The sequence below is a fragment of the Shewanella sp. GutCb genome (assembly GCF_002836135.1).
In the GTDB taxonomy this organism is placed as follows: Bacteria; Pseudomonadota; Gammaproteobacteria; order Enterobacterales; family Shewanellaceae; genus Shewanella.
The window spans coordinates 230,686-288,356 of sequence record NZ_PJBL01000105.1 but is presented as its reverse complement, the minus strand read 5'-3'; the positions used below and the strand labels follow the sequence as shown (position 1 = coordinate 288,356).

At 43.6% G+C, this 57,671-nt stretch carries 52 protein-coding genes (2 of these 52 only partly in view); 28 read left to right on the top strand and 24 right to left on the bottom strand.

Going from position 1 to position 57,671, the window contains the following annotated elements; translation table 11 throughout:
• A protein-coding gene (locus tag CXF86_RS21405) for an alkyl/aryl-sulfatase (protein ID WP_102039974.1) crosses the window boundary here: on the top strand, positions 1–1,331 show its 3' portion. It extends 637 nt beyond the left edge of the window; only the last 1,331 of its 1,968 coding nucleotides appear in the window; the start codon falls outside the window, past its left edge; the stop codon is at positions 1,329–1,331.
• Positions 1,332–1,672: 341 nt separating this feature from the next.
• Here the strand turns inward: CXF86_RS21405 and hemN are convergent, their stop codons facing one another.
• The 5 genes from hemN to CXF86_RS21380 form a co-directional block, all read right to left on the bottom strand.
• A complete protein-coding gene (gene hemN / locus CXF86_RS21400) occupies positions 1,673–3,049 on the bottom strand; it encodes an oxygen-independent coproporphyrinogen III oxidase (protein ID WP_101090170.1) in 1,377 nt (458 codons plus the stop codon).
• A gap of 264 nt (positions 3,050–3,313) precedes the next feature.
• Positions 3,314–3,781 (bottom strand): DUF2489 domain-containing protein, encoded by a 468-nt coding sequence (locus CXF86_RS21395; protein ID WP_102039973.1) that lies wholly within the window; start codon positions 3,779–3,781, stop codon positions 3,314–3,316.
• A gap of 89 nt (positions 3,782–3,870) precedes the next feature.
• Positions 3,871–4,416: a Der GTPase-activating protein YihI gene (gene yihI, locus CXF86_RS21390; protein WP_101090156.1), complete on the bottom strand. Its 546-nt coding sequence runs from the start codon at positions 4,414–4,416 to the stop codon at positions 3,871–3,873.
• A gap of 45 nt (positions 4,417–4,461) precedes the next feature.
• Complete coding sequence (locus CXF86_RS21385) at positions 4,462–5,139, bottom strand: class I SAM-dependent methyltransferase (RefSeq protein WP_101090155.1); 678 nt, start codon at positions 5,137–5,139, stop codon at positions 4,462–4,464.
• Positions 5,140–6,627: 1,488 nt separating this feature from the next.
• Positions 6,628–7,248: a c-type cytochrome gene (locus CXF86_RS21380; protein WP_101090154.1), complete on the bottom strand. Its 621-nt coding sequence runs from the start codon at positions 7,246–7,248 to the stop codon at positions 6,628–6,630.
• Between the two features lie 169 nt (positions 7,249–7,417).
• Here CXF86_RS21380 and yihA point away from each other — a divergent pair, with 169 nt between their 5' ends.
• Complete coding sequence (gene yihA / locus CXF86_RS21375) at positions 7,418–8,086, top strand: ribosome biogenesis GTP-binding protein YihA/YsxC (RefSeq protein ID WP_101090153.1); 669 nt, start codon at positions 7,418–7,420, stop codon at positions 8,084–8,086.
• A gap of 670 nt (positions 8,087–8,756) precedes the next feature.
• Here yihA and polA read toward each other — a convergent pair.
• The gene (polA, locus tag CXF86_RS21370; RefSeq protein WP_102039972.1) at positions 8,757–11,510 is read right to left on the bottom strand and encodes a DNA polymerase I; all 2,754 of its coding nucleotides are present in this window, start codon (positions 11,508–11,510) and stop codon (positions 8,757–8,759) included.
• 386 nt (positions 11,511–11,896) lie between these two features.
• On the opposite strand from polA, the gene elbB reads away from it, so the two are divergent.
• Positions 11,897–12,550: an isoprenoid biosynthesis glyoxalase ElbB gene (elbB, locus tag CXF86_RS21365; protein ID WP_101090151.1), complete on the top strand. Its 654-nt coding sequence runs from the start codon at positions 11,897–11,899 to the stop codon at positions 12,548–12,550.
• Positions 12,551–12,614: 64 nt separating this feature from the next.
• Here elbB and glpG read toward each other — a convergent pair whose 3' ends face one another.
• The 5 genes from glpG to CXF86_RS21335 all read right to left on the bottom strand — a co-directional run bounded on the left by glpG (position 12,615) and on the right by CXF86_RS21335 (position 17,469).
• On the bottom strand, positions 12,615–13,454 hold the full coding sequence (gene glpG / locus CXF86_RS21360) for a rhomboid family intramembrane serine protease GlpG (protein WP_101090150.1): 840 nt from the start codon (positions 13,452–13,454) through the stop codon (positions 12,615–12,617).
• A 280-nt stretch (positions 13,455–13,734) separates the two neighbouring features.
• Positions 13,735–14,043: a thiosulfate sulfurtransferase GlpE gene (gene glpE, locus CXF86_RS21355; protein WP_102039971.1), complete on the bottom strand. Its 309-nt coding sequence runs from the start codon at positions 14,041–14,043 to the stop codon at positions 13,735–13,737.
• A 64-nt stretch (positions 14,044–14,107) separates the two neighbouring features.
• A complete protein-coding gene (gene tdh / locus CXF86_RS21350) occupies positions 14,108–15,133 on the bottom strand; it encodes an L-threonine 3-dehydrogenase (RefSeq protein ID WP_101090148.1) in 1,026 nt (341 codons plus the stop codon).
• An 89-nt stretch (positions 15,134–15,222) separates the two neighbouring features.
• On the bottom strand, positions 15,223–16,419 hold the full coding sequence (locus CXF86_RS21345) for a glycine C-acetyltransferase (RefSeq protein ID WP_102039970.1): 1,197 nt from the start codon (positions 16,417–16,419) through the stop codon (positions 15,223–15,225).
• Between the two features lie 390 nt (positions 16,420–16,809).
• The gene (locus CXF86_RS21335) at positions 16,810–17,469 is read right to left on the bottom strand and encodes a TetR/AcrR family transcriptional regulator (protein WP_101090145.1); all 660 of its coding nucleotides are present in this window, start codon (positions 17,467–17,469) and stop codon (positions 16,810–16,812) included.
• A 178-nt stretch (positions 17,470–17,647) separates the two neighbouring features.
• Between CXF86_RS21335 and waaA the strand changes: the two genes are divergently transcribed.
• Positions 17,648–18,919 (top strand): lipid IV(A) 3-deoxy-D-manno-octulosonic acid transferase, encoded by a 1,272-nt coding sequence (gene waaA, locus CXF86_RS21330; protein ID WP_101090144.1) that lies wholly within the window; start codon positions 17,648–17,650, stop codon positions 18,917–18,919.
• Positions 18,920–18,961: 42 nt separating this feature from the next.
• Here waaA and CXF86_RS21325 read toward each other — a convergent pair whose 3' ends face one another.
• Entirely contained in the window at positions 18,962–19,696 is a 735-nt protein-coding gene (locus CXF86_RS21325; RefSeq protein ID WP_102039968.1) for a 3-deoxy-D-manno-octulosonic acid kinase, read from the bottom strand.
• Between the two features lie 84 nt (positions 19,697–19,780).
• On the opposite strand from CXF86_RS21325, the gene CXF86_RS21320 reads away from it, so the two are divergent.
• From CXF86_RS21320 to CXF86_RS21300, 5 genes are read left to right on the top strand one after another with little or no spacing between them, the layout of a single operon-like run.
• Positions 19,781–20,842, top strand: coding sequence for a glycosyltransferase family 9 protein (locus CXF86_RS21320; RefSeq protein WP_102039967.1), 1,062 nt, complete (start codon positions 19,781–19,783; stop codon positions 20,840–20,842).
• Positions 20,843–20,901: 59 nt separating this feature from the next.
• The gene (locus CXF86_RS21315; RefSeq protein ID WP_102039966.1) at positions 20,902–21,987 is read left to right on the top strand and encodes a glycosyltransferase family 9 protein; all 1,086 of its coding nucleotides are present in this window, start codon (positions 20,902–20,904) and stop codon (positions 21,985–21,987) included.
• Entirely contained in the window at positions 21,984–23,069 is a 1,086-nt protein-coding gene (locus CXF86_RS21310) for a glycosyltransferase (protein WP_101090140.1), read from the top strand. Before CXF86_RS21315 ends, CXF86_RS21310 begins: the two co-directional genes overlap by 4 nt.
• A gap of 29 nt (positions 23,070–23,098) precedes the next feature.
• Positions 23,099–24,163: a CDP-glycerol glycerophosphotransferase family protein gene (locus CXF86_RS21305; protein WP_102039965.1), complete on the top strand. Its 1,065-nt coding sequence runs from the start codon at positions 23,099–23,101 to the stop codon at positions 24,161–24,163.
• A 4-nt stretch (positions 24,164–24,167) separates the two neighbouring features.
• Positions 24,168–25,175, top strand: a complete 1,008-nt coding sequence (locus tag CXF86_RS21300) for a glycosyltransferase family 52 (RefSeq protein ID WP_180961129.1) — start codon at positions 24,168–24,170, stop codon at positions 25,173–25,175.
• A 51-nt stretch (positions 25,176–25,226) separates the two neighbouring features.
• On the opposite strand, the gene kdsB is transcribed toward CXF86_RS21300, so the two are convergent.
• The 5 genes from kdsB to CXF86_RS23240 all read right to left on the bottom strand — a co-directional run bounded on the left by kdsB (position 25,227) and on the right by CXF86_RS23240 (position 30,043).
• Positions 25,227–25,946 (bottom strand): 3-deoxy-manno-octulosonate cytidylyltransferase, encoded by a 720-nt coding sequence (kdsB, locus tag CXF86_RS21295; protein WP_101090137.1) that lies wholly within the window; start codon positions 25,944–25,946, stop codon positions 25,227–25,229.
• 30 nt (positions 25,947–25,976) lie between these two features.
• Positions 25,977–26,633: an HAD family hydrolase gene (locus CXF86_RS21290; protein WP_101090136.1), complete on the bottom strand. Its 657-nt coding sequence runs from the start codon at positions 26,631–26,633 to the stop codon at positions 25,977–25,979.
• Positions 26,617–28,227, bottom strand: coding sequence for an aldolase catalytic domain-containing protein (locus CXF86_RS21285; protein ID WP_101090135.1), 1,611 nt, complete (start codon positions 28,225–28,227; stop codon positions 26,617–26,619). Before CXF86_RS21285 ends, CXF86_RS21290 begins: the two co-directional genes overlap by 17 nt.
• 262 nt (positions 28,228–28,489) lie before the next feature.
• Positions 28,490–29,569 carry a glycosyltransferase gene (locus tag CXF86_RS21280; RefSeq protein ID WP_101090134.1) on the bottom strand — a complete coding sequence of 360 codons (1,080 nt, stop codon included), beginning with the start codon at positions 29,567–29,569 and terminating at the stop codon, positions 28,490–28,492.
• Between the two features lie 102 nt (positions 29,570–29,671).
• A complete protein-coding gene (locus CXF86_RS23240; RefSeq protein ID WP_145992416.1) occupies positions 29,672–30,043 on the bottom strand; it encodes a WavE lipopolysaccharide synthesis family protein in 372 nt (123 codons plus the stop codon).
• Between the two features lie 314 nt (positions 30,044–30,357).
• Between CXF86_RS23240 and CXF86_RS21270 the strand changes: the two genes are divergently transcribed.
• Positions 30,358–30,507: a DUF2986 domain-containing protein gene (locus CXF86_RS21270; protein WP_101090132.1), complete on the top strand. Its 150-nt coding sequence runs from the start codon at positions 30,358–30,360 to the stop codon at positions 30,505–30,507.
• A 165-nt stretch (positions 30,508–30,672) separates the two neighbouring features.
• Entirely contained in the window at positions 30,673–31,896 is a 1,224-nt protein-coding gene (gene gltS, locus CXF86_RS21265) for a sodium/glutamate symporter (RefSeq protein WP_101090131.1), read from the top strand.
• A gap of 331 nt (positions 31,897–32,227) precedes the next feature.
• Here gltS and CXF86_RS21260 read toward each other — a convergent pair whose 3' ends face one another.
• The gene (locus CXF86_RS21260) at positions 32,228–32,848 is read right to left on the bottom strand and encodes a LysE family translocator (protein ID WP_101090130.1); all 621 of its coding nucleotides are present in this window, start codon (positions 32,846–32,848) and stop codon (positions 32,228–32,230) included.
• Between the two features lie 67 nt (positions 32,849–32,915).
• Positions 32,916–33,467, bottom strand: a complete 552-nt coding sequence (locus tag CXF86_RS21255) for a lysophospholipid acyltransferase family protein (protein WP_101090129.1) — start codon at positions 33,465–33,467, stop codon at positions 32,916–32,918.
• A 133-nt stretch (positions 33,468–33,600) separates the two neighbouring features.
• Between CXF86_RS21255 and CXF86_RS21250 the strand changes: the two genes are divergently transcribed.
• On the top strand, positions 33,601–34,023 hold the full coding sequence (locus CXF86_RS21250) for a YybH family protein (protein ID WP_101090128.1): 423 nt from the start codon (positions 33,601–33,603) through the stop codon (positions 34,021–34,023).
• A 51-nt stretch (positions 34,024–34,074) separates the two neighbouring features.
• On the opposite strand, the gene CXF86_RS21245 is transcribed toward CXF86_RS21250, so the two are convergent.
• The gene (locus CXF86_RS21245) at positions 34,075–34,824 is read right to left on the bottom strand and encodes an NRDE family protein (RefSeq protein ID WP_102039962.1); all 750 of its coding nucleotides are present in this window, start codon (positions 34,822–34,824) and stop codon (positions 34,075–34,077) included.
• A gap of 65 nt (positions 34,825–34,889) precedes the next feature.
• On the bottom strand, positions 34,890–36,428 hold the full coding sequence (locus CXF86_RS21240) for a metal transporter (protein ID WP_101090126.1): 1,539 nt from the start codon (positions 36,426–36,428) through the stop codon (positions 34,890–34,892).
• Positions 36,429–36,668: 240 nt separating this feature from the next.
• On the opposite strand from CXF86_RS21240, the gene CXF86_RS21235 reads away from it, so the two are divergent.
• From CXF86_RS21235 to CXF86_RS21225, 3 genes are all read left to right on the top strand, one after another.
• On the top strand, positions 36,669–37,259 hold the full coding sequence (locus tag CXF86_RS21235; RefSeq protein ID WP_101090169.1) for a YhgN family NAAT transporter: 591 nt from the start codon (positions 36,669–36,671) through the stop codon (positions 37,257–37,259).
• Between the two features lie 141 nt (positions 37,260–37,400).
• Complete coding sequence (locus tag CXF86_RS21230; protein ID WP_102039961.1) at positions 37,401–39,560, top strand: MGH1-like glycoside hydrolase domain-containing protein; 2,160 nt, start codon at positions 37,401–37,403, stop codon at positions 39,558–39,560.
• Between the two features lie 300 nt (positions 39,561–39,860).
• Positions 39,861–42,698, top strand: a complete 2,838-nt coding sequence (locus CXF86_RS21225; RefSeq protein WP_102039960.1) for an immune inhibitor A domain-containing protein — start codon at positions 39,861–39,863, stop codon at positions 42,696–42,698.
• Between the two features lie 87 nt (positions 42,699–42,785).
• Here CXF86_RS21225 and CXF86_RS21220 read toward each other — a convergent pair whose 3' ends face one another.
• Positions 42,786–43,355, bottom strand: a complete 570-nt coding sequence (locus CXF86_RS21220; protein WP_101090123.1) for a chorismate--pyruvate lyase family protein — start codon at positions 43,353–43,355, stop codon at positions 42,786–42,788.
• A gap of 154 nt (positions 43,356–43,509) precedes the next feature.
• Here CXF86_RS21220 and CXF86_RS21215 point away from each other — a divergent pair, with 154 nt between their 5' ends.
• From CXF86_RS21215 to CXF86_RS21205, 3 genes are all read left to right on the top strand, one after another.
• A complete protein-coding gene (locus CXF86_RS21215; RefSeq protein ID WP_101090122.1) occupies positions 43,510–43,908 on the top strand; it encodes a flagellar basal body-associated protein FliL in 399 nt (132 codons plus the stop codon).
• Between the two features lie 61 nt (positions 43,909–43,969).
• A complete protein-coding gene (gene rlmF / locus CXF86_RS21210; RefSeq protein WP_102039959.1) occupies positions 43,970–45,022 on the top strand; it encodes a 23S rRNA (adenine(1618)-N(6))-methyltransferase RlmF in 1,053 nt (350 codons plus the stop codon).
• A gap of 123 nt (positions 45,023–45,145) precedes the next feature.
• Positions 45,146–45,517 carry a nuclear transport factor 2 family protein gene (locus tag CXF86_RS21205; RefSeq protein WP_101090168.1) on the top strand — a complete coding sequence of 124 codons (372 nt, stop codon included), beginning with the start codon at positions 45,146–45,148 and terminating at the stop codon, positions 45,515–45,517.
• An 8-nt stretch (positions 45,518–45,525) separates the two neighbouring features.
• On the opposite strand, the gene CXF86_RS21200 is transcribed toward CXF86_RS21205, so the two are convergent.
• Positions 45,526–46,431, bottom strand: coding sequence for a helix-turn-helix transcriptional regulator (locus tag CXF86_RS21200; protein WP_101090120.1), 906 nt, complete (start codon positions 46,429–46,431; stop codon positions 45,526–45,528).
• Between the two features lie 45 nt (positions 46,432–46,476).
• A complete protein-coding gene (locus CXF86_RS21195) occupies positions 46,477–47,304 on the bottom strand; it encodes a formate dehydrogenase accessory sulfurtransferase FdhD (protein ID WP_232775011.1) in 828 nt (275 codons plus the stop codon).
• 293 nt (positions 47,305–47,597) lie between these two features.
• Between CXF86_RS21195 and CXF86_RS21190 the strand changes: the two genes are divergently transcribed.
• The 10 genes from CXF86_RS21190 to CXF86_RS21145 form a co-directional block, all read left to right on the top strand.
• Positions 47,598–48,068 (top strand): DUF3305 domain-containing protein, encoded by a 471-nt coding sequence (locus tag CXF86_RS21190; RefSeq protein WP_101090118.1) that lies wholly within the window; start codon positions 47,598–47,600, stop codon positions 48,066–48,068.
• Positions 48,065–48,688 carry a DUF3306 domain-containing protein gene (locus tag CXF86_RS21185; protein ID WP_102039958.1) on the top strand — a complete coding sequence of 208 codons (624 nt, stop codon included), beginning with the start codon at positions 48,065–48,067 and terminating at the stop codon, positions 48,686–48,688. Before CXF86_RS21190 ends, CXF86_RS21185 begins: the two co-directional genes overlap by 4 nt.
• 144 nt (positions 48,689–48,832) lie before the next feature.
• Positions 48,833–50,512 carry a 4Fe-4S binding protein gene (locus tag CXF86_RS21180; RefSeq protein ID WP_102039957.1) on the top strand — a complete coding sequence of 560 codons (1,680 nt, stop codon included), beginning with the start codon at positions 48,833–48,835 and terminating at the stop codon, positions 50,510–50,512.
• 10 nt (positions 50,513–50,522) lie between these two features.
• Positions 50,523–51,188 carry a TorD/DmsD family molecular chaperone gene (locus CXF86_RS21175; RefSeq protein ID WP_101090115.1) on the top strand — a complete coding sequence of 222 codons (666 nt, stop codon included), beginning with the start codon at positions 50,523–50,525 and terminating at the stop codon, positions 51,186–51,188.
• A gap of 154 nt (positions 51,189–51,342) precedes the next feature.
• Positions 51,343–51,540: a twin-arginine translocation signal domain-containing protein gene (locus CXF86_RS21170; protein ID WP_101090114.1), complete on the top strand. Its 198-nt coding sequence runs from the start codon at positions 51,343–51,345 to the stop codon at positions 51,538–51,540.
• 35 nt (positions 51,541–51,575) lie between these two features.
• Positions 51,576–54,425, top strand: coding sequence for a formate dehydrogenase subunit alpha (locus tag CXF86_RS21165; RefSeq protein WP_101090113.1), 2,850 nt, complete (start codon positions 51,576–51,578; stop codon positions 54,423–54,425).
• Between the two features lie 26 nt (positions 54,426–54,451).
• Positions 54,452–55,042 (top strand): formate dehydrogenase FDH3 subunit beta, encoded by a 591-nt coding sequence (gene fdh3B, locus CXF86_RS21160; RefSeq protein WP_101090112.1) that lies wholly within the window; start codon positions 54,452–54,454, stop codon positions 55,040–55,042.
• A 50-nt stretch (positions 55,043–55,092) separates the two neighbouring features.
• On the top strand, positions 55,093–56,103 hold the full coding sequence (locus tag CXF86_RS21155; protein ID WP_101090111.1) for a formate dehydrogenase subunit gamma: 1,011 nt from the start codon (positions 55,093–55,095) through the stop codon (positions 56,101–56,103).
• 540 nt (positions 56,104–56,643) lie between these two features.
• Positions 56,644–56,841, top strand: coding sequence for a twin-arginine translocation signal domain-containing protein (locus tag CXF86_RS21150; protein WP_101090110.1), 198 nt, complete (start codon positions 56,644–56,646; stop codon positions 56,839–56,841).
• 18 nt (positions 56,842–56,859) lie between these two features.
• Positions 56,860–57,671, top strand: the beginning of a protein-coding gene (locus tag CXF86_RS21145) for a molybdopterin-dependent oxidoreductase (RefSeq protein WP_101090109.1). It continues 2,044 nt past the right edge of the window; only the first 812 of its 2,856 coding nucleotides appear in the window; its start codon is at positions 56,860–56,862; its stop codon lies beyond the right edge, outside the window.

Genomic DNA, 57,671 nt, shown 5'->3' with positions numbered 1-57,671 from the left:
ATGTAATTGCTGGTAATGCTATGGGGCGTCGTGCCGTCTATATGTACGGTGCCATGCTACCTCGTAATGCTAAAGGCGGCGTCAATGGCGGCCTAGGTATGACGGTTTCAACCGGCCTCGCTGGCTTATTATTACCTAGTCATGAGATCACTAAAACAGGTGAGAAACTCAATATTGATGGGGTAAACATGGAGTTTCAACTCACACCAGGTAGTGAGGCGCCCGCGGAAATGAATACCTGGTTCCCTGACATGAAAGCACTATGGATGGCGGAAAATACCACCAATACCATGCACAATATTTTGACCTTGCGTGGGGCTCAAGTGCGGGATGCATTGATTTGGTCAAGCTTTCTTGATGAAACTATAGACACGTGGGGTGACCAAGCAAAAGTGAAATTCCAGAGTCATCACTGGCCGCTATGGGATAGCGAAAACATTATTCCCTACTTTAAAAAACAACGTGATATCTACAAATTTACCCATGACCAATCTGTTCGTATGATGAACCAAGGTTATACGGGGGAAGAGATCTCCGAGATGATTACCCTACCTGCAGAGCTTGAACAGAACTGGGCGACTCGGGGCTATTACGGCACCTTGCGTCATAACAGTCGGGCTGTATATCAAAGATATATGGGGTGGTATAACGGTAATCCATCTAACCTCAACAACCTACCGCCCGAGATGGTCGCTAAAAAGTATATGGCGTTTATGGGAGGCGAAGCGGCAGTGATTAAGAAAGCTCAAGCCTCATTTGATAAAGGAGAATATCGCTGGGTCGCCGAAGTGATGAAGCATGCCGTATTTGCCAACGCTAAGAGCCAACCCGCGAAAGAGTTGTTAGCTGATGCTTTTGAGCAACTTGGCTATCAGGCTGAATCTGGTCCTTGGCGCTCAGTGTATCTACAGGGGGCTTATGAGTTACGAAACGGTGTACCATCAGCAGGAGGTACTCAAACAGCAACACCAGATACCATACGTGCAATGACGCCAGCAATGCTGTTTGATTTCTTAGCGGTAAGACTTGATTCGAGTAAAGCTGAAGGTAAATTACTTAATATTAATATTGATTTTACGGACCTCCAAAGTCAGTACACACTCACTTTAGAGAACGCTGTGCTGCACCATAGTCAGAACCAAGTTGAAAAACCCGATGTAGCCTTGGTGATGAGCATGAAAACCATGAATAGTATCCAGCTCAAAGAGCTCAGCTTCGATGAAGCAATTAAGAATGGTTCGGTGAACATCAGCGGTGACCAAAAGCAGTTTAAAGAGTTTCTCGGCATGTTAGATGACTTCAATTTTTGGTTTAACGTCGTGACGCCATAGCTGAAGGTTCACTAGAAAGGGAGTGCCTAGAGCTGAGATTCTAGGTGCTCTTTTTACTGAGCTGCTTGGATCACCAATTTATTCGGTTGAGCTCATTGGGGAACTCGATGAAACCGATTTTAAAGTAAAAGAGAAATGTCATTACGAGGGAATGGGCGCAAACACGCTAAAACGAAGGCGGACTTGGTGATGTAGAGTTTACTCGTTTGCAATGTAAAGGGTGTTGAGGTGGCTTTATCTCAGAGGATGAACACTTTACATTATACGCAGCTAATACATAATCGGTTTGTTCGAGACATAAAAAAACCGGCTAATGCCGGTTTTTTATGTGTGCATCTTAATTAGATAACACGCGAGAATTGTTGCTGTCTTGCTTTTTCACGGTAGTAAACATCAAAGCAGATACAGATATTACGGATCAACAAACGGCCTGTTGGGCTGATGGTGATCTTTCTGTCAGTAATGTCGACTAACTCATCATCAATGAATGTCTGTAGCAGTTTTAAGTCTTCTACAAAGTACTCTTCAAAGTTGATATTCAGCTTTTCTTCTATCAAGGCCATATCAAGCTCGAAGTGACAGATAAGCTGCTTAATAACGACGCGACGAATCTCGTCATCGCGGTTTAAGCCACAACCTTTCCAAAGTGCGTGACCATTAGCATCGATAGATTCGAAGTAAGGGCGAACATCTTTTTGGTTCTGAGCATAACAATCACCAATTTGGCTGATAGATGAGACACCTAAACCAAGTAGGTCACACTCTTCTTGAGTGGTATAACCTTGGAAGTTACGGTGCAAGCGGCCTTCATTTTGTAAAATTGAAAGCTCATCATCAGGTTTAGCAAAGTGATCCATACCGATATATTGGTAACCTGCACCGGTTAAGGTTTCGATTGTTTGATGCAGCATATCTAGCTTTTGCTGTGGAGACGCTAAGTCTTCATCTTTAATCTTACGTTGCGCTGCAAAACGTGATGGCAGGTGAGCATAGTTAAAGACAGACAAACGGTCCGGATCAAGATCGAGAACACGTTGCATTGTTTCAGCAAATGTCTCTGGAGTTTGATGTGGCAAGCCGTAGATAAGATCAATGTTTGTAGAAACAAAGCCAAGTTCTTTAGCGCGTGCCATCAGGTCAAAAATAAACTGCTCGTCTTGTTCGCGATTGACAGCAATTTGAACCTTTTTATTGAAATCCTGAACACCGATAGAGATGCGGTTAAAGCCCGCTTCTTTTAGCGTGTCGAGCATCGATAGCTCTATTTCACGTGGGTCAACTTCAATCGAGTATTCACCGACTTCAGCAACATTAAAGTTTGCTTTAACAAGTGCTGACAGCGTTAGAATTTGCTCAGGAGTAAGGAATGTCGGCGTACCGCCACCCCAATGAATTTGTGTGACTAAATAGTTTTTAAATAACGGCGCGCGTTTAATTATCTCTTTCGCAAGATACTCAAGATACTGATCGGCTTTATGCTGATGACGAGTGATGACTTTATTGCAGCCACAGTAGTAACAAAGCTTGGCGCAAAAAGGGATATGGATATAAAGAGAAAGCTTATCACTCTTGCTGTTTTTAATGGAGGTCAGCAATTTATCTTCGGTAAACGAATCATCGAACTCAAGCGCCGTTGGATAAGAGGTATAACGTGGGCCGCTATAGTTGTACTTCTCGATCATTGACTGATCCCAGCTAATTTGGGTGGGCTGCTTCAAGGCGTATCCTCCGATGTATAGTAATTTAGCAACATGTGAAGTATGCATCGTTATTTGTGCAATAACTTTGATCCATGTTGTAAATTTGAAATGTGGGTAACAAAGAGCGATAGAATATCGCTGAATTTGGAGTTTATGTCTGCGCTGTTAAGTAGATTTTGTGCACAGACTCACCCTATATTAATAAAATCTTCTATAACTGAGATCTGGGTAGAGATCCAATATAGCCATAGTACAAGCTATAACCATAGTTGTAGCGGGTGATTAATGCAGTGCGGAGGCGTTAAATTGACTAAGTAGTTTAGCTTCTTTTAAGATTTCACTCTCTAGCTCACCCTCTGATTGTATTCGAGCAAAATCCAGTTTCATCCGCTGTTTTTTGGACAGTGCAGTGCGACTTTCTTTAATTGGGTGCTCTTTGATGACTTCAAAATGCTTGAATGTTGCAGGATACTGTTCGCTGACTAACTCTGACATACCAACTAAGTTAAATAACTTAGCGATACGCATTACCCCTTCTGATAGCTCACAACGCTCCTCGATCATCGCTGCTGCTATGTAACGTACACTATCGAGTAACTCTTCTGACTTTGCTTTTGCCGTTGCAGCCTGTTCTTGTTGCTGCTTGATTTTAGCTTGATTCTGCTTACGTATACGCATCAGCAGGTAAGTTGCATAAGTCGTTAGTGCAACGATAATAAAAAAGCCAATAACGATAAGAACTGTTGTCATGCTAAATCCTGTTACAGTCGGGAAGTGAGAGTGTCAGATAAAAATATGGCATCAATTAAGATGCCATATAGGAGCTGTGTCTCTAAGGACTAGTCTTTCTGTTGGAAATCTTTAAGCAGATCTGCACCAGATTCAAACTTGTCGAAGAGGTCGTCATCGCTGACGGCTTTCTTCGGTTTAGTCTTAGGCTGAGGTAGCTCTTCTTCTTCGGTAATACCGAGTTTATCTAACAGAGTTTCAATTTGGGTTAATTGCTTATTTAACCACTTTTGATCATCTGGAGTTAGGTTTTTACCCTCCTCAAGCATATCCAATAGACCATTGAGTCTCGGATTCTCTTCTAGCTTTAATAGTTTTTCATCATCAGATAGTTTAGGCCCTTTTGGCTTGCTTTCTACCTTCTGCTCTTTAACGATATTAAGCTGAATAGGCTTTTTACTGCCGTGACGTGGATCGCTGTTTTTAGCGCTGCCACCGTTCGCTTGGCTTTCAATCATTGAAGCGTTATGACGACTTCCCGCTTTATTGCCGGCAATTTGTTTCTTACCTCCAAGAACACGATCATTTTTCTTAGTTCTTGGGGCTAATTTTGGAGCATTCTCGTTGCTCTTACGCGATTTCTTACTACGGGACATGATTTGCTTATCTCGTTAACTTAAATGACTCTGCTGCCGACAAAACTAATAATCTCTATCAACAATTGAAGTTTGGCCGCGTGTTATACCAGATCCTGATGGTTTTTGCACCAGAATGAGATCGTTTGCCGCAAATAATAGCTTAAAACCGGCATTATTAGCCAGATATTTGAAACTTTGTTGTTGATAGAAGCTAACGTGGGTGATGTTATTTTTGTGGTGCCATTTATCAAATCCGTCGAGATCGGTCAGTAATGGCGTATTAATCGCAATCCAGCCGCCAGGTTTGACTAACTCACACAGTAGTCTCCACTCTTTGTAGGGAAACCTGAAATGCTCAAAAACACGATAACAGCAGATGAAATCGTATTGCTGTTTTAGCTGTCTATTCCAAGGTGCTAGGCTAGGGTCATATTGATTAATTATATGGCCACGCTCTGTCACCCTTTGCAAGCTCTTGGGATCTAAGGTTCTGCCGAAATTAAGACCGAGTAATGATTGTCCGCTTGTTTCGCATTGAGACACTAAATCAAACAGGAATTGTGAGAGTAATTTGTGTTTGTTGTTAGCGAGGCGATACTTTTGTCGTTCGGCATTGGGTGGCAAATGCGAGTTGGCGTCAGCAAATACGAGTTCACATTGGTGACAACGATATAAACTGCGCTTTTTATTTTCATAGAATAGTTGGCTATTGCTACTCAAGCACAACGGGCATCGACGCATAAAACGACTCCCTCTCAAATTAATGCATTAAAGATATTGAAACCGAAAGAGACTGATAAAAACGTGGTGCTACGCTAAATGGCGAACTAAGAGTATGAATTGATAGCAAGATATAAACCAATTTTTAAAGGGTCTTTAGCCAGTATATACCCGTTCTCCCTGAAGATGCAGGAATCAGTGGGAGTTTAATGAGGTTTAATCAAAGCATTGATTACAAGTAATGGTCGCTCCCTTGATAAAATCAATAATGTTGAGTAACCCCCACTCTTTATATAAAAGCATCCCGATCGTAGAAGGCGTTGTGCAAGCCCACTTTGTTGTTGCATTAACTTAAAAGGGAATAACCATTTCTATATTAATGCGTCTAGAATTGAACTCGCACACTGCCTCTGAAACGAGCACCTTCAAGTAGAATGGCTATATACCCAAGTGACTTTAAAATGCTTGTTTCAGAGCGCTAGTAAGATAGCCGGATAAGGCAGTGCAGTGTTCCTAAGGGGCTCTCGAAGAGCAAGGCGAGAAGTCATCTGCTCTTGTATTCTTTATCGATAAGCAAAGATTTTAAATTTGAATATCCAGAACGGCTATTTCATGAAGACAGTCACGGACGGAAAGTCGTTAATCCTGGGGCCATTATCGAGCTTGAATCCAGGCCTGCTCAACATAGTGAACCCTGTATTTCGAAGTTGTTTGACTGTAACGCGAGGAAATTTGAATGGAATACAGTGAATCGGCTTTTTTGAGCAATAAAAAAGGCGACAGATAAACTGTCGCCTATAAAAGTGCAATTAGCACCAATTCTTATTTCAAGTATCCATACTTGCTAGTGACGATCCCGGTCAATATCCATCTTATTTTTTGATTGCTTTCCATGCAATTATTTTAGTTTTTGGTCTTCATGACACTTTATTGTTAATCCTGTTGTCTTCCTGACCACAGTTTCCGTAGATGGTCTTTATGACACATCTCAATTCATCGTCTATCAATGACGCCTAAGTAACCATCCATGTTAGTTGTATCTAAGTATCTTCCAGTGATAACAAGCTTCCAGCGAGTGCATCCTAAGCAATTAGCTTCCTATGCCAATGTTTGTATCCTACAAACATTCTCCTATTTATGCGTGTTTCTCTGAACGTAAGGGTAAATGCTAAATAGCGCTTTGGCCTTCCTAACCAAAATCCTTACTAAAATTCTTACGACCTGGATTTCAAACAGAAATCTCTACTCTTATTATTATTAGTGAGTGGTCTCAATCATATTATTATTATGTCGTTAATTTATTCTTATATCTTAAATGTATAGATACCGAAATCTGAAAGTTATTATTAAAAGTTTTGTACTAACAGTTGGGTTCATCTCGGTACGGGGCTCATTAAACCGAAATCTGTGATCGCTGTCAAGTAAGTTTTTTAAGGGAAGTTTACGTAAACGTTAATCTTGTTAAATGAAAAAGGGCAGCTTTGCTGCCCTTTTAGGATTAACTAATATTTACTTAAGGCTTGATATATACTTAGATAATGCGTCCATATCGTCAGCATTTAGCTTTTTAGCGATGTCTTGCATCATGCCATTTAAGTCGTTGTTACGATTTGTATCGTGGAACTTATTTAGTTGGATCTTGATATAATTAGCGTGTTGTCCGCTAAGATCAGGGAAGCCAGCAGCTTCAGAGCCTTTGCCTTCAGGTCCATGACAAGCAATACATGCCGTGACGCCACGAGCGGAGTCACCACCCTTGTATAGCTGTTCACCTAAAGCAGGAACGTCTTTAACGTCGATCACTTGCTTTATTTGGCTTGAATAGAATGCAGCGACATCAGCGATGTCTTCATCGCTAAGCATCATTGCCATACCACCCATTATTGGATCGGCACGGCCTTCTTTACCACCTGATTTAGCCGCACTGCGGAAATCATGTAGTTGCTTTTCGATATAGGTCGATTGTTGACCTGCAAGTTTAGGGTACATGTCTATCATGCTGTTGCCGTCAACGCCGTGACAAGCAGAACAAACAATGGTTTTAGTTTTTCCTGCTTCAGCATTACCTTCAGCCATTACTGGCGAAGATATTGTGACTAAAACAGACAGCGCAAGAGCTAACTTTTTCATAGCGTTCCAACTTCTTATTAAAATATTTGTCATGGGCTTACTAGGGAGACCCGCAAGCGTGATAAAATGTATTTTATGTGATCGAGGTAATATTTTACACGAAATTGTGAAAATGTAAGCAACTCTTCGATATTTAACAAAGTTAGTTGATAAAATTTTGGAGTTAATTGTGAGTGAATCTCGTATCGATTTCCGTAAAGCTGAGTTTTTAATTAGTGCGCCAGACATCGCACACTTAAATGAATACCTGCCTGGTGATGTTGGGGTAGAGATAGCCTTTGCGGGTCGTTCGAACGCGGGTAAGTCTAGTGCGTTGAATCTATTAACGGAGCAGAAGATAGCCCGTACCAGTAAAACGCCTGGTCGTACTCAGCTCATCAACGTATTTAAACTCGATAAGCATCGTCGTTTAGTGGATTTACCCGGTTATGGTTTTGCCCAAGTCCCTTTGGCGCTCAAGAAAAAATGGCAACTGGCGCTTGGTGAGTATTTACTCAAGCGTAATTGTTTAGGTGGCGTGGTCGTGTTGATGGATATTCGCCATCCGCTTAAAGATCTTGATATGCAAATGATCGAGTGGGCTGTAGAAAGCGACATTCCAGTTTTGGCACTGTTAACTAAGGCTGATAAGTTAGGCCAAAGTGACAGAATGAAGATGGTAAATGAAGTGCGTAAGAAGCTAAGTCATTTTGATGATGCGGTAAAAGTTGAACCGTTCTCATCGCTCAAAGGTATAGGTAAAAGCAAGGCCCTTGGTATTTTGGATGAATGGTGTAAGCCTGAATGGTTGAAGCAACAGTTAGCGGTAGAAGCCGCAGACGAAGCTGATGGCGAGTAACGTCGAGGTTGTTGATTGATTAAAACGCTCCTATTTAGGGGCGTTTTTTTTATGGCTAGAATTGCCATAAGTTGATTTGAAAGCAAAAAAAAACCGACGGAATAAACCATCGGCGTAAATTAGCTCTTTTGGGGAGAAGCTAAATTCAACAAGACTCAAGACCTACCAACCTAAGTTGGTAGCACTTAATGAACCTATGATAACTCTTTTTTTGAGCGATTTAAAGTAATTACTCTAAAGTAAATTTTAGACGAAAAAAAGCCCCAGCAAATTAGATTTGCTGAGGCGCCATAATTTGGCAATTCACTTTAAATCAGTGAATTTAAAAAAGGTCTGAAAGATAGAACATCTTAACCTCTGTACCCTACGCAGAGAATATTACCCTATTAACCGTATTATGAAAAACTGTTTTTGTAAAAAAGACACAATAATGTGATGAGGATCTCAAGGTTTGTTCAATAAAAACACATTAATTGATCTATATATTTCATATTACAGATTCAAAAACATAGGTTTATATTAGGCTTTTAACTGGATAATTATTTAGCGATTAATGTGGAGGCGTTATTAAAGGGGGCTTGGGTTGGTGATTTTGCTCGCATAGACTAATAATTTCAGTTGGTTGCCGAGACAACCAACTGAAAAATGACTGTAACTGAGCTTAGGTTACTTAATGTGCTTGTTCCCAGTTGTCGCCTACACCAGCTTCTGCGAGTAATTCGACATCGAGCTTGGCGGCTGCAGCCATTAACTGACAGACTTTGACTTTTAGTGTCTCTGCTTGCGCTGCATCTACCTCAAATACCAATTCATCGTGCACTTGCATGATCATGGTTATCTCACCTTGAGTCTCCGTTTCAATCCATTTGGCAACATCGATCATGGCTTTCTTAATAATATCGGCAGCTGTTCCTTGCATCGGCGCATTAATCGCTGCACGTTCTGCAGCTTGTCTGCGCATGGCATTGCGGTCCTTAATGGCCGGTAAATATAGACGACGGCCGTACAGAGTCGACACATAACCGAGATCTGCTGCTATGGCGCGCGTTTCTTCCATATACTTCAGCACACCTGGATAGCGCTTAAAGTAGGTGTCGATATAAAGCTGTGCTTCTGCGCGTGGGATATCAAGTTGTTTGGCTAAGCCAAAAGCTGACATGCCATAGATTAGACCAAAGTTAACCGCTTTAGCGCGACGACGCTGATCGGTGGTGACTTCACTGAAATCAACATTGAATACTTCTGCTGCAGTAGCTTTATGAATATCTTTGCCTGCAGCAAAGGCGGTCAGCAGGCCTTTATCTTGAGACAAATGCGCCATGATGCGTAGTTCGATTTGCGAGTAATCGGCTGCGAGAATCTTTTTCCCTGCCGGGGCTATAAACGCGTGGCGAATACGGCGACCCTCTTCTGTTCTAATCGGAATATTCTGCAAGTTTGGCTCACTAGACGATAAGCGACCAGTGGCAGCGTTGGCTTGATGGTAACTGGTGTGGACTCGCCCTGTTTTGGCATTAACCATCAAAGGCAGCTTGTCAGTATAAGTGCTCTTTAGTTTTGCCAGGCTACGATGCTCAAGAATAATCTTTGGCAGAGGGTAGTCTAATGCGAGTTCAACCAGTACCTCTTCAGCTGTTGAAGGCGCACCTTTAGGCGTTTTCTTTAAGATAGGGTAGCCGAGTTTCTCGAAAAACAGCTCTTGTAGCTGTTTCGGTGAGGCAAGGTTAAAAGGCTGGCCAGCAATCTCATGCGCTTTACTTTGAAGCTCATCTATTTTTCGGGCGAGCTCTTCACTTTGCTGCCCTAACAACATGCTATCAATAAGCACACCTTGGCGCTCAATGGTCGATAGAATATCAATTAACGGCAGCTCAATATCAGTAAAGACACTGGCTAACTCAGGCTGCTTTTCTAGTCGAGGCCACAAATGTTGATGAAGTCTTAGCGTAATATCTGCATCTTCAGCTGCGTAAGGTGCTGCAACCTCAAGTGGAACTTGGTTAAAGGTGATCTGTTTTACGCCTTTGCCGGCAATCTCTTCGAAGCTAATGTTTTTATGACCAAGATACTTAAGGGCTAAGTCGTCCATGTTGTGCTTTGTGGCTACAGAGTTAAACACGTATGACTCAAGCATGGTATCGAACTGTACGCCGCGTAAGGTGATGCCTGCATTAGCGAAAATGCTGATGTCATACTTGAGGTTTTGACCGACCTTCTTGATGGCATCGTTTTCTAACAAAGGCGTTAACTTTGCAAACACCATTGCTTTATCGAGCTGCTCAGGCGCATCAATATAATCGTGTGCTAACGGCAAGTAAGCGGCTTTGCCTGCTTCAATGGCAAAGGATATACCGACAAGTTCAGCTTCCATATAATTGAGGCTGGTTGTTTCAGTATCGATGGCGATAAGCTCTGCTTTACTAAGCTTTTCTAACCAGCCATCGAGCTGTTCAACCGTTAGAATTGTGTCATATTCGGCGGTGATGTCTTGCTTTACCACTACTTCATCAGTGTTATCGCTTGCTGCTGTTGAACTTGATTTATTATCCAAGACTTCAGCTAACCAGCGCTTAAACTCCATTTCGCCATAGCACTTAATTAACTCATCTTTGTTTGCTGGCTCAATGTCCATCTTGCGCCAGTCTTGTTCAAGCTCTACATCGAGCTTAATGGTGGCGAGCTCATAACTTAACTTGAGCATATCGCCATGCTCAATAATCTTAGCTGGCATTGTTTTTGAGCCGCGAAAACCAAGCGCAGGCATTTTTTCTGGTGCCGCTAGAATATTAGCGACTGAACCAACGCCGGTTAACATGGCTAAAGCCGTTTTCTCACCCACGCCAGGCAGACCGGGAATATTATCGGCCTTATCACCCTGTAGCGCGAGCAGGTCAATAATGAGCTCTGGGCCCACACCAAACTTTTCAGTGACTTCAGCTGGTCCCATTATGGTATTAGTCATGGTATTGATCAGGGTGACATTTTCGTCAACCAGTTGCGCCATATCTTTATCACCAGTACTGATTAATACGGCACGCCCCTCTTTACTTGCTTGAGTGGCAATCGTACCGATAACATCATCAGCTTCAACACCCGAAATACACACGAGCGGCAATCCTAGGGCTTTAATGAGTTTATGTAAGGGGGCTATCTGGCTACGAAGATCATCAGGCATTGGCGGACGCTGCGCCTTATATTCCGAATACATGTCGTTACGGAATGTTTTACCCTTTGCATCAAAAATAACTGCCATTTGGCTAGGTTTATATTGATTTAAAAGGCTGCGAAGCATGTTGATCACACCATATACTGCACCAGTTGCTTCACCTTTAGAGTTAGTCAAATGAGGCGGAGAATAATAGGCGCGGTAAAGGTAAGAAGAACCATCCACAAGAACTAAAGGGTTGTCGGCAATTTTAGGCATATTAGGTATTCGTTTATCGCATTTCGATGATGGCGCTAGCATGCCATATCAAGGCTGTTTCAGCCACGGATAAATATTAGAGAGCCTGTGGATAACTCTGTGCATGGAACAGGCAAACTTAAATTCACTGATTTCTATCAGTAAAACTGATAAGACATAAGTGATTGAAAATTAGCTATTAAATCTAATTGTGTGAAGTGGGTGCTATTTTAGATAATTAAACTATAAATGTGGACTTTTTATTTTAGCTCGCATTACAAACCTATTCCTTGGTCAAATAATCACCGTTTGATAAAGTGCAGTGATAACTTAGCACGATAATTAATCTGATCAAGTGCTTCGTTGCACTTTTGTTAAAACAATATGATATATAAATGGAGATTTTAATGAAAAAAGTCGCAGTTCTTTTAAGTGGTAGTGGTGTTTTCGATGGTGTGGAGCTGCATGAATCGGTTTTAACCTTACTGGAGATTGCTCGTTCTGGCGCTAGTTACCAATGTTTTGCGCCTGACATCGCTCAGTTACATGTCGTCAATCATCTTACAGGTGAAGTTGATGAAGCCGATAATCGCAATGTGTTAGTGGAGTCGGCACGAATTGCTCGTGGCGATGTGAAGCCGGTTGCTGATCTTAATGTTGACGAATTCGTGGCGTTAATTATTCCGGGTGGTTTTGGTGCGGCTAAAAACCTGTGTAACTTTGCTTTAGCCGGGGCCGATCATATTATTGAACCCAGTGTAAAACAATTCATTAGTCAGTTTACTCAGGCTAAAAAGCCCGTTGGCTTTATGTGTATCTCACCCGTCATGATCCCGCAGTGTTATGAAGCTGGTGTGGTCGGCACCATAGGATCTGATGTTGGCACCGCTGCAGCGTTTGAAAAGCAAGGAGGAGTCCATCAGGTGGCTCTGGTTGATGGTATTGTTGTCGATGAGATCAACAAGGTGGTGAGCACGCCCGCTTATATGCTTGCGGACAATATAGTCGATGCGCATAACGGCATCACTAAGCTGGTGGCGAGAGTGTTAAGTATGGCTTAATCATAATATTGGGCTTATACCCGAGTGGCGTGGGTATAAGCATTTTCAGCAAGGCAAGATTAAGCTATACCTGCTGTTTGCGGCTATCGATAAAGCCTTGTAACACGCCGACAAGTAAACCGCCTAGATGTGCGCCATTTGCGATAGAAAGACCGAACATATCGGTAAAACCAAATACTAGCCATAGCAACATAAAGCCGATGTAGGCGGGGGGAAGTCCTATTCCAGATTCAGGACGTTTAACGCCCATAATCCAGGTGTAGCCGACCACGGCATATACAACCCCAGATAACCCGCCAAAATTAGGGCCCGCCATATAATATTGCAATATGTTAGGTAGAGTGCCGCCAATTAATAAAAGAATAAACAGCGGTTTAAAGCCTATTTTATTTTCGATCTTACCGCCTAAGTACCACCACCATAATAAATTAAAGATGATGTGCATTGCGGAAAAGTGGATAAGACTGGGGGTAAATAGTCGCCAAAATTCACTGAAAGATGCAGGTGAAGTCGCGCCAAAAAATGACAAAGTTTCAAAGATAGGGTTTGCAAAGCCGAGGTTCATTGCGGCATAAATAACAACGCAGGTGAAAAACACGCCTAAAGTGAGTGGTCCCGCTCCCGTCAAAAATTGGCTCAGTAATAGTAATTTGGGATTGCCGTAATCTAAATTTGTATGGGTGTCGCCATAGTCCCATGATGCGGCTAAGTATTTTTCATCATAAGGGTTACTTAGAAAGGCTTGATACTCTTGCTGTACGCGAGCTAGGTGTGGATCATCGTGCAATACCAGCATAACGCCTTGCTCGGCAGGCACTACTGCGCAGTTTATGTTTTGCCCTTTTAGGTAGTCGATGAGTGCTTGCGCTGCTCTGCTATTGGGTAAGCTGCCTATCTCTATCATCGACCTTTCCTCTTATACCAATTCCACTAAATAGTTGATCATTCAGCGGGAATTAAAATTACTTTAGGCAAGCAAGTGGATTGTAGCTAATAGTTATTCTATATCGAAAATCACATGCGTAGTATAAAGTGATTTTAAACCCGCACAACGTGAGCTTCTCAGGACTTTCACTGCTGCGTTGCATAGCATTAAAAGGGAATAACCATTTTTTCAACAATGCGCCTAGAATTGAAAGCCCTGAAAGAGCTCTGAATTGAACACATATTTAATGGAACTGGTATTACGCGTTAGCCTGATGCCAAGCACTATAGCCGCCATCCAAGCTATAAACATGATCAAAACCCTGCTCACTTAAATAGGTGGCCGCACTTTGGCTACTAATCCCATGATAACAGACAACGATAACGGGCTGATCCATATCAGCTTCAGCAATAAAGTGACTGAGGTTTTCGTTATTGAGATTAACAGCAGCGTTAATGTGTCCAGCTTCGAAGCTCGCGGCATCTCTTATATCGACAATCTGTAAATCGGCGGCGGCTTCCTGCATATGAATAAGTTGGTTGATACTTAAGTGTTGAAAAGCTGACATAGGAAACCTGTAGTGATAGTGGAATAAAAAGGGGCTGACATTACTGTTAGCCCCATAGGACTAACTAGTCCCAGTTTAAGATGACTTTTCCTGATTGGCCTGAACGCATAGCGTCAAAACCTTGTTGGAAATCATCAATCTTAAAGTGATGAGTAATAATAGGAGATAAATCTAAGCCTGACTGGATTAAGCTTGCCATCTTGTACCAGGTTTCAAACATCTCACGGCCATAAATACCTTTGATGATTAATCCTTTAAAGATCACTTTGCTCCAATCAATCGCCATCTCGCCACCTGGAATACCCAACATGGCGACTTTACCGCCATGGTTCATAGTGTCGAGCATTGAGTGAAATGCAGCGGGTACGCCCGACATTTCAAGACCGACATCGAACCCTTCAGTCATGCCAAGTTCGCTCATAACGTCATCTAAGCTTTCTTTAGCAACGTTGACTGCACGAGTCGCGCCCATTTTTTCGGCGAGCTCGAGGCGATAGTCATTAACGTCGGTGATCACCACGTGGCGCGCACCAACATGGCGACATACTGCGGCAGCCATAATCCCAATAGGACCGGCACCGGTGATTAATACATCTTCACCGACAAGGTCGAATGACAATGCGGTATGAACAGCATTACCAAAGGGGTCAAAGATAGACGCTAAATCGTCAGAGATATCATCAGGGATCTTAAAAGCGTTAAACGCTGGGATCACTAAATATTCAGCAAAAGCCCCTTCTCGGTTTACACCAACGCCTGAAGTGTTACGGCATAAATGGGTGCGACCACCGCGACAATTACGGCAATGACCACAGGTTATATGACCTTCACCCGAGACTCGGTCACCAATAGTAAAACCACGTACTTCTTGGCCCATCTCGACGACTTCACCCACATATTCGTGGCCGACAACCATAGGCACGGGAATGGTGTTCTGTGCCCATTCGTCCCAGTTGTAGATATGAACATCAGTACCGCAAATAGCTGTTTTGCGGATCTTAATCAGTAGATCGTTGTGTCCCATTTCAGGTTTAGGAGCATCAACCATCCAGATGCCTTCTTCAGGCTTTAATTTGCTAAGCGCTTTCATCTTATGACCTATGACAGACCACTCAGTTGCAGTCTGTTAAATTGATTCAACTAGGGTGACAACATCGTGTGACCCTATTTGGTTTAATTCTAGCTGATAATACCCATCTCTTTAGCGATACGGGTGAAGGCTTCGATTGCTTTGTCGATTTGCGCTTTAGTGTGCGCGGCTGACATTTGAGTACGAATACGTGCTTGGCCTTTTGGTACCACAGGGAAAGAGAAGCCAACGACGTAAATTTTTTCTGCGAGTAGACGATTAGCAAAATCACCCGCAATTTTGGCGTCGCCAATCATTACTGGAATAATGGCATGATCGGCGCCCCCAAGCGTAAAGCCTGCTGCTGACATCTTCTCACGGAAATAACGACTGTTTTCCCAAACGGCTTCACGTAAATCTTGACCTGTTTTGAGCATTTCAAGAACATGAATCGATGCGGTAACAATTGAAGGAGCCAACGAGTTAGAGAAGAGGTATGGGCGTGAACGTTGGCGTAACCATTCAACAACCTCTTTCTTAGCAGAAGTGAATCCACCTGAAGCCCCACCAAGTGCTTTACCTAAAGTACCGGTAATAATGTCTACACGGTCCATCACATCGCAAAATTCGTGGGTGCCGCGACCTTCTTGACCAACAAAGCCAACAGCGTGTGAGTCATCAACCATTACCAGCGCATCGTACTTGTCTGCAAGATCGCATACGCCTTTGAGGTTAGCGATGACGCCATCCATTGAAAATACACCGTCAGTCGCAATCAGGATATTACGTGCACCGGCTTCTTTAGCGGCTTTTAGTTGCGTCTCAAGATCGGCCATATCATTGTTGGCATAACGGAAGCGCTTGGCTTTACATAAACGCACACCATCAATGATTGATGCATGGTTAAGTGCATCAGAGACAATCGCGTCTTCTGCACTTAACAGTGTCTCAAACAAACCAGCATTAGCATCAAAGCATGAAGAGTAAAGAATGGTATCTTCCATGCCAAGGAAAGCGCTTAAACTGGCTTCCAGTTGCTTATGGATATCCTGTGTGCCACAGATAAATCGTACTGATGCCATGCCAAAACCGTGGGCATCAAGCCCGCTATGGGCAGCTTTAATCAACTCAGGGTGATTAGCCAAACCTAAGTAGTTATTGGCACAAAAGTTAATGACTTGGTCGCCATTAACCTCAATTGCTGTTTGTTGAGGAGAAACAATTACGCGTTCACTCTTATAAAGGCCTTCTGCTTTTACATCGGTAATTTGTTGATTTATTTGGTCGTAGAATGAGGTCTTTGACACCTAAATTCTCCTTAATTAGTATTGTTTTGATTATTGGAGTGGCGGCATTTTAACCTTAAACAGCCCAGCCCCACAGCCTTTTTTTAGCAGCGCTAGCGAGATAAGTTAGATTAGGGCTACTGTATGTTTCAGATTAGTTAAACTAATTGTTTGTTTTGTATTTTAGTGTTTGAGGTCGCCATATTCATGAATTCGTGTCGTTGGCAGTTTCATAGGGCGCTTAGATTTGCACTTGAACGTGCCGCCGTCCAAAATTTAATGCCAACAGAGGTCATTATGGCTAATGAGAAGCCAATGCCTTGGCTGCTTAATGACAAGGATACGTTAATTCAAAAGTTACTTTTTGCAAAAATGGCATCAAGTAAGATATTGCGATAGCACCTTATTAAACTAAGAGGGTGTACTTGTACTGAGCGCCATTGACCGGTAGTACTCTTCAAGCCTTTCAAATGTGGCGGTAGAATTCGGAGTAGAATAGGCTTTGAATATCATGATCACCCTAAGCAGCCCTTCATATAGTGACTCTTTGGTGATTGAGCCGATACAAGACTGTGTTTGGGTCAGTTTATAGCTTATCCAGAAGCTAACCAGCATTTTAATGGTATCAGCAAGCGGGGCTATATTTTCTTCATTAATCGCTAAAAAACCATCTTGAGTCAGTTTTATAAGGACACTGCTAGAGCGTGCTAAAACGTCTTGTTGCGCCTGTAAATATCGATTTTTTAACGCTTCATCGCGGCTAAGAATATCTGCAAGGTTGGCATACATAAAGCGGAACTGCCATAAGGTGTAGAACATCGCATCAAAGTAACCGACCAAGAGATCGACATCGACCTCTTTGTCTACGTAGGGCTGAAAGCCTGATTCTAAATGTTGCTCATAGAGACTGAAAATGGAACGGATGATGTCTTCTTTATTACGGAAGTGATAATAGAGGTTACCTGGACTAATATTTAGGTGGGCTGCAATATGATTGGTTGTGATAGCTCTTTCGCCATGCTGATTAAATAACTCCAAGCTGGCTTGTACGATTTTGTCACGGGTTTTCATATTCATCCTAAATGATTAATATCCACGAAATCGCCAAGCTTAGTGAATGTTTTGCTTGGCAATCTAAAATGCGAGAGCAACTCTACATATTCGCGATTATGCATCTACGTTAAGTTATGACTATCATGTTAGCATTGATGTCATTCTTCAAGTAAAAATCACTAAAGTAAAAAAATTCATGAATCGCAGCCTTTATTCCGCTTTGCTCTACCTCATTTTGCCGCTGTTATTGGTCTACCTCGCTGTACGTGCTTTTAAAAGCCCCGATTACCGCAGTCGTTGGAATGAACGATTTGGCTTTAAAGGCTTACAACAAACTGATCTGTTACTACATTGTGTTTCAATGGGAGAGACCATCGCGGCGATCCCGTTGATAAAACAGATCCAAGCGAACTACCCACACTTAACGATTACGGTAACAACAACCAGCCCAACAGGATCTGCTGCAGTGTTACGCGCGTTTAGTGATGAGGTACAGCATTGTTATTTACCCTTTGATTTGGCTTGGTGTAGCAGGCGGTTTGTAACGCAAGTGGCACCGAAAACCTGCATCATTATGGAAACAGAGCTTTGGCCCAACTTAATTCATTATCTAAAGTGTAATAACAGCAAAGTGTTACTGGCCAATGCTCGATTATCGCAAAAATCTGCTGATGCTTATCAAAAACGCCCCCACTTGAACTTGCCAATGCTACAAAGCTTAGATGCAATCGCTGCTCAGTCAGAGCAAGCCGCAGCTCGTTTTATTGAGCTCGGTGTCAACAAAGACAAGGTGACGGTATGTGGCAGTCTGAAATTTGAGTTAGATGTGGCACCCGCACGCATTGAAGCCGCGAAGGCTGTGCGTGAGGGCTGGCAAGCAGAGCATCGGCCTATTTGGGTGGCGGGGTCTGTTCACCCTGGAGAGTTTGAGCTAATGCTACAAGCGCATCAAAGAGTCATGCAGCACTATCCAACAGCATTGATGGTGATGGTGCCGCGGCACCCTGAGCAGTTTGATACCGCCGTTACCGCCGTAAAGCAAGCCAATATGCTGGTGGCTCGACGTAGCCTTAACGATGATGTGACAGCACAAACACAAATTGTCGTTGGCGATACGATGGGGGAACTACTGACGTTGTATGCCGCGGGCGATCAAGCTTTTGTCGGCGGCACTTTAATCGAGGGAGGGGGACATAACCCTTTGGAGCCAGCAGCGGTAGGTTTACCTGTTTTTGTAGGGCCTCACCATTGGGACTTCAAAGAGATCACTCAGCTGTTACAAAATGAAGGTGCATTGCAAATTGTTGATGCAAGTGAGCCATTAGCTCAGATGTTAATTGAATTTTTCGGCAATAAGCAGGCTTATACAATAGCGAGCAATGCTGCTAAGAAAGTGGTCGCAGACAACCGAGGCGCGCTGAAAAAGCAGTTTGCGCTGGTTGAATCACTGATTAATCGTAACGTTTAATGCCAATTGCATTAAGTGTAAGTAAGCGATGTACGGCTCTGCTTACTTACTGGCTAATGCGCTGTGATAAGCTCTATGCAGGTGCTGCCAATCAGCCTCGGTAAAGGCCAGTTGTGGCAATTTGGCCAGCTCTTTTCTAAATGAACGCAGTAAACGGTCTAAATTGGCGCGTTGCCAATTCGCCTTAGGCGTTCTTATTTCACCACGATCAAAATCGATTAAATAGAATTTCTCTGCGGTAATGAGTATATTCTTAGCATTCAAATCGGCGTGGTATACACCGTGATGATGAAAACGAGCAATACATTGCCCTAAAGATTGCCATTGCTCAGCGGTCATAGCTGTCTTACTTAACCTAGCGACTAAATCTTCAGCTCCATCCACTCGCTCAATTATCAAGTCCGCGCGATACCACAGCCCATTACGTTCTACATTAGCAGCGATGGGTTTGGGCACTGGAAACCCTTGTTGGTATAAATTTTCGAGTAAAGTGAGTTCAGCGACTGCACGGGTATTTTTGAGGCTGGTGAAAAAATATTGATCACGACTGACTTTTTCAATAAGTCCACCACGATAATAATGGCGCAGTACCCACTGCTGCTGCGTGGGATCTAGCTTGCTGGCATCGACAAACCAAGTGGTATAACGGCCTTTAGATGATCCAGTTACCGCGGAGTGTCCACGCCAAAAATCCACATCAAACCAAGTGACTTCAATTTCTTGAGGTGTTTGTTCACAATAAGTGATGCTGCCAGTGGCTGTTTTTTTACACTTCATAGATAGAATTGTACGCTAAAGCGTGGAACCTGCAGCCATTCTACATTAAGATCGGTAGATTACGCCAAACAACCTTCGAGCATTATGAGCCCAAGTAACCACGCCGAACCGCTAGATTTAACCAATGCTCAGTCTTTGTGCTTGCTGCGGCTATCCGCCATTGGCGATGTATGCCATGCCGTGGCTATGGTGCAAGCGATTCAGCGACGTTATCCTGATCTTCAAATTACTTGGATTCTGGGTAAAATTGAATATCAGCTATTAAAACACCTCCCTGGGGTGGAGTTTGTCATTTTTGATAAATCGCAAGGCTGGCGCAGCTACTTTAATTTAAAGCGTGCACTTAAAGGCAAGAAGTTTGATGTGTTGTTGCACATGCAAATAGCCCTTAGGGCGACGATTGCATCTTTGGCTATATCGGCAAAATTACGTATCGGCTTCGATCGATTTAGAGCAAAAGAGGGTCAGTGGTTAGTGACTAATCACCGAATCGAGCCACAAGCCACCCCGCACGTACTTGAAGGCTTTATGGGATTTGCTCAAGCTGTTGGCGTTACCGATCTTACTCCATGTTGGAATATTCCTGTATTAGCTGCCGATACTGAGTTTGCCGAGGCGCTTATCCCAAACGCCAGTTCGGTATTGGTTATTTGCGCTGCCGCGAGTAAAGCCGAACGTAACTGGTTGCCTGAGCGATATGCGGCAGTGGCGGATCATGCTGTGGAGAAGGGCTATCGAGTCATCTTATGTGGCGGACCGACACCACTTGAGCGAGTGCTTGCTGATAATATTCAAACTGCGGCTAAATCTGAGCTTGAAAACCAAGTGGGTAAAACCTCACTGTTGCAACTTTTAGCAATATTGAAACAGGCGAGTGTCGTGCTCGCGCCTGATACGGGCCCTGCTCATATGGCGGTAACCCAAGGGACGCCAGTCATTGGGCTGTATGCACATTCAAATCTTGGCCGAACAGGTCCTTATACCTGTTTAGATTCAGTTGTCAGTGTTTATCAGCAGGTTATTGCCGAGCAAAAGCAAGGTGATATTCCGTGGGGGATGAGAGCGAAAGGTGCGCACTTGATGGAATTAATTAGTGTTGACAGCGTTATTTGCGAACTAGATTTGTTGTTGGATAAACAGGACTAGTGGTTTTTTGTTAGTATGATGCGCTAGCATTTTGCTTTTGTCGTCTGATGAGTAAATCAATGACCCTATCTGCTCCAAAGTTTTTGTTTGTCCCTGTGTCTTCAGCTGAAGGCGTTGGGGAGTATATGCGCTCGTTGATTGTCGCCAATGAGGTGAAGCAACGCTGGCCGGAGGCTCATATTCAATTTATTTTGAGTCGCCACGCGCCTTATTCTTCAACGTGCCCATATCCTGTGGCGCTTTTAGACGATACCCCTACAAAAAACATTAAAGCAGTGAATGACTTCATCTCTTACTATATGCCTGACTTTGTTATTTTTGATGCATCGGGTCGTCGCTCACAATTAGCTCATGCCAATAAGTTGGGTTGCAAAGTCATATTTATAAGTCAGCATAAGCGTAAGCGCAGTCGAGGCATGAAAATACTGCGTGCGCGGGTGACGGATAGCCATTGGGTGGTGCAGCCTCAATTTGTTATTGGTGACATTAGTTGGTTAGATCAACTAAAACTAAAATTAATAGCGAAAGCAGAACCTAAAGTCATTGGGCCCATTTTTGTTAACCCTAGTGAACATAGACAAGCAGAATCGTTAGCCCGTTATGGTTTAACTAAAGGGCACTTTATTTTGCTAAACGCAGGCTCTGGTGGACACAAAATTGGCAATGGTTACGCGATCGAAGAGTTTGCGAGAGCGGCCGCGAGTATTTACCAGACCACACAAATCCCTTGTGTGATTGTGTACGGACCGAGTTACCCCCATGACATTCCCTTAGTTGAAGGCGTTATCGCGATTAAAACGCTCAGTCATGAAGCGCTAATTGATCTACTTGATGCAGCAAAAGTGGCCGTGTTAAGTGGCGGTGATACGTTATTACAGGCTATAGCACTAAAGAAAGTGACCTTATCTATCGCAGTCGCTAAAGATCAAAATTATCGCGTTAAAGTCTGTAAAGAGGCTGGTTTTACCATAAGTTCTGAGCTAAATGCACAACTGATGACTGACCACCTAATAACGTTAATTAAAACAGATAATGAACTCGCACTGCAGTCAGCACTTGCGATGTGTGATTGTGAAAACGGATTAGATATTGGCATGACTATAATAAGCGATTTATTTCATTCTAAATTTGGAGCTTGGCAATGAGAGTTGCAATAGCAATTGACAGTTTGGCTGGTGGCGGCGCAGAAAAAGTGATGTTAACGCTTGCTAACGAATTTACAGCGATGGGGCATGAGCCACATTTCTTAGTTATGACAGATGATGTTGCTTTCGATATACCTGATAGCTTACCAGTGCATGTCTGTTTTGAAAAAAAAGATAAAGACTTTAATCGATTTTGGAATTTGGCACCTGCTGTTGCAAAGCTGACAAATAAAATTAAGCAAATTGAATCGAGTGTCGGAAAGTTTGATCTGTTTTTGTCCAATTTAGATAAAACCAATCGATTAATGACCAAAACCCAGGTGTCGCCGTTGTTTGTCGTGGTACATGCTTCTGTTGAAGAGGAGCTAAGTCGACACGCTAAGTTAGGCCCGTTTGCATTTTTAAAGAAGCTTTGGGCTAAAAAGGCTTTAAATGGCCATCATTTGGTGACGGTATCTCAGGGTATTGCTAATGAAATAAAGCAAACAAAGCGGATCGCACCAGCTTCGATTCAGTGTATCTATAACCCCTTTGGATTTGACGACATCACTGCGCTTTCTCAACAGAAAGCAGAGGGCATTCCTGATAGCGATTACTTGATCCATATTGGACGTTACGTAAAGCAGAAACGCCACGATGTGTTGTTTCAGGCCATCGCACAAATGGAAAGCCAAATACCCGTTGTACTCTTATGTCATAACCCTAAAAAGGCATTAAAAGCCGCCAAGAAGTATGGGGTTGAACAGCGGGTGATTATTCCGGGGTTTCAACCAAACCCGTTTCCGTGGATAGCCAATGCCAAAGCCTTAGTGTTGAGTTCTGATTTTGAAGGGTTACCTACGGTATTAATTGAATCGCTAGCGTGTGGAACGCCAGTGGTCAGTACTAATTGTCCTCATGGTCCGAGTGAGATTTTGACGGGAGAGCTCGCAAGATTCTTAGTCCCGCGTCGTGATCCAAAGGCATTGGCAACTAAGTTGGATGAAGTGTTGGTGTCACCGCCGTCATTGGTAGAAGTTGATATTTTGGCAAAAGTAAGTGCAGCACGTATTGCTCAAGAATATCTGGCCTTGGTTAAATAAACATTGAAACGTTTTCGGGGGGAATTGTTGTGAGTTCAAGCAGCAAGCGTTATCTATTATATATCGCACAAAGTTATTCCTATGCCATCTTAAGGCCGTTGCAGAGCGCAATTAGGGCGAGAGGTGATGAGGTGTGCTGGTTTTTCGAAGGTGATGAAGTGAACCCCTCATTTCTGAAGCCGACCGAAAAGCGATTATCCACGGTTACAGAAGTACAAGCTTGGCAGCCTGATGCGGTTCTGGTTCCAGGCAACGTGGTTCCCAATTTTATCCCTGGCGTGAAAGTGGGCATTTTTCATGGTTTTAATGCAGGGAAAATGAACCATAAAGGCCGCGAAGACCACTTTGAAATACGCGATTGTTTTGACCTTTACTGCACCCAAGGTCCCGCTACCACCTTGCCATTTATTCGGTTGGCTGAAAAGTTTGCTACGTTTAGAGTGGCTGAAACTGGCTGGCCAACACTAGATCCTATGTTTAAAGGAGATTTGCCACAGCCCTACGCTGTAGAGGGCGATAATCGACCTGTTATCCTCTTTTGTTCGACATTTTCTCGTAGTTTATCCTGCGCACCTGCAGTTTATGAGCAGGTTAAGGCGATGTCGATGCAGGGGAATTGGCGCTGGTTGGTGCAATTTCATCCCAAAATGAGTCAAGAGATTGTTGAAAAATACAAAGCACTCGAGAATGAGAATCTGACCTTCGTTGAAACCGATAATGTGTTGCCGTTATTGAAAGCTGCCGATGTGATGCTATGTGATACTTCATCAATACTGATTATGTTTTTATTGCAGGGTAAACCTGTGGTGACCTTTAATAATAAGACTAAACGTTCACATCTAGTGAATGTCGATCATATTGAAGATATTCAGCCTGCATTAGTACGAGTTTTAGCTAAACCTGCGGAGTTGATGGCGAAAATTGAGCAATATTGTGATGATATCCATCCGTACCGTGATGGTTTCTCTAGTGAGCGTGTCTTAACCGCGGTAGATGAATTGATTGCACAAGGTACCGATGACCTTAAACCTAAACCCACTAATCTGTTGCGTCATTTTAAGATGCGCAAGAAGCTGGGTTACTGGAAGTTATAAACTTATGTCAAAATTTAATATGACAACGATCATCAATGATGATGCAAAAGTACTTGTTTTCGAGAATACTTATTACAGTCTATTTCTGTTTATGCTTTGTGATAGTGATTGGAAAAAAAGGGACTATTTGATTTTTGGCGATAGGATGTCTGTGCATAGCCTACACCGGCTGAAAAAGTATGCCTGTGTACTGGATGAAAGCTTAGAGTATATGCCGAAGCCAATGCCTAGGTTAGGGCAGAATCCATTGGTTTATGTACAGAAAAAACTGCAACAGAAGAATCTCTTTAATGCTTATACTACCTGTATTGGAAACGTTAAAGATATCAATAACTGGCTCGTATCTGTGCCTAGAGTTCAGATAGAGGATGGCACCTCAACTCGCAATGAGTTAACGCTTGGTGCAAGAAATAGAGGTTTCGCAAATGCGCTAGCTAAGCTACTGGTTCTAAAAGAACCCGTTAGAATATCTCGTGTCGAGAAGTTCATTGTTGCGGCAGAAATAGATGCTAAAGAAGAGTATCAATCTAAAATTAGTTCTGTTGATATGTTTAAACTTTGGCTGGAAAAAACGAGTGTGGAAAAGACAGAGATATTAGATGTATTCGGTATCGATGCGACAGCTTTTGACTCTATTAATAGCCAGTTCAGCCTGTTATTTACTCAACCTTGGAGTGAAGATTTCGCCTATACAGAGGCCCAAAAAATTCGCGGTTATAAGATGTTGATTGAAGAGCTCGGTATGGAGGAGTTGAAATTAGTGATTAAACCCCACCCTCGAGAAACAACGGACTATAACAAGTATTTCCCTGATTCAGTTATATTGAACTCCAGTTTTCCAAGTGAGTTAATTACTATGTTAAACGTTAGAGTTCATCGTGTGGTGTCGTTGAACTCTACCGCTTGTAGCTGTTTCGGAAATTATAGTGACGAAGTCATCTACGCGAGAGCGCCAGCGTACTTTGAATTTCCTAAAAAGCTTGCTGATCGTATCAATAATATGAAATTGTAGCTTGGCAATAGGCAGTGATACTTGTTACTGCCTACCTCTCAACCTCTCACGTTAATTTAACGCCTTAATCACTCTATCGACATCGCTTGGTACATCGACAGCAATACTGGAGCTAGCAACTTCAATCATCTGAACCGAAATATCATTTTCTAAGAAGCGTAGGATCTCAATATCCTCTACTTGCTCAATAGCCGTTTTTTGCTGATGAGATGCAAAAAACTCTAAATGAGCTTTAGAAAAGGCGTAAATACATACCTGCTTAAAGCCAAATGAAAACTCATTAGTCTTACTAACTGGAATAGGTGAACGGCTCATATAGAGTAAGTTCCCTGTTTTACTGGCCACCACCTTTGGTACCGTAAAAGAGCGAAACTCCTCTTCAGCAGTGATAGGGCACATAGCATTTATCACCGTTTCTGGTTGTCGCTGATATTCCTTTATCACACTGAGGATATCGTTAGGCTCGATTAACGGTTCATCACCTTGTACGTTGATAACGAAGTCACAACCTAACTGTTGGTTAGCTTCCGCAAGCCTATCGGTGCCGGTTAGGCAGTTTGATGAAGTCATAATGACCTGAGCGCCAAACTGTTCAGCCGCTGACTGGATTTTATCACTGTCAGTGGCAACATAGACTTTATCTTGGCCAACGGCTGTGCAGCAACGCTCCCAAACACGCTGTATCATCGACTTTCCTAAGATATCGATTAAAGGCTTGCCCGGAAAGCGACTTGATTGGTAGCGAGCGGGAATGACGACTGCATATTTCATATTATGAGGATCCAATTTCTAATTATTGATTTATATTTGTTGGGGCCAACGCTCAATAACTTCAAACTGATGTTCATTAGCTAGTGATTGCATTCGCAGGGGCACGTTCGAAAATGGCACATAGCAGATGAAATCAATATTGTTGGCTTGGCTGGCATCAAAGTCAGACACTGCATCGCCAATCATCAGCGCTTTGCTGTGTGCTTGGCTCTGTAAAATGTCGGCCAGTAGTTGGGCTTTTGGTGTGGGAGACCCAAAAATATCAACAAAATACTTATCGAGACCACGGCTTTTGAATACAGAGCGAAGTTCGCTTTGCTCTGAACCACTGGCGACAAACTTTTGTCCCGGCAGCGCTTGGATTAAGTTTAAGAAGCCGGGAGTGAGCTTTGCTGTTAGATATAGTGCCTTACATTGAGAAGAAAAATCACAGAGTATTTTTTCTTCAATTGTTGATTTTTGATCATCTTTGAGCTCAAGTATGTCATTAACAAAATGAGCTATGTGATGAAACCTAGACTTACCAAAATTATTGGCAAAGTAGGTCACGCACTCAGTAACTAGCTCAGGAGTAAAAGAAAGCGCTTCAAGTGCTTCCTTCATCGCCTGCACTTTAAGTGCGTTTGAATCTAAAATGACCCCGTCACAATCAAAAATATATAGATCGTAATTATAAATTGGGTGCATAAATAGAGCCTTGTTGGATTGGATAGCTTGTTGGCGTCAGTGCTGTAATCTGCAGTGTTGGCGCAAAACCTTTGAATTTCGCCAACAAGTCAATCATCTCTGCTTGACGAATATCCCCGCGCTCATAACCATCAACACCGACAAGCGAAATATGCGTAGCTTGCGCGTGCACGGCTATTGCGAGTGCGTAAGCCGCAGTGAGATCATAAGGTACGGCGCAATAGTTATCAGTAACAATAAACTCATCAGCTTCAATATTTAAGCCATAATCAAAGAATTTATTAGAGACATTGCTAAGCTCGTCATCCGTAAATCGGTGTGCTGGCATGATCAGAGGTTGCTGCAGATTCTTATAAACATCATGTTCAGACAAGAACTTGCTGTTGTGAGACACACAGTAATAATTAACGAACTTTGATGCCAAGGTGCTTACTGCATTGATCGCAATAACAATAGGTTGACGATCTTGGATATAAGCTTCTATTGCGGGTAAGTAGCGCTTAAGACTTGGGCCATTACTGATAATAAGCACTTCTTTATCTTTGAATTTGCCCAGTAACTTATCGGTACCAGATATCGCTTTGGTGGAAGTGTCGAAAGAAATGGCTGACTCCATCACGTCACCATTGTATGACGTTGTACCTTCAAGTTGGCTTAAGTAGTTTATGGCGCCTACTATTTCTTCGGTGCCGTAATGCTTATTCGAGATGAGGTTTTGGATGTAAGTTGGGTGTACATCATTTTGTGCACCAAGAAAGTACAGTAAACTGCTACCCCAACCATAGTCTTTCTGCATCTGCTCGAAATGGCGAATAACCAGTTCATAAACGGCAGAAGGTTGATATGGCGTTGTATTACTATCTATGACAGCCAGTAAACTTTCTGTTTGCGCATTACCAGCGCCACGGCCCATACCTGTGACAGTGACGTCTAACCAGGTCACGCCTAGGTTTTTTGCGGTGATAGTATTGTCGAGAGCTTTACCCATATTATTGTGGGTATGGATGCCAATATCACCTTGCCATTGAGTGCGAAGGGCTTTGACGATACGAGTGACTTCTTCTGCATCCATATTACCGAGAGAATCTGCAAAATAAAGCGAATCTAGGCCATTCCACTTAGCCGCTATTGCTGCTTTTTCAGCAATTATAGCGTCAGGTTTACCACCTGCTTGCATCAAGTTATAACCCACGATATAGCCTTTGGCTTTGAGGGCGTGAACGATGGCTTCAGAGTTTTCGACTTCATGAAAATGGGCTGCAACACGAACAAGATCGACAGGGCTTTGAATTGCATCAACGAACAATGCATCTACAGCTTGTTCAATCGACATAGGTGCATCAAGAATGGTTTTAGCATCGACCATTACACCGTAGGTTGGACCTGACGGTAAATTAAGGCCTTTAATAAAAGCTTCAGTGGTGTAAGCAAATGGGCCGTCAAAACCTTGCTTAGGAAAATTACGTAGCCCCAACTCCACATAATCAATTTTTGCTACAGCCATTGCTTTTAAATAAGCTGTTACCACCTCTGGAGAGAAATCCCAATTGTTGTAATAGCCGCCATCTCTTAGTGTGCAATCAAGAATATACATGTTTCACCTACGGGTTAAAAGCTGGAGTAATCGAAGAGCTGAGAGTGTATTTCATTATGAAATACGAAAAAGAGATATCTATCAGCGTATCAATGGTTAATTCACAAAACATGCTTAATATTATCGCATAAAAATCATCACGTTTCTTGAGCTTAAACAGTAAGTTATTTGTTGATTAATTGCTGCTTTTACGTTGCTTGATTTTGTTTTTAAAGTAAGGAAAAGGCCACTAGAGTGAAGCTTTGGTAGCCTTGTACACCATTTAGTTATTAGCACAAAGCGCAATATATTGCTTTGCGATATATTGGCTAGCCACAGCATCGAGGATCGGTAGGTTTTCCAGTAATGGTGGCTTCTGCAGGCATGCTAATGCCGATGCTGCTAATAACTCGGGTTGACGTCTAGGGACTAAATATTGTGCCAGTTCTCCAGTTAAAATTTCACTAGGCCCATGGGGGCAGCGAGTGCTCACGACGGGTGTTTGGCAGATAAGTGATTCGATCAACACGGTCGGCAGTCCTTCAAAGTCTGAACTGAGCAACATCAATTCAGCTCGGGCTATCCAAGCATAAGGGTTACTTTGGAATCCTGGTGTAATAATACGATTTTCAACGTCATATTTTTTGGCTAGTTTACGGGCTTTCTCTGGACGGTTGGTTAACAGTACCAATCGAGGAGCTGTTGGCATTAACTTTAATGTTTGGAAGAGAATATCTAGGCGCTTCTGTCGGGTTACTCGGCCGATATGGATCATAAATGGCTCATTCGGTAGCCCATCGACTTCCTTTTTGGCTTTTTCTCTTATCTCATCTATTCGAAATGGATTGTATATTGCCTGCACGCTTTTAGGCTTCAGCCAACGAGTCGCCTTAAGTTCATCAGCGATCCCTTCCGAAACCGTAATAATGCGTTTGCCTATAAGTGCCTTTGCTTTTCGCCAGCGGCGTAAGAAATGGATTGGTCCGCGTTTTAACTCCATGATGAGCTCTTGCTGGAGTGCGCAGTGGCAAAAATAGTAACAAGGATCAAAGTCACAACCATTGACGACGATATCGCAATCGGTGGAGTTACACAAAAAAAGTGAAAACTCCCCCTCGCTGTTTTCAATGTTCTGCACACATTGTATCAGCCTATTTTTTTGAGCTGCTAATGACAGAGACTTCTGTGATTTAAAAACATAGTGAATGGTGACGTTTTTAGGGGGAGTAAAGTCACCTTCTTCATTGAAAATAAAGAGGTGTACATCTTGGCCAGCCTCTTGCAAAACTTCTGCTTGAGTTAGTGCTACTTTTACAGTGCCGTTGGCAAAGAGATTATGGCAGAAGATTGCTACTTTTTTCATTTTAGGGCTCTTAAATGATTCATCATTGACTATTTGGGAGATTATACCTAAACACTTCTATATGTGGCACCATACTCATGAGTATGTTGCTAGAGCTGTGACTTAGTTGATGTGATTTTTCTTCAGTTGCTTTAAGTTAAACTTAAACTTTTCAACCGGAAGCTTTATTTGTCTATATAACCAAGTCGTCATATAGACGTTGATGTCAGTTAGATTGAATTTATTACTGCAATATTTTCCATATATAATATACCATTCGCGATGACTCAACTCGTTAGCTCTGTGCTTTAAAATGTTGAGCCTTTCAACAGCTCCCACCTCTGCATCTAATACAAGAATATGGTTGATTATTACTTTTAACCAAAGTTCATGTTCGCTCAGATCAGATCGATTTGATAACGGTGTTATATGAGGATACCGTTTTGAAAACCAAGCTGAGGCAAACCTTTGCTCCGCAGATGATTTTGGTAATATTTCATCACTATGTAGAACTTTTCGCTTAGCTAGCTATGCATCATCGATCAAGCCTTGTACTAAAATGATTGAATTCGAACAAAAACTAAGCTCGAAAGATCAACCTGGCCTAATATAAAACGGGCTATAAGCACCTTTTTAAGGCGTCTAGATTACCATGCTACACGGGAAAACTGAATTGGTAAGCCACGCTGCAATAGCAAGATAATAAGCGTTCCTTTTTGGCCACAAAAGGATAAATGTTTGGTTCATAAAAACAGATATGTCGATTTTAAGTTATAATCTATCACATGAATTTATACTAAAGTAATACAATGAACCGCACTAAAAAAATCACCAAAAAATTTATGGGTAAGGCTAAAAAAGCCAACGCAAAAATGAATACTAGTAACAAACCAAAATACGTTTCTAAAGCTGAAAGAGATCGTTTGGAAGCATTAGAGGTAGCGGAAAAGGCTCTCTAAGAGATGGCGTAGAGTAATTATTGCTCAAAAATGTGGTTTTATTACATGAATATTCATATTTCGGACTCAGCTAATATTAATTACCCTAATAGATATGGCAGAATGCTCGGCTAATTTTAGCTTAGCAGTGCTAACTGCGAAGCCGATGTAACGGATAGGAGTTTCATGGATATCGTATATTCAATCGGGGAACTAGAATCATTTTTGGTCGCGATAATGGTGCTATTTATCGGGCATAGTGTTAATCGCCATGTGGGTTTCTTTAAAAAGTACAACATTCCAGAACCCATTATCGGTGGGTTAGTGGTTGCGGCCATTACCACCGCCTTACATTTTCAGAATATTACCCTTAAGTTCTCTTTGCCGATGCAGAACACCTTAATGCTAATGTTTTTTAGTACGGTGGGCTTGGCTGCAAGCTATAAGCTGTTAGCTAAAGGAGGCAAGAAAGTTTTTATCTTCCTTGGCATAGCCTCCATCTACATTGTTATTCAAAATGCCGTCGGCGTGAGTCTAGCGACAGCATTAGGCTTAGAACCATTAATGGGCTTGGTTGCAGGCTCTATTACGTTATCAGGCGGTCACGGTACTGGTGCCGCTTGGGCACAAACGTTTTCTGACAATTATGGTATGAGTACGCTAGAGTTTGCGATGGCCGCCGCAACATTTGGTCTAGTCATGGGCGGGATTATTGGTGGCCCTGTTGCACAGAGATTAATTGATAAAAACAAACTGGTATCATCTTATGGCATAGGGGGAAATCATCATAAAGATCACCCCGATCTTGTTACCTATGATCAGCTTGAAGAGGACCGAGTCACCGCCAAAAGCGTCATGGAGACCTTGTTTATTTTGTTACTTTGCGTAGTGGGTGCTAGGTGGATTGAGCACTTGGTATCGGTGTTTGAGATCCGCTGGTTAAAAATGCCTGACTTTGTCTATGCATTGTTTCTTGGTGTGGTGATAACCAATCTTACCGAATTAACTCGCGGGTATAAAACCAATAGTGAATGTGTAGATATATTGGGTACCGTTTCTTTATCACTGTTTCTAGCGATGGCATTAATGAGCTTAAAGCTATGGGAGATTTTTGATCTGGCCATTCCTCTGCTGATTATCTTATTAGTGCAAACAATAGTGCTCGGATTTTTTGCTTATTTTGTCACCTTTAGATTGATGGGCTCGAATTATGATGCTGCCGTTATTGCGGGTGGTCATTGCGGGTTTGGTATGGGGGCAACCCCAACGGCAGTGATGAATATGGGGGCGTTAGTGTCTCGAAATGGCCCCTCTCCACAAGCATTTATGGTAGTGCCGATTGTGGGTGCATTTTTTATCGATATCGTTAATCTAATTGTGCTGCAGGGCTATATTGGCTTTATCCTGTAATACCAATTCCATTAAATAGTTGGTCATTCAGCGGGAATTTAAATCACTTTAGAGAAGCACGTGGGTTGTAGCTAATAGTTATTCTCGGCTCTAGCATCCTGCTTCGCTCTACCTTCTGCATCCATGCAGGCGTATATCGAAAGCCACATGCGCTGTGTTAAGGGATTTCCTATGCCTTAAACATCAGCCGCACGCAGTGAGCTTCTCAGGAGATTCACTGCTGCGTTGCATGGTCTTAAAAGGGAATAACCATTTCTTCCACAATGCGCCTTGAATTGAAAGCCCTGAGAAAGCTCTGAATTGATCACATCTTTAGTGGAATTGGTATAATTTAACGGATCAATAAAATGGCGGCGAGGGTAATAAATACCCCGCCGCTGGTGCGATCAAACCAATGCAATTTGTTGCTGGATTTTAGTGTTGGCGCAAGCACATTTGCCATACACGCATAAATCATAACGAAGCTAAAGTCGACTATCGCCCAGGTTAGCGCCAATATAGCTAACTGTGGCCCTTGCGGCAGGGTGATATCGATAAACTGTGGGAATAAAGCAGCAAAAAAGAGTAGATCCTTTGGATTGCTTATCCCGACTAAAAAGGCCTGTTTAAATAGCTGCAGAGGCGCTCCATTTCCTTTTGCTTGCGCTAGCTTGAGGCCTTGCCCATCAGCTTTGGTGAGCAGTAGTTTTATGCCTAGAAAGAGTAAATAAGCGCCACCACACCATTTCAATATCGTGAAGCCATACTCTGTTGCATTTAATAACGCACCTAAACCCGCGGCGGATGCCATCATCAGTATGAGTGCGGAAGTCACGCTACCTAAAGCGGTCGCTAAGCAGCGGCTTTTACCATAATGAATACCGTGCCCCATCGATAACACGGCCATAGTGCCGGGGGAGATAGCAATAAGCAGAATGGCGAAAAGGTACAGCAGCCAAGTATCAAAAATCATAATATTTTATACAATGTCTAGGATCTGGCTGCACTATAGCGGGCAAATTATCTTTAGGCAATGATGCTTAGCGCTGGAAATCAGGGATCACTTTGGGATGACGTCCCTTAATGGAGCGATAGAAAGCGATGATATTATCCATATCTTGTTGGATATCATCGGTGGTGTCTTTGCCTTCAGGAATGACAACGGTCTTACTGCCAAAATCTAACCCCACAGTGACGATGGGGACTTGAGCTTTACTGGCGATATGATAAAACCCCGTTTTCCAACGTGCTACTGGGCTACGTGTACCTTCAGGTGCGAGTGCTAAGCTAAAGTTCGCATTGCTATTAAAGATCTCAACGACGGCATCGACCAAGTTATTATTCTTTCTTCTGTCTACGGGGGTGCCGCCCATTGCGCGGAAGAACCAACCCCAAGGCGGAATAAAAAGCTGATGTTTACCCAAAAAGTTAACCTTGGCTCCCATAGCGCCACGCGCGACTAGGCCAATGACAAAATCCCAATTACTGGTATGCGGACCGACGATAGCGATATATTGATGATCGGTTGGCAATGCACCCGATATTTTCCAGCCGCTGGCTTTGAGTAAGAATTTGAAAAATGATTGAAACATGTAATGAAAACCGCCCTAGCTTTATTCTTAGTATTATTGTTTTCTGTGACTTTTACCAATGAACAGCCATAATGGGTAATAAGATGCCTGAATGGTGTTTGGGTATAGTACACGCAATAGTGTGGAGAGAGTCATGTTTAAAAAAGGGTTCAGCGTTTTACTACTATGTTTAGCATTTAACGCGAATGCGGTACCGACGGATGATATTGCTAATGTTTTGGCTGGACAAGCAGCAGCTTGGAACCAGGGGGACTTAGACGAATACATGCAAGGCTATTGGCATAACGAAAAAATGCGCTTTGTATCTAATGGCAAGTTTCGCTATGGCTGGGAAGAAACCCTTGCTGCATATAAAAAGCATTACCCAGATAAAGCAACCTTGGGTAAGCTGACTTTCACTATCAAAGAAACTAAAATGTTGAGCAATTATGCGGCGATTGTTGTTGGCCGCTGGGCGCTTGAGCGAGCTAAAGATAATCCCAATGGTGTTTTTACCCTGTTAGTAGAGAAGATAGATGATCGCTGGGTGATAACCCATGATCACACTTCTGATTAGTCACTAAGCCTATAGATGGTGGTACACGTCATCACCTAGGGTGTAGAGTGCTTATAAGGTAAAATCATCCCGGCCTAGATCCCTGCCTTTGCCATCATAACGCACTTCAGAAAACTGCACTTTTCCATGCTTGTCTTTCAGAATAATACTGGTTGAACGGGTACCGTACTCTTGGTGGTGAATATAGATCGATGAAAGGTGGCGTTCCCACTCTAAACTTACCCCTGTTTTTGGTAATTCGGCATCTGGAGCCTGTGTCCCGTCCTTCATAATGGCCAACAGCGAATCAATACAGGGGATACTGTTATTGGTTATGTGCGCTTGAATCGCTTGAGTACCGCGTGACATTTTTGGCCATATATCATCAAGTGCGCCGTTACTGATAGAGTGAAATCCAGCTGTAAGTTGCATGAGTTGTTGGCTACGGCTATCAAAACAATATAGCGCCTGTTCATCGCCATATAGCAGGTTAAATGGATTATAGAATGGGCTATAACGTGTTAACCATAGCTCATCTATGCCACCGTCCATTAGCGCATTTAGGACTAATTCCCCGCGGCTTCTCATATCTGACTGAATTAACTCAGGGTCGCGAATATTGGTTAACCCCGCAACCATGCCATGTTGATTAACACCAAGCCAAGTGCCACCCGCTTCTAGATCTTTGCCTGCGAGTAGCTGGTCATGACTGGGCCAGAAATGAGCGGGTTCGGTCGGGCGATGATGAAATTCATCACGATTGGCGCAAATAATCAGTGGGTATTCAGGGTGCGCCTCGAGGGCGACAAATAGAATGCACATAAGCCAGAATAAAATGGAGTGATGAGTACAGACTAATACTCATCCCCAAGAAAAGCTATTCTGGCTTAGTGATGATGACCATTGTCGTGGTTGTGCTCATGAGCGTGCGGCTTCGTTTTAAGTAACATGAGTCGGCTCATAAATTTACGTGGACCTAAGCGAAGTAAGCTGGCTGCAAACAAGGCGGCAACCACCCAAAGACTCATACTGTTGAGTAGGTGTGGTAAATGCCCCAATGCCTGCCATTGCGGTTGGATCCATTCAATAACGGCAAGTAAGCCGAAGAGGAGAACAAACAAGGCCACTCTTTGTGGCCAACCCATTAACTTTAACTGCGCGAAGTTGATAATGGGTGCGGCAATTAATGGCAACATTACTGCTGTTGTCGTCCAGCCGCTATAAGCCAATGAAAGTGATAGTACCGCGGCGCCGAGATTACAAAAACGCATCGGTAAAAACACCAATAGTAATACAGCAACTTGCACTATTGGGTTGGATAAAGGCACTGCTGGATGACCAATTAAGTTGGCTAAAATAAGGCTAAGCACAATCCAAGGCGCACTGCGGTCAACTAAGTGGGCAAAACCAAAACGCACCGCAGAGGTTGGCAATGAGTCATGGGGATCTGTTGGTTCAACTTTGCAGTAAGTTAACAACGCACCTATCAAAACGACTGAAATCGCTTGGATGAGCGCGAAAATAGGTCCGAGCAACAAGCCGGTAATGATGATCGCTTCAGGGCCTAGTAGTCGTTGTAACCAGCGTTGACCGAGCGCCTTATTTTGAGGTGTTAGCCCAAAGTAAAAACGAATGCTCGCAACGGCATAGCTGAGTAATAAGATCGGCGCAATGGTGAGCATCCAATCCAATAGATGTTCAGTTGAATGACTGTGCTGATGATCATTTCCACCAGAGTCCATCATTAATAGCAGAAAGAGCAGTCCGATACCGAGTAAACTTCCTATCCCCGCGTGGTACTCAAATCGACCCTGTTTATCTGTATTGGGTTGACCATGGGGTTGATGCAACACAACGTGCAATATGGAACCTGTAACAAACGCCTGTAAATAAACCGTATTTTCCAGACTTAGATGCGACAAGAACTGTTCGCCAGCAAAGTAGCCAATGCCCGTTAGCAGCATCATACCGGTCAAAACTAACATCGCCCAACGGCTGCCAACTTGAGGCTTTAGCAGCCACCAGATAGCGACACCAACAGGCAAGCGATGCAAGATAATACCGAGGGCAAGCAGCGGTGAGTTACCGTCTTGCTGGGCCAAAATCATTGCACCGCCATCAGTAATGGTATGCAGCAGTAATCCACCAACACCAAGGATAAGGGTCAGGTTATGGGTGACTTCAGAGTAACGATGAAATAAGCGTTCGCTCAGCGTGGGCCCCCAAATACCAATGATGACAAACACAATAGCCAGAAAGCCACCGTGCTCTAAAAGTTCGGGTAAAATATGGATCAGCACTAAGCCGCCCAGTGAAACGAATATGAATCCGTCTAGGCCTTTTTGTAACCCCGTTCCCGATGAAAAAAACCGGTAAAACAAGGGTCCTAATAATAGTGCGATACAGCTAGCTAAGAGATACAGCATAGGGAACCCATTTAAAATCCGCGAGTGCGAAAAAGCGCCACAGTATACCAGTGTTAAGGGTAATTAGCAGAGCGATAAGCCGAATTTACATTGATATATAACTACGGCCAAATTCATGTTAATTCTTAATGTATTGTTGACGAGTGCAAATATTTTATAACTTTTTGTTAGCTTTACTGTAAAACATACTAGAATAATCTTCTTTTCAAGTCATTAGGCGTCACCCAAGCAATGGATACAATGGATACTTTCTCAGCGGCAGTCATGCTATTTCTCATTATGGACCCGTTGGGCAACTTACCCATATTTGCCTCCATCTTAAGGCACATCGAGCCAAAAAAGCGTCGTCGCGTGTTGATCCGTGAATTGCTTTTTGCATTAGCTATTATGATGTTGTTCTTGTTTGCGGGTGAAGCGATCCTTAATTTCCTTAACCTACGTTCAGAATCAGTGAGTATTGCGGGCGGTATTATTCTGTTTTTGATCGCCATTAGAATGATTTTTCCACAGCCTGGTGGCGTTGTCGGACTGGCAGCAGGTGAAGAGCCCTTCATTGTGCCAATGGCTATTCCATTGATGGCGGGACCTTCGGTGTTGGCGGCGCTCATCTTGCTCGCTCATACCGATGGCAGCAGAATGATGGACTGGACCGTTGCATTACTTGCCGCGTGGGGATTAAGTGCCATCATTCTATTGTTTTATAAAGTCTTTACTAAAGTGTTAGGAGAAAAAGGTTTAACGGCAGTAGAACGGCTGATGGGCATGGTGCTAGTGATGATATCGGTGCAGATGTTCCTCGATGGCATTGCAAGTTATATGAAGGCACTCTAGCAACAACTCTTATCTTGATTGGTGTCACTTGCCGTTACGCCAATCAACATCGTAGGACTTAATCGTGAAATACAAATGTTGCAGAACAAATACTAGCCTGTAATACTCTGAATACAATATTCAAAAATTATAATAACAATCATGATTACCTGCCTACTGCTTTGTGCTGCAAGTCTGACCTCCATCGATTCTGTTGATTATCAAAATTTGCTGCCTTATCAGGGAGTGCCAACTTCAATGGAGCAGCGAGATAACAAAGGTAACTTGAGCATAGGCTCTGTATATGTCGATCAAGGCGCATGGCATGGTTTTCATCTGCCCAACTCTGCTGAGTACTATGGCAGCTTCACCGGGCCGCTGTTTATTGCGCAAGAGTATAGTCTGCACCTTAGCGATAGTTTGCAACGCTTACAGCTGATCAACGTCACTACTGATAAGTTCTTATCTTTTGATAGTGCCGCCAAAATTGATATTCACAGCCAGCCCGATGGGCTGGTTCAAACCTATACATGGTCAGATATAAAAGTCAGTTTGAAACTGAGTTATAGCGACAACCGCACTGCAACGGTGATGACTGAGCTGACAAATCTTTCAAACCGCGATCAGCAATGGCAGTTAGTATGGCGTGGCCAACCTTTTGCCAGTCACCCAGAACAACCACAACACTCGCTCATTTCTGAGACTGAATCGAGCGCAAATCATATCAGCTGGCACTTTAAGCCGGTGATGCAAACATGGCGTATGCAACTCGCGGATGCCCAATATCAGCTTTGGTTTGACCGTGATATGGCGATTAGAATTAATGCCCAGTCGGGTTATTTGGCCATTGCTGAACCTGTCACGATTGCTGCGAAGCAATCTTATTTATTCAAAAGCGCACAGCGTTATTTTCATAACGAGAAAGAGGCACAAGCGCATACTGATCCCGATTGGCAACAGATAGAGCAACAGCTAGTAAACAACCGACAACGCTGGCAAAGCAGAATGGACAAGCTATTAGTCGGTGGCGATAAAACGGCACGTCAGCTTGCAGTCAAGAGTATGCAAACCATCATACATAACTGGCGCAGCCCCGCAGGTGCACTGCTGCATGATGGTATTACCCCCTCAATCACTTATAAGTGGTTTAATGGCGTGTGGGCTTGGGATACTTGGAAGCAAGCGGTTGCAGTGGCACGATTTGAGCCTGAGTTAGCTAAATCAAATGTACTGGCGATGTTTGATTACCAGTACACAGAGCAAGACAAAGTACGGCCACAAGATGCGGGAAGCTTGCCCGATGCTATTTTCTATAATCAGGACTCAGAGCGTGGTGGTGAAGGCGGAAATTGGAACGAACGCAATGGCAAGCCGCCGTTAGCTGCATGGGCGGTATGGCAAATTTATCAGCAAGATGGTGACAGTGAGTTCGTGAAAACCATGTACCCGAAACTTGTTGCCTATCATCAATGGTGGTATCGCAACCGTGATAATAATGATAATGGTCTGGCGGAGTATGGTGCCAATCTTCACCCTGCGCACATTAATGATGATGGCGAGCTCAATGTCGAGGCCATTATTGAGGCTGCTGCATGGGAGTCTGGTATGGATAATGCCCCCAGGTTTGATGCCGACGCTAGCTTACAAGTGTGGCAAAACAGTCAAGGTGGCAAAGTGGTGGGCTATTCAGTGTCGCAGGAGTCTGTAGATCTTAACGCCTATCTTTATGCGGAGAAGCGCTTTTTACAGCAGATGGCAAAGGTGCTTGAGCTAGATGCAGATGTCCAAAAGTGGGATGTTGAAGCAGAGCGGCTAGCCAAACAGATCCAGATGCAGATGTATGATCCAGAATCGGGGTTCTTCTACGATATTCGCTATACCGCAACGGATAGCGAGTTGATGATCGATAAAGGCAAAGGAGTCGAAGGTTGGTTGCCATTATGGGCGGGTGCAGCATCGAATGCGCAAGCAAAAATCATTGTTGACCGTCATTTGAATCAACAGCAGTTTGGCACCAAAATGCCATTTCCAACCGTCAGTGCCGACAGTCCTCATTTTGCCGCAGCGCAATACTGGCGCGGCCCTGTCTGGCTCGATCAAGCTTTGTTTGGCTTACAAGGTATTGCTCGCTATGGTTACCATGAGCAGGCGCAAAGATTAGCATTGCAACTTGTGACCGAAGGCGAGGGGATTATTGGACAAAGTCCTATTCGCGAAAACTATCATCCAATCACTGGTGAAGGCTTGCATTGTACTAACTTTAGTTGGTCAGCCTCGGTGCTATTGCTCATCTACGATGCTTGGTTAAGCGGACCTGAGTAAGTATTCATCCTTCGATATTTAGAGCTTCCATCGTTTATGTTAACGATGGAAGCTCTGCAATTTGACTGCGTTATGTTGGGCTGGGCTATATATATTGATACTTATTGGCACTGATTTTGTGACTAATATTTTTAGCCGTATTCTGTGGTTTAGGTCTTTTACTGCAAACTCTCCTAAAATAGATAACTAAAGATGAAAACTTATTTGCAACAATGCGGTCTGATTATTAACAGAGTGACAGCATTCGAGTGGGCATAAATGATTATGCAGTACAAAGCAGCAATAAGAGGAGCGCTTGAGATGAAGGGTTTTTTCCAAAAAAGTGCCGTTATTAGCTTTTTACTGAGTGCTTTGGTCGTGATGAATACAGCGTTGGCAGTCCCCATTTATGGCACTACCGCGGATGCTAATATTGTCGATAAAGAGCGTGTTCTTTATTGGTTAATTAAGCGGGGAGAAGTCGCCAGCAGTGCATCTGATATCGAAAAAAAACAGGCTGTTGAAGCTTTTATAGCTCGTTCAAGAGGGGCGAGAAAAATATCGCTACGTGAAGCTCGGTACGAAGCGGCCCGCCTGCAGCAAAAAAAGCAAACAAATAAGTTTGTCAGTTTTACAGCTGCACAAACACAAAGTATCACCAACAAAACCGTTAAAGTGTTGGCGGTATTGATCGATTTCCCCGATCTCCCTTATGACAAAAATGGCTTAAGCAGTAGTGATACCTCTATGTATTACAGCGCTTATACTGCTGAACATTATAACAACTTACTGTTTTCGACCAATGGTTATGCTGGCCCAACAGGGCAAACGTTAATGACAGGCTATGAGTATTATCAGGCTGAATCGGGTGGTAGTTTCTTTTTTACCGGTGACGTTAAAGGCTGGTACCGAGCGGCAAATAACGCGGCAGCTTATGGTGGAAACGATGATGCAGATGATGATATTGGGGCAATAGAGCTGGTTAAAGAAGCCGTGAGTGCCGCCACAGCCCAGATGAGTAGTACTGAATTAGCGACTTATGATGTTGAAGACCCGTTTGACGTTAACCAAAATGGTAACTTAAACGAACCTGATGGTGAGATAGATCATGTGATGATTTTCCACTCCAGTATTGGTGAAGAAACAGGGGGAGGAATGTTAGGTGCCGATGCTATTTGGTCGCATCGTTCATCAATCACTCCGTACACTATCCCTGGAACCAGTGTGAAGCTGTCTAGTTATACTATTCAGCCTATCGATGCGGCACTGGGGGTATGCGTACATGAATTCGGTCATGATCTTGGCCTACCAGATGAATACGATATTAGCGCTAAAGGCAAAGGCTCACCCGTCGGTTTTTGGTCAGTTATGGCTTCAGGTAGTTGGTCAGGTGCCATTCGAGGTACCGAACCCACTGGATTTAGCCCTTATGCACGTTCATACCTACAAGGTAAATATCAAGGCAATTGGGTGTCTGAGCAAAAAGTTTTGCTAAACACACTCGACTCATCGGGACTGGATATCGCCTTAGTTGAGGCGGTGAATCATGATCAAGTTAATCAGGTGTCACTGGCTATCCCTGCTGAGGAAGTTAGTTTTACCGCCCCTTATGCGGGGGATTACCAATTTTATTCTGATCAAGGTGACATGATTAATCATGCGATGTCGTTTGATATTGAACTCCCCGTGGCGACACCGTTAACACTATTGATGAAAGCGCATTGGAGTATTGAGTTAGATTATGATTATGCTCAAATTATGGTTGATGGTATTGCGCTGGAAGGGCGTTACACCAAAGCCAGCAATGGAAGAAATTCAGCACGTAACATCATAACGGGCAAGTCGAGTGATTTGGCTGCGGCCGAAGGGACCAATGGCTGGGTCGAGCTCGAGTATGATTTAAGTCCTTATGCTGGACGCAATGTACGCTTAGCAATTAATTACGTTACTGATCAAGCCGTTGGAGATTACGGTATTGTGATTGATGATATCACCATTAATCAAGCTGATACCGTGGTGTTATTCAATGGCGCGGAAACCTTAACGGATATTGCTTACGCGGGTTTTTTACGTGTCACTGATACGCGACCAGGTAAAGATCGTCGTTACATTGTTCAGCTACGGAGTCTCCAAGGCGTTGATAAAGGTTTGAAGAGTCAACGTTACGACCCTGGGGTGGTGCTTTGGTTAGAGAACAATGATTACAGTTCAAATGAAGTCAGCAAACATGCAGGCTACAGCTTGATTGGAGTTGTTGATGCCGATCAGAATTTGATTGGCAGTTTAGATTCTGAGTTTCAGATCCGTGATGCTGCGTTTAGCCTCTTTAACCAATCATTTTTCAGCTATGGCGGCTCATCTGATGAGCATTTATCGGCTAACAAGCTATTTGATGACGCCAGCGATTATACGGCGCCGCTTCAGCCTGAGTCTGGCATGGCATTACCTGAGCTCGGTTTATCGATAGAGGTGATGACACAAGCAGAAAATAGTAGCAGCGCGACTGTGCAGTTTAAATATCGTGGGATGACTGAGCCGTCGACAGAGTTGAGCGCTGTTATTTCTCAAAGCCAACAGGGCGCTCAAGTTACCTTTACGGCAGCTGTCAGTGGTGGTGATGGCACTTACCAATATGCGTGGGACTTTGGTGTCGATGGTGCAACGAGCATTGAGGCGGCGGCTAGCTATACCTACAATAATGCAGGCAGCTATTTAGTCACACTGACCATTACTGACGGCAATGGCGTTGAGTTTACCAATAGCACGACGGTGAATGTTAGCGCAGTGCTAGATGTTGGTTTTACATTAACCGTGAGTGGTCTGTCGGTGACCTTTAATAATAAATCGGTGGGTGGCAGCGGTGAGCTGAGCTATGCATGGCAATTTGGCGATGGCGCGACCAGTATCGAGACATCTCCATCACATACATACGTAGCAGCAGGCGACTATAATGTAATACTCACCGTAACGGATAGTCTAGGTAAAATCGGTGTTATGAGAGGTATGATCAACGTCGCGTCAGCAGTGACAACCACCACGACTCAGAAGAGTAGTTCCAGCGGGGGCGGTTTAGGCATGTTATCGATAGGGCTCTTATGTTTGCTTGCGGGTTATCGCCGTAAAATTATGCTGAGTGGCCGAATAGACATTTGGACTTAGATATTTAAACTTGGACAGTTTGGGCAAGCACTGTATTTGCGTAAAGTGGCTTGCCTTATTACTCTAATCTGAACAATGTAACGAGGATTAATTTGTGAGTGCCGCAATGGCCTTTTGAGCGGCTGGTAGGAATATTTCACTCACAATGAGTTGTTCTTGTTCATGTTGGAAATAACGTCGACGCCCCCAAAGTGCATGGCTGGTATCTTGGTCTAACGATTCGGCGAGTTTGGCTATTTTGCTACAAGCCTCAAAATGTGCAATTTCAATTCTGCCCGGAGTGAATTCATCTTTAGAATAGAGCAACTCCCCTAACGGTCTCGTACCTAAGCCCAGAAAGTCCTGCTGCTTTTTTTCGAGCAAACGTCCAGGGATTAATGTACGAGCAAAAATCCAAGGTACGCCATCCAAGACTAACAATACCTCACGGATCCACACTTGTTGATAATCGGGATACTCGTTGGTCAGCGGTGAAAGGGTGTCTTCACCTAGTACTTTTACTTCGAAATGTTGGCATTGAGCTTTTAGCTTTTCAGTCAAACTACTGGTGCTTAGCAACCAATCTTTAAAAGGCGGCGAAGGCAAATTAGTTATTTTTTCTGGTGAAATCCACTTAATTGATTCACCATAGGGGAAGCTTAACCTAGTCACACTCATCTAATTCTCGGTACAATGTTAGCAAACCGAAGCAGTCTAGCATGCCAGTGTCATCCCAGATAGCCGTTGTCGGCGTTGAACGGGTAGGTTGGCGTGATAAGAAAATAGCATGAGGTTTTGCCTCATCACATATCGACTAGGAGTCAGTTCCACAATGAAAACAATTATCGCGATATTACTCTTAGGTTTAAGCAGCTTTAGTCTGTTTGCTGCGAATGACAAACCGCTAGAGGAATACGCTTATTACGGTTTTGAGCCTGAAATCGTCACTAACTACATATCTAATCGAAATAAGCTGGGCTATGTCAGGCTTAGCGTTGAGTTAATGGTAAAAAATCCTGAAGATTTAGTGAGTTTGGAAAGACACGATCCGTTATTACGAGCCGCGATCGTAGAGATTTTGGGTAATCAAACTGAAGACAAAGTGAAGTCGTTGACTGGTAAAGAGGAAATTAGGCGAGAGTGCTATGAGATGGTCAATCGCTTACTAGAACAAGAAACAGGTAAAGATCTGGTGGTTAATCTACTTTTTACTAAATATCTATACGATTAAAATCACCTTAGCCGATATCGATTTTTACGTCGCCATAGTGAAGTTATGCAGCAGAGTGAACATGAATAAACCGAAGAAAACGCCTACTACGCTAGCATCTGTGATAACTGACAAGCCCGCTCCAAAGCTAAATAAAGGGATGCATCCGCGTAATCTTCACAATGCAGGCTATGACTTTCCCGCGTTAATGAACAGTTATGTCGAACTTAAGCCATTTGTGAGTACCAATGCATTTGGTAATTTATCGATAGATTTTTCTGCGCCTAAAGCGGTTAAAGCACTCAATGCTGCTTTGCTTAAGCATCATTACGCTGTAGATGCTTGGGATATTCCGTCAGGGTTTTTATGCCCGCCGATCCCGGGACGGGCAGATTACATTCATCATGTAGCTGATCTGCTAGCGATAACCAAATTGAGTAAGCAGCGTGTGCCTAAAGGTGAAAAAATTAGGGCGTTGGATGTTGGTACCGGGGCGAACGTTATTTATCCGCTGTTGGGGATCCAATCTTATGGCTGGCAATTTGTTGGTAGCGATGTTGATCCTATTTCAATCAACAATGCCCAACAAATTTTTGCTAATAACCCCGATCTTAGTAACAAGTTTTCCTCTCGATTACAGTGTAACTCCCAACATGTATTTCAAGGTGTTATTGGTAAGGGTGACCGTTTTGATGTCACTATCTGTAACCCGCCTTTTCACGCATCTCTTGCCGAAGCGAATGCCGGGACGACACGTAAACTCACTAACCTTGCCGCAAATCGTGCCGCTAAATTTGGGCAGAAAAGTACAGTTGCAGTACCACAAGATGATTCTGGAGTGCTTAATTTCGGTGGTCAAAAAGCGGAGCTTTGGTGTGAAGGCGGCGAGAGGCAGTTTTTGAGTAACATGATCACCGAAAGCCAAATGTTTGCCGATCAATGTTTATGGTTCACTACCTTAGTATCTAAAAAAGAGAATTTAAAGCCTGCGCAATCGTTACTGCAAAAAGTTAAAGCGCGCGAGATTAAAGTGATTGAGATGCACCAAGGTAACAAAATTACCCGTATTTTGGCTTGGACATTTTTAACGCTTGAGCAGCAACAGTTATGGCAGCAATATCGGGATCAACTTTAAGCTATTAATGCGCTTTCTTACCGGTGTGTATTTAAAGTTCGAAATAACCGGCTGAACTATTTCAATTATTTCAAAACTTAGCCTAGACTGATAGCAATGTGGTTGAGTTAGTTGGGTTTAGTGGTGAATTTCAAGTTAGAACATCTACTCATACAGTTGGAGCTATATCTGCAGAAGCCTGAGGTGAGAGCATCTCGGGGGGAGCTAGAACGTCTAATTAGTGATGACTTTATGGAGTTTACCGCAACGGGTTGTCGTTTTGGTAAAGCGGAAGTACTCGCTCGATTACCGGATGAACGCGCCCCGTATATTGAAACCAGCCATTTTGAAGTGCGAGAGCTCAAAGCTGGGTTATGTCAGGTCTTTTATCGCGCTAAGCTAAAAAAAGCTGGTAATAACATCACCAGCTTTTCTATGCGAAGCTCTATTTGGCGTAACCACCAAGAGGTTTGGCAAATGGTGTTTCACCAGGGCACACCCTGTAAACCATTTTGACAGTGGGCTTATTGTCCATTCCAAAGGAGTTTGCCACAATCCGTTAAGTCATACCCACCGAGTGTTGCTGCTAATTGCTTTGTTTGTGGCTCGGCCAGTAAATTGAATAAACGTTGCAGCTGACGTCTGAAGTAAATGCCTTGTGGCATAACAAAATCAAAAGACTCTGTTACCAATGGCACAAAGCTTAAACCACTTTCAAGTGCTACAGATTGACAACCGAAACCGATATCCGCATCACTTCTGGCAATATAACCCGCAAGTTCTCGCTCGCTTTGTGCCACTAAACTTGAGTTTAATTGCTCAAACGCAGCGCCTTGCTTCATTAACCATTGCTCTAAGTGCTGTTGACTGCCAGCACCAGCCTGACGTGCAACCCAGCGCCAAGACTGTTGGGATATTTTGTCCAGTTCTTGGCAACGGTGATGCATATCGGGGCGCATCATTAAGCCTTGTTTACGGGTATAACCATGCACCATCACCCATTGCTGGTGGTTTGCGTAACCTTGCAGTAAAGCAGGGTGACGGATTGCACGCTCTTCAACGCTGCCCCAATGTAAAGTACATACATCAGCATAACCACGAGATAATAGATCTAGCCCCAGACGGGAGCCCGTGGAGCTATAACTGATGAGCTCACTTTTACCGACCTGCGACATCATGCGAGCGACCAACATCGACAGTAAAGGGTCATCACTGCCAGTGATATGCATACGATCTGATAGCATACCGCTGTGGCAAGAGTCCATAATCCAACGGTCAATTAATATTTTAGGAAAGAGCCATTTACCAGTAATTTTAGTCGCAGGGAGAATACGATCATTCGCCATTGAGTAGACTTTTTTCTCATTGAGATCAAGATACTCCGAGACCTGTCTAGCACTCATGTAGATCAGTTCTGTTGGCTCAGTCATTTTCTGTCCTTGTGGCGCAAAATCGTTTGGTCATCATTTGGCAGGTTAAATAGCATCAAATTCAATGTTTTCAGCACCATTATAAACTAAAAAGTGGCGACCTTTAGCGCGAGCTATCATAGTAATCCCCATTTGTTGCGCTAACTCTAACCCCATTTGCGTGGCGCCACTTCGAGAAAGCAGAACGGGTATGCCCATCTTGGCAACTTTAATCACCATTTCTGAGGTTAAGCGCCCAGTGGTATAAAATAATTTGTTGTGTCCGAAATCATGATTAAGCCACATTTCACCAGCAAGTGTATCCACCGCGTTGTGACGACCGACATCTTCAACAAAACCTTTTATCTGGTCGCCTTGGCATAAACCGCAACCGTGCACGGCGCCGGCATTCTTATAAGTTTCGTTATAGGCACTTATATTATTAAGTAAGCTATAAATTGTACTTTGTTTAATTTGTGGTGTTGTCAGATTGATGTCATCGAGGCCAGCCATAAAACTGCCGTATACCGTCCCTTGGCCACAACCTGAAGTGACTGTTTTCTCCGATAGTTTTTCATCTAAATCTTCGATTGTCTCACTGGTAATAATCGCGGCTGAGCTCACATCCCAATCGACAATGACAGATTCGAGCTTGCTCAGGTCAGAAATAAAGCCCTGATTCTTGAGATAACCTAACGCAAGAGCTTCTGCTCTGGCACCTAATGTCATCAAGGTTACTATCGGACGCCAGTTTAAATAAACAGTGAGTGGGCGTTCGCAAGCAATAAATTTATCCACTTTTTCGCCCTTCTCATTAATTGCTGTCACTGCAATTGTCAGGGGGACTTCGGTGTTAGTTTTGATTAAAGTTGGGTTGCTCTTGTTTGCTGTCATATAGCCCATCATCAGTTAAGAGAATTAAATGCGTCTAATACTAAGCAATATCTGTACCTAACTTTATAAGAGATAAAGTTAGTGGCAGATCACATTTATTAGCTATCAGTCGCCCTTTTATGTCCTATTGCAGATTGCTATTTGGACAAAATGTCCTAGTCTTGGATGATATTAGTTGATCCAGTTCAAACTATTTTGCCCAAACTGTGTGGCACATAAATTGCTTTGTTAGATAAGTATCTATTTAGTTGGTCTGTCATTTAGGCAGCCATCTCAGGCAAGACGGAGACTGAATGCAACATACCGAAAGCCAATGGCCAATGTACGTTTCTCTTAAAAAGATTGAGACACAAGTCGGAAGATGGACCTCAGTACAGTGGGAAGTCGATCAAATCCTTCCTGCTACCCACGCCGCACCAGAAGGTGCCACTCTCGTCTTGCTAGAACTGCATAAAGACGAACGCGGTAGTTACCGTATCAATATCGACATGGATAACGCTATGTTATACATCGTTTGTGATGAAAACCATGACGGTGACTGGATCCCCGCAGCCCTATCAGCTGATCAAAATGTTGCAGCAAGCTGCCTAGAAGGCGATACCCCGGTGCTTAATATTCTGATGCCACCCGCTATCGCGTGTTGGATTGAAGCGTTTATTACTCGTCATGGTGAAGTCGAAATCAAGGCTCATCGCCGCGCGAAACATGTTAACCGACGCAAGAATGAAGGTCCAAGTACCAATCATTTAGCGGGTAACTCATGAGTGGTTTACTGTCACGTTGGAACTTGCGTCGACAGAAAGTAGAGCAGGAAGCTGATATAGAGGTGTCTGAAGCCGTTGAGGAACAATCGGTAACAGCTGAACTCGCACCGTCAGAGACGTTAACCACAGCAGAAAGTACTGATGCTGAGGTCATTGAGTCTGGCGAAGAAGCACTGCTCACTGCGGAAGACCTTCCAGATCCAGAAAAGATTGAAGTTGGTGGCAGTTTTGCCAGCTTTATGGGCGCCAACGTAGACCCTGCTGCTAAATCTGCTGCACTAAAAGCCCTTTGGAAACAGCCTCATTTTAGTGAAATTGATGGGCTGCTTGAATATGCATTGGACTACAGTAATCAACCTAAGTTGTCGGCTGAAGTATCGGCTGAATTGGCAAAGAAAGTATTCCGTCATGTCGTTGAAGAAAAAGATGATGAGGAGGAGAACGAAATTGAAACAGTTTCAGAGCTTGAGTCAGATGAGATGACCGACGCTGAAAATACTGTTGAAACTGAAGTTGTTAGCGATACTAAACAGGTATCGGACATTTTGGACGTTGATGATGACGAATTAGCCCAAAATGAACCAGAGCACCCAGACGCCATAACAAACAAAGTTGTTTAACGTCAGTATAGAGTGTTTTTAATTCCACAATATTGGTATGTGAATTGCTGTACTTAGGGTAAAGCTGGCGTTAATGATAGACGCATTAAATAAACAGCAACTTATAAGTATAGAAGCAGCCAAAGAACTGTTCAGGAACGCAATGTGAGCAATCGTGAAACACAAGTTGGACTCAAAGAGGTTCGACAACAGGTTCTTGCTGGGACCCAGGTTATTCAAAATCTAATCCCACCGACCGTGAGTTATACCACCGAGGGCAATGTGCTCGTTATCGGGCCAGAAGACTTGGCGCGTCTAGCAGCCGACAAATTGTCCCACATGGGTAAGTGTGCCATTTTGGCAAACGAAGCCATCACTAGCCAAGACGAAGCACATCTAGAGCTCGTCATGACTTCAGCTGAAGATGTTGAGAGCTATTACAACAAGCTTATCGAGATAAAAGGTTTCCTTGGTCAATTCCAAGTTAAAGTTGAACATGAAGAGGGTAGTGCGGATTTAAGTGTTGTTGCTATTCGTAAAGCGCATTTCGACTTGATTCTTGATTTGAGCATGAGTCCTTGTATTAACCTTGAAATGCTACCGCCTGGCTATTTTTATGTTGGCCAAGATCAAGTCAAACTAGCTGAAGCAATTGAGCAGTTACCCGATCTAATCGGCGAGTTCGACAAGCCGCGTTATATCAAAGTTAATAGCGACATCTGCGCACATAATCGTAATGGTAATGAAGGTTGTACTCGTTGCTTGAATTTCTGCCCCGCAGATGCGATTGCCAGTGTTGAGAAAAAAATCGAAATCGATCCATACCTCTGCCACGGTGCGGGTAGTTGTACGAATGCGTGCCCAACAGGCGCGATTAGTTATGACCTTCCGACTCCGCAATCTATGCATACCTATCTGAATCAACTGGTGACTCGTTTTCGCTCGAAAGCGCAAATAGCACCTGTCGTGTTGTTCCATGATATTGGTAAAGGTGCAGAACTGGTCACTGACCAATTAGCGGGCGATATTATCCCTGTTGAATTGGAAGAGATAACAGTCGCTAGTGTTGATCACTGGATGTCGTCTCTTGCCTGGGGCGCTCGTCAAATCTTGATCCTTAACACTGATGCTACAGCGCCTACACTAACTCAAATGCTGAAGGGTGAACTGGCGTTAGCCAACGACATTCTCGATGAGATGGGGCAACCACGTCGTATTAGCTTAATCAGCGAACATCACTTAACGGAAGCGGGTGCAGATGAGTTATCTGAACTGCTGACTACCAGCGCAAGCTGGCCAGTTATAGTACCTGCAGAATTTGTGGCTACAACCAAGCGTGAAACGATCTATGAGGCTATCGACCATCTCAATAACCAAGCGGCATCAGTCGACACTTGCCTGTCTCAAAGTAACATCCCTTATGGCCGTGTCAGCGTTAATGTTGAGAGCTGCACCTTGTGTATGTCTTGTGTGGCAACGTGTCCTACAGCAGCGTTAACCGACGGTGGTGACCTGCCTTCACTGCACTTTGTAGAGCAAGATTGCGTGCAATGTGGACTATGTGAAGCCGCCTGTCCTGAAAACGTCATCAGCTTAACGCCACAGGTTAATTTAGATAAAGCTGCGCGTCAGACGCGTCAAACCTTACATGAGGAAGCCCCGTTTGAATGTATTACTTGCGGCACACCATTCGCAACGCAATCCATGGTCAAACGGATGCTAGAAGTGGTAGGAACCCACAGTGCCTTCAGTGCCAACACAGATCGTTTAAAGATGTGTGGCGACTGTCGAGTGAAAGACATGTTTGAAGACATTCTTCAAGATCCTGAAAAGCAACTGCGATAAGAGTTTAGCCATGACCGAATTAGTAAGAGAAGTTTCAGAAAACGATCAGTTGAGAGCAGATATTTATCAGCTACTAGCTGCACTATTACGTCGCCAGCCTAGCACCGAATTATTGCAGTTTTTAGCGGGATTAGAGATTGATGCTAATGACGATAGCGATATGACCAAAGCTTGGGTTGGACTCAAGTTGGCGGCAGAGCAATTCACTTCAGAGCAGCTTGAGGATGAGTATTTTGATATTTTCCTCGGTGTGGGCAGTGGTGAAATCTTACCTTATGGCAGCTGGTTTATGACCGGATCACTAATGGATAAGCCATTAGCCTTGTTACGTAATGACCTAATGCAGCTTGGTTTCGAGCGCGAAGAGGAAGTGAAAGAACCTGAAGATCACGTTGCCGCTTTATGCGAAGTGATGGGCACTTTGATCCTTGAGGCACCTGGTTACCGCCAGCTCGCTTTCTATCAGCGCCATATGGGTAGCTGGATAGCACGTTTTTGCGAGACGTTAGCTAAAACACCGAGCGCGGCGTTTTATGCCACGGTAGCAGAACTTGCAAAAGCATTTTTTGTTATCGAAGCAAATGAGTTTGAACAGTTAAGTTTAAATATTCCAGTTAACTGCCCAGGCAGCGAAGCGGAAAAGATTGAACCAAGCACTAACGAACTGGCTTCGTAAGCCATTGTCAGTGTAAGGCTGAATTTATGTCTGCTGAGTCTTAGAGTTAGCAGGCATAGACAAAAAAAGAGAGCAATCTCTATATTAAATGAGTGATACGTTTAATCTTTATTAAGCAAATTATCTCAATATCAGTAAAACCAAAGGAGACACTATGAAGAAGCAAGCTTCCGACATGGGTCGTCGTCAACTGCTTAAAGCATTGGCGATCGGCAGTGCCGCTGGCGCAGTGGCAACGGTCAGTGGTCAAGCGCTAGCTGCGACACCTGAAGTTGCCCCCGCTGCGAAAGGCGATGGCTACCAAGAGTCCGATCATGTTCGTAGTTATTATGCGTCGTTACGCAGTAAATAAGCGTTTCGTAGTCAATAATTAAAGGAGAGTGTGTGATGCGATTAACCCGCAAAACAGACCAAGCAGCCACAACTACTAAGGCTGTCTTAGGTTTAAACCGTCGTCAATTCCTCAAGTCTGCGAGTCTCGCAACAGGTGGTATTGCTGCGGCATCAATGCTTGGCGCAGGAATGATGCGTAAAGCAGAAGCAAAAGATGTACCTCACGATGCCCCAACTGAAATTAAGCGTACTATCTGTTCTCACTGTTCAGTGGGTTGTGGTGTGTACGCCGAAGTCCAAAATGGTGTTTGGACAGGTCAAGAACCTGCATTTGATCACCCATTTAATGCGGGTGGACATTGTGCAAAAGGTGCGGCTTTACGTGAAGTAGGTCATGGAGCTAAGCGTCTTAAATACCCAATGAAGCTAGAAGGCGGTAAGTGGAAACGTCTTTCATGGGAACAAGCGATTGAAGAAGTGGGACAAAAAGCGCTTGATATCCGTAAAGAGTCTGGTCCAGATTCAGTTTTCTTCATGGGAAGTGCCAAGTTCTCTAACGAACAATGTTATATGTATCGCAAATTAGCGGCAATGTGGGGCACCAACAATGTCGACCACTCAGCGCGTATTTGTCACTCTACCACTGTAGCCGGTGTTGCAAACACTTGGGGCTACGGTGCGCAAACCAACTCAATCAACGATATGCGCAACTCCAAAGTGATGATGTTTATCGGTTCTAACCCTTCAGAAGCGCATCCTGTCGCGATGCAGCATATTCTGGAAGGTAAAGAGCGTGGCGCTAAAATTATTGTTGTCGACCCTCGTTTTACTCGAACTGCAGCTAAGGCTGATGAGTTCGTACATATCCGTCCGGGTACTGATATTCCATTCATCTATGGCCTGTTATGGCACATTTTCGAAAATGGTTGGGAAGATCAAGATTTCATTAATCAGCGTGTTTACGGTATGGAACGTATCCGTGAAGAAGTGAAAAAATATGATCCAGCTGAAGTTGAAAACGTGGTTGGGATACCAAAAGCGCAGATGTACCGTGTTGCTAAGCTTTTAGCTGAAACTAAGCCTGGTACTGTTGTTTGGTGTATGGGTGGTACTCAGCATCACATCGGTAATGCGAACACTCGTTCATACTGTATTCTCCAGTTAGCCCTAGGTAATATGGGCGTGTCTGGTGGTGGTACGAATATTTTGCGTGGTCACGATAATGTTCAGGGTGCAACTGACTTTGGTTTATTATGTGATACTTTGCCAGGATATTATGGATTAAAAACAGGTTCTTGGAAGCACTGGTGTAATGTTTGGGACTTAGATTATGAGTGGGTTAAGAGCCGCTTTGATCAAGAGAAACATTTAGGCCAAGATCCAATGACCTCTGCAGGTATCCCATGTTCACGTTGGCATGATGGTGTACTTGAAGATAAAGCTAATATTGCGCAGAAAGATAATGTTCATATGGCATTTTTCTGGGGACAATCAGTTAACACTGAAACCCGTGGTCGTGAAGTGCGTGAAGCATTGAACAAGATGGAAACAGTGGTTGTAGTGGATCCATATCCAACTATGGCGGGTGTCATGCACGAACGTACGGATGGTGTTTATTTACTTCCTGCGGCAACACAGTTTGAAACTTACGGTTCTGTATCAGCGTCTAATCGCTCATTACAGTGGCGTTCACGAGTGATTGAACCACTATTCGAATGTAAGCCAGATCATGTGATTATGTATAATTTGGCGAAGAAGTGGGGCATTGAAAGTGAGCTCTGTAAGAATATCAAGGTGAATGGTGAAGAGCCGTTGATTGAAGATATGACCCGTGAATTCAACCGCGGTATGTGGACCATTGGTTACACCGGTCAAAGCCCAGAGCGTTTGAAAATGCACCAAGAAAACTGGGGCACCTTCGATATTAAATCGCTTGAAGCACCAGGTGGACCTGCTAAAGGTGAAACCTATGGCTTACCTTGGCCTTGTTGGGGTACTCCAGAGATGAAGCATCCAGGTACACAAATTTTGTACCGTACTGGTCGTGAAGTGATTAACGGTGGCGGTAATTTCCGTGCTCGTTATGGTGTTGAACATAATGGCACCAATATCTTAGCTGAAGGTTCTTACTCAAAAGGCAGTGAGATCCAAGATGGTTATCCAGAGTTTACCGACAAGATGCTTAAGCAACTTGGTTGGTGGGATGATCTAACGGCTGAAGAGAAAGTTGCTGCTGAAGGTAAGAACTGGAAGACAGATATCTTAGGTGGTATTCAGCGAGTGGCTATCAAGCACGGTTGTATTCCTTACGGTAACGCTAAAGCGCGTTGCGTCGTTTGGAACTTCCCTGATGATATTCCATTACACCGTGAGCCACTTTATACACCACGTCGTGACTTGGTTTCTAAGTATCCAACTTATGATGATCGTATGGTTTGGCGCCTTCCTACCCTGTATAAATCAATTCAGGAAAAGGATTTTGCCAAAGACTTCCCACTCGCCGTTACAACTGGGCGTTTGGTAGAGTACGAAGGTGGTGGTGAAGAGACTCGTTCAAATCCATGGCTTGCAGAACTTCAGCAAGAAATGTTTATCGAGATCAACCCTGCGGATGCTGCTGATCGCGGTTTACGTGATGGTGATGATGTTTTCGTTCATAGTCCTGAAGGGGCAAAAATCACAGTTAAGGCGATGGTAACTCCTCGAGTTACCGCTGGCGAATGTTTCATGCCATACCACTTTGCGGGTGTATTCGAAGGTAAGAGCCTTGAGAAGAACTATCCCGAAGGAACAGTACCTTACGTTATTGGCGAATCTGCCAACACTGTAATGACCTATGGCTATGACGTTGTGACTCAGATGCAAGAGACGAAAGCCTCTTTGTGTCAGATCAGCAAAGCTTAATTAACTTGATGAGGAGATAAGCCATTATGGCAGTCATGAAATTCTTATGTGACACCAAACGCTGCATCGAGTGTAACGGTTGCGTCACAGCATGTAAAAACGAAAACGATTCCGCTCTAGAGTGGGGCATTCAACGTCGTCGCGTAGTCACTATCAATGATGGTGTACCGGGTGAAGCGTCAATCTCAGTGGCATGTATGCACTGTACTGATGCACCTTGTATGGCAGTCTGTCCTGCAGATTGTTTCTACCGCACTGAAGATGGCATCGTATTACACAATAAAGATACGTGTATCGGTTGTGGTTACTGCTTCTATGCTTGTCCTTTCGGAGCGCCTCAGTTCCCTCAGAAGACAGCATTTGGTAGTCGCGGCAAGATGGATAAGTGTACTTTCTGTGCCGGTGGCCCAGAAGAGACTCATTCAGATGCAGAGCGCCAGAAGTATGGTGCTAACCGTATCGCCGAAGGCAAATTGCCAATGTGTGCAGAGCTTTGTTCAACTAAAGCACTGTTAGCGGGTGATGCTGGCGTAGTATCTGATATCTACCGTGAGCGTATTGCAGCTAGAGGAAACCCTGGCGCAATATGGGGCTATACCCCAAAGACTGGCGCGTAGGGCTGAATAGGGCTATGCACTTTGGTGTATAGCCCAATTAAGGAGTGAATATGTATATGAAATCACTGCGCAGCTTGTTCGCAATGCTAGTTATCCCTCTGGTTTTTTCTATGGGGTTGGGACTTAGCACATCAGCAATAGCAGCAGATGAACAATCGAGCCAACAGCAAGCGGGTAAAACCAGTGAAGCTGATCTTTGGCGCGCGGTAAGAGCAGGCGACTCAGGCTTTACAACAGCTCAAGGTATTGAGCCAGGTGTATTGATTAACGTTGCGGGTAACCAAGGTAAAGACGTAAGAAACCAGTACTTAACACCAGTGATGGGTATTACTGTTGTCGGTGTATTTGCTGCGTTCCTGTTTTTCTACTTGGTAAATGGTCCTTCTAAGCTGAGTAAGGGCTTTTCTGGAAAAATGGTGCTGCGTTGGACTAAAGCAGACCTGTGGATCCACTGGGTATTAGCGACATCATGTTTGGCACTGATTTTTACTGGTTTAAATATCATGCTGGGTAAATATGTATTGCAGCCTTATGTTGGGGAAGGCTTCTGGGCTGGTCTCATCTATGGTACCAAAACGATACATGATTGGGTCGGGCCGATATTTATTGTGTCTTGGATCCTGTGTGTTGTTAAATGGATGCCAATGCAAACCTTCAAGATGTATGACTTAAAATGGTTCCTAGTAGTTGGTGGTTATATCAACTTTGGTCCATTTAAAGGCAAGCATCCTGATAGTGGCTTTGCTAATGCTGGTGAGAAAATGTGGTTCTGGTCATTAACCTTATTCGGGCTATTTATTGCCGCGTCAGGTTTAATGCTAGTATTGCCAGGTTTGGATCTACCACGCGAAGCCTCTATGGCTGCACTGTTAATTCATGCTATTAGTGCGATTATCATCATCGCCTTTACTATCGTGCATATTTGGATGGCGACAGTATTAAGTGAAGGTGGTATGGAGTGCATGGTTTCTGGTTATTGTGATGAAAACTGGGCCTCTCAGCACCACAATCTTTGGTATGACGAAATCAAAGAAAACGGTACCTTAGAGTATAAAGATTAAACTCTGGTTATGAGTTATAAGTCTTAAGCTGTAAGTCATAAATGCCCTTGGCCAAATAAGTCGGGGGCTTTTTTTTGCCTGTAATCCACGAACGATTTTAATGCATTTGATAAGTAATCTCCCCCTATTTCAGATTCTTTCAGAGGCTCTGTTTTGCTTAAAAATCTATCACGCTAAGTTATTCTACTGCTAAACAATGTAACGCTTAAGTTACTATTGTTATTAACAATTAGTTATGCGCATTATTGCTTTACTTGTACCGCCTAAACACCTCCATTATATAAAACATGATTAAGCTAACACTTTAGTGGTATTGATGATGTTTTCCGCAGCTGAATTGGATTCAGATCAATTTTCCTGCTGCCTTTTTCTCATATATTGTCCGCGAAACTTATGGATGTTTTTAATAACAATCACCTTCTTTTGACTAACTCGTTTGATGATAACACTTGATTAACAAGTGGCCGTGTTATGAGCTCGTAGAAAAAGGTGCCCTGATAATTTCTAATAAAGAATATTCCTTCCATACCAGGAGCAAAAATGAAGAAGCAACAGCCTGATCTGAACCGCAGATCTTTGCTGAAAGCGCTCACAATTGGTGGCACCGCAGGTGTCGCAATCGCCGCAACAGGCGTGAGTGTAGCTCAAGCAAGTGAAAATAATGTCAGCACTAAGAGTGCTAATGGCTATCAAGAAACTGCTCACGTTCGCAGTTATTACAATAGCTTACGCGGCTAGTTTAGGAGAATTTAAGCGATGCAATTAACTCGTAAATCCAACGCGGCACCTACTGTAGAGAAAAAAACTCTAGGTATTAGCCGTCGTCAATTTATGAAGCAAGCTGGTATCACATCTGGTGGTATTGCTGCAGCTTCGTTGTTGGGTACAGGCATGATGCGCCGAGCAGAAGCCAAAGATGTCCCACATGATGCACCCACTGAAATCAAGCGCACAGTATGTAGTGCTTGTGCTGTTGGTTGTGGTTTATACGCAGAAGTACAAAATGGCGTATGGACAGGTCAAGAGCCTGCTTTTGATCACCCATTCAACAACGGTGGACACTGTGCTAAAGGTGCTGCGCTACGTGAACATGGTCACGGTGAGAAGCGTCTTAAGTACCCAATGAAACTTGTTGATGGCAAGTGGAAGAAACTATCTTGGGAACAAGCTTTGAACGAAGTTGGTGACCAGATGCTAGATATCCGTAAGGAATCTGGTCCAGATTCACTTTACTTTATGGGTAGTGCTAAGTTCTCGAACGAAGGCTGCTACATGTATCGTAAATTTGCGGCAATGTGGGGCACGAACAACGTCGACCACTCTGCACGTATTTGTCACTCTACCACGGTAGCCGGTGTTGCTAACACTTGGGGCTACGGTGCGCAAACTAACTCTTTCAACGATATTCAGAATGCAAATGCAATCTTCTTCATCGGGGCTAACCCTGCTGAAGCGCATCCTGTTGCAATGCAGCATATCCTGATCGCGAAAGAGAAAAATAACGCAAAACTTATTGTAGTTGATCCACGTTTCTCTCGTACTGCTGCGCATGCTGATTTACATTGTGA

Excerpts from the sequence above, each read along its gene's own strand:
- CXF86_RS21395 (WP_102039973.1), bottom strand. The coding sequence starts at position 3,781 with ATGACAACAGTTCTTATCGTTATTGGCTTTTTTATTATCGTTGCACTA.
- yihI (WP_101090156.1), bottom strand. The coding sequence starts at position 4,416 with ATGTCCCGTAGTAAGAAATCGCGTAAGAGCAACGAGAATGCTCCAAAA.
- CXF86_RS21385 (WP_101090155.1), bottom strand. The coding sequence starts at position 5,139 with ATGCGTCGATGCCCGTTGTGCTTGAGTAGCAATAGCCAACTATTCTAT.
- CXF86_RS21380 (WP_101090154.1), bottom strand. The coding sequence starts at position 7,248 with ATGAAAAAGTTAGCTCTTGCGCTGTCTGTTTTAGTCACAATATCTTCG.
- polA (WP_102039972.1), bottom strand. The coding sequence starts at position 11,510 with ATGCCTAAAATTGCCGACAACCCTTTAGTTCTTGTGGATGGTTCTTCT.
- elbB (WP_101090151.1), top strand. The coding sequence starts at position 11,897 with ATGAAAAAAGTCGCAGTTCTTTTAAGTGGTAGTGGTGTTTTCGATGGT.
- glpG (WP_101090150.1), bottom strand. The coding sequence starts at position 13,454 with ATGATAGAGATAGGCAGCTTACCCAATAGCAGAGCAGCGCAAGCACTC.
- glpE (WP_102039971.1), bottom strand. The coding sequence starts at position 14,043 with ATGTCAGCTTTTCAACACTTAAGTATCAACCAACTTATTCATATGCAG.
- tdh (WP_101090148.1), bottom strand. The coding sequence starts at position 15,133 with ATGAAAGCGCTTAGCAAATTAAAGCCTGAAGAAGGCATCTGGATGGTT.
- CXF86_RS21335 (WP_101090145.1), bottom strand. The coding sequence starts at position 17,469 with ATGAAAACCCGTGACAAAATCGTACAAGCCAGCTTGGAGTTATTTAAT.
- waaA (WP_101090144.1), top strand. The coding sequence starts at position 17,648 with ATGAATCGCAGCCTTTATTCCGCTTTGCTCTACCTCATTTTGCCGCTG.
- CXF86_RS21325 (WP_102039968.1), bottom strand. The coding sequence starts at position 19,696 with ATGAAGTGTAAAAAAACAGCCACTGGCAGCATCACTTATTGTGAACAA.
- CXF86_RS21320 (WP_102039967.1), top strand. The coding sequence starts at position 19,781 with ATGAGCCCAAGTAACCACGCCGAACCGCTAGATTTAACCAATGCTCAG.
- CXF86_RS21315 (WP_102039966.1), top strand. The coding sequence starts at position 20,902 with ATGACCCTATCTGCTCCAAAGTTTTTGTTTGTCCCTGTGTCTTCAGCT.
- CXF86_RS21310 (WP_101090140.1), top strand. The coding sequence starts at position 21,984 with ATGAGAGTTGCAATAGCAATTGACAGTTTGGCTGGTGGCGGCGCAGAA.
- CXF86_RS21300 (WP_180961129.1), top strand. The coding sequence starts at position 24,168 with ATGTCAAAATTTAATATGACAACGATCATCAATGATGATGCAAAAGTA.
- kdsB (WP_101090137.1), bottom strand. The coding sequence starts at position 25,946 with ATGAAATATGCAGTCGTCATTCCCGCTCGCTACCAATCAAGTCGCTTT.
- CXF86_RS21290 (WP_101090136.1), bottom strand. The coding sequence starts at position 26,633 with ATGCACCCAATTTATAATTACGATCTATATATTTTTGATTGTGACGGG.
- CXF86_RS21285 (WP_101090135.1), bottom strand. The coding sequence starts at position 28,227 with ATGTATATTCTTGATTGCACACTAAGAGATGGCGGCTATTACAACAAT.
- CXF86_RS21280 (WP_101090134.1), bottom strand. The coding sequence starts at position 29,569 with ATGAAAAAAGTAGCAATCTTCTGCCATAATCTCTTTGCCAACGGCACT.
- CXF86_RS21270 (WP_101090132.1), top strand. The coding sequence starts at position 30,358 with ATGAACCGCACTAAAAAAATCACCAAAAAATTTATGGGTAAGGCTAAA.
- gltS (WP_101090131.1), top strand. The coding sequence starts at position 30,673 with ATGGATATCGTATATTCAATCGGGGAACTAGAATCATTTTTGGTCGCG.
- CXF86_RS21260 (WP_101090130.1), bottom strand. The coding sequence starts at position 32,848 with ATGATTTTTGATACTTGGCTGCTGTACCTTTTCGCCATTCTGCTTATT.
- CXF86_RS21255 (WP_101090129.1), bottom strand. The coding sequence starts at position 33,467 with ATGTTTCAATCATTTTTCAAATTCTTACTCAAAGCCAGCGGCTGGAAA.
- CXF86_RS21250 (WP_101090128.1), top strand. The coding sequence starts at position 33,601 with ATGTTTAAAAAAGGGTTCAGCGTTTTACTACTATGTTTAGCATTTAAC.
- CXF86_RS21245 (WP_102039962.1), bottom strand. The coding sequence starts at position 34,824 with ATGTGCATTCTATTTGTCGCCCTCGAGGCGCACCCTGAATACCCACTG.
- CXF86_RS21240 (WP_101090126.1), bottom strand. The coding sequence starts at position 36,428 with ATGCTGTATCTCTTAGCTAGCTGTATCGCACTATTATTAGGACCCTTG.
- CXF86_RS21235 (WP_101090169.1), top strand. The coding sequence starts at position 36,669 with ATGGATACTTTCTCAGCGGCAGTCATGCTATTTCTCATTATGGACCCG.
- CXF86_RS21230 (WP_102039961.1), top strand. The coding sequence starts at position 37,401 with ATGATTACCTGCCTACTGCTTTGTGCTGCAAGTCTGACCTCCATCGAT.
- CXF86_RS21225 (WP_102039960.1), top strand. The coding sequence starts at position 39,861 with ATGAAGGGTTTTTTCCAAAAAAGTGCCGTTATTAGCTTTTTACTGAGT.
- CXF86_RS21220 (WP_101090123.1), bottom strand. The coding sequence starts at position 43,355 with ATGAGTGTGACTAGGTTAAGCTTCCCCTATGGTGAATCAATTAAGTGG.
- CXF86_RS21215 (WP_101090122.1), top strand. The coding sequence starts at position 43,510 with ATGAAAACAATTATCGCGATATTACTCTTAGGTTTAAGCAGCTTTAGT.
- rlmF (WP_102039959.1), top strand. The coding sequence starts at position 43,970 with ATGAATAAACCGAAGAAAACGCCTACTACGCTAGCATCTGTGATAACT.
- CXF86_RS21200 (WP_101090120.1), bottom strand. The coding sequence starts at position 46,431 with ATGACTGAGCCAACAGAACTGATCTACATGAGTGCTAGACAGGTCTCG.
- CXF86_RS21195 (WP_232775011.1), bottom strand. The coding sequence starts at position 47,304 with ATGACAGCAAACAAGAGCAACCCAACTTTAATCAAAACTAACACCGAA.
- CXF86_RS21190 (WP_101090118.1), top strand. The coding sequence starts at position 47,598 with ATGCAACATACCGAAAGCCAATGGCCAATGTACGTTTCTCTTAAAAAG.
- CXF86_RS21185 (WP_102039958.1), top strand. The coding sequence starts at position 48,065 with ATGAGTGGTTTACTGTCACGTTGGAACTTGCGTCGACAGAAAGTAGAG.
- CXF86_RS21175 (WP_101090115.1), top strand. The coding sequence starts at position 50,523 with ATGACCGAATTAGTAAGAGAAGTTTCAGAAAACGATCAGTTGAGAGCA.
- CXF86_RS21170 (WP_101090114.1), top strand. The coding sequence starts at position 51,343 with ATGAAGAAGCAAGCTTCCGACATGGGTCGTCGTCAACTGCTTAAAGCA.
- CXF86_RS21165 (WP_101090113.1), top strand. The coding sequence starts at position 51,576 with ATGCGATTAACCCGCAAAACAGACCAAGCAGCCACAACTACTAAGGCT.
- fdh3B (WP_101090112.1), top strand. The coding sequence starts at position 54,452 with ATGGCAGTCATGAAATTCTTATGTGACACCAAACGCTGCATCGAGTGT.
- CXF86_RS21155 (WP_101090111.1), top strand. The coding sequence starts at position 55,093 with ATGTATATGAAATCACTGCGCAGCTTGTTCGCAATGCTAGTTATCCCT.
- CXF86_RS21150 (WP_101090110.1), top strand. The coding sequence starts at position 56,644 with ATGAAGAAGCAACAGCCTGATCTGAACCGCAGATCTTTGCTGAAAGCG.